The sequence below is a fragment of the Mesorhizobium sp. CA12 genome (assembly GCF_020165255.1).
In the GTDB taxonomy this organism is placed as follows: domain Bacteria; phylum Pseudomonadota; class Alphaproteobacteria; order Rhizobiales; family Rhizobiaceae; genus Mesorhizobium.
Genome location: NZ_JAIUHT010000011.1, coordinates 167085 through 210185, shown reverse-complemented (window position 1 = coordinate 210185; position 43101 = coordinate 167085). Strand labels below are relative to the sequence as shown.

Below are 43101 nucleotides of genomic sequence, written 5' to 3'. Positions count from 1 at the left end.
ACGGAGAGGGGAGCGCCCTACGAAGGCCCCCTCTCCGTCCGCTTCGCGGACACCTCTCCCCCGCTTTGCGGGGGCGAGGAACCCAAGTCTTCAATCCGGCCCAAATCCCGGGCTGGTCGGGCTGCCGTCGTCAAGCTTCGACAGCCATTCCACCAGCGTCGGCCTATATCGTGTCAAGCCCTTATAGGTGGCGAGCTCTTCCGGCAGGTCGCGGATGACGCGGTGCAGGCGGCGCGCCCATTTCGGCTGCGTGACCAGCTCGTCCATCTTGATCAGATAGCAACGGATCGGGAAGACGATGGCGTTTGAACGCGGCAGCCGCCAGAAGCTTTGCAGCTCGACGCGCAAATGCACCTTCTGCCCGACATTTTCGGGCGTGACCGTGGCGCGGTCCGGACCCCATTTGTGATAGTTCTCGGGGCTGGTGTCGAGGCGCGGATTGATTGTCATCGTCCAGTTGAGGCGCCTGGCCGGCTTGCCCTGCTGGATGTTGGTCAGGAATTTCAGCGCGCGGGTGAAAATGCCCTTCTCATGCGCCAGCGGCACCGGCGCATGCCATTCGAAGAAATTCATGCCGATGTCGAAGTCGAGCGACCAGTCGGCCTGAGTGGTGACCATACCGGCATCCATCCACAAATTGCCGTCGCGCTGGTCGAGAATGCAGAAATCGCCCTGGCTCTGGCGGGTGATGTATTCCATCGGCCCGTAGGGCAGCGTCGAGGTGTCGCCGAAGGTGAAGGTGTCGTCGATGCCGAGCGGCCGGTTGATCCAGCGCCAGCGATCGCCGTTTCGCTCCAGTGTGAAGTGCTCGGGATAACCGAGCGCCTGCTGCTCCATCAGAAGCTCGAGTAGGTCCCAGCCGGCAAGCGTCATATGCGGCAGCGACTGGCAGCGCAGTGGATCCTCGGCCAGCACCAGCGCGCGGTCCTGCATCTCGGCGACATAGTGCTCGTCGACGTCGATCAGGTTCTCGAGCACGCTGCCCTTCGGGCCGACCACATGCGGCTCGATGTTGACCGCGTACATGTAGGAGTCTTCGTTGAATGGGAAGGGAAAGCGCCGGATATGCTCCGGGCTGTTCCTGAACGTGTAGTCGTCCCGGAACGTTTCCTTGCGAAAGGTGATGCCCATTGACGCCTCCTATCTTTCCAGGACCAGCGACTTGCCCTCGAAGCGCGAGACGCAAGGCATGATCTTGCAGCCGGAACGGTGGTCTTCCTCGCTCAGCCAGTGATCATTGTGGATGAACTTGCCGTCGAAGGAGATCACATTGGTCTCGCACTGGCCGCAAACGCCGCCGCGGCAGAGATAAGGCGGGTCGACGCCGGCGGCTTCGATCGCCTCGAGCAGGCTCTGCTGCTCGCCGACGCGGATCGTCTTGCCGCTGACGGCCAAGGTCACGTCGAACGGCGCGCCGGGCTGGGGTGCCGCGAAATGCTCGAAATGCACGGTCTCCGGCGGCCATCCGAGGCTAGCCGCGCGGTCACGCACCCAGTTGATCATGCCGGCCGGGCCGCAGACATAGAGATGCGTGCCGAGCGGCTGCGAGGACAAGAGCCGGTCGAGGTCGATGCGCTCCTCGCGGTCGTCGTGGTAGAGCCTGACCCGGTTGCCATAGCGCTGCTGCAGGACATCGGCATAGGTGCCGAGCGAGGCGGTGCGGCAGGTGTAATGCAATTCGAAATTGCCGCCGGCGCCTGCCAGCTGCGACGTCTGCGCCATGAAAGGCGTGATGCCGATGCCGCCGGCCAGCATCAGGTGCTTCTTCGCCCGGAGATCCAGCGAGAACAGATTGACCGGATAGCTGATCACCATCTCCAGCCCGGGCTTGACCTGCCGGTGCATGAACAGCGAGCCGCCGCGGCCGGCATCGTCTCGGCGCACCGAGATCGTGTATTCGCGCGTGTCGAGCGGCGAGCCCATCAGCGAATAGGGATTGAGCCTGGTGCGGTCGCCGTCGCGCATCTCGACCACGACATGGGCGCCGCCGGAAAAGGTCGGCAGCAGCTCGCCGTCGCGACGGCGGAAATGGAAGCGGGTCACGAGATCGTTGACGGGAACGACGTCGCTGACAACGACGTCGAGCTTGGTGGTGCCGGTGCTCATGGGAAGGCCTCCTCGATCGGAGGAATCTCGGAGCGATCCTCGGCATTGATGCACACGCCCTGGAAGGCCGCGAGGCGCCGCGAATAGTGATCGCGCACCAGAAGCAGCAGGCCGCAATGCGAGCAGGTAGCCGGCTGCGTCGTTACATTCTCGGTGATGCCCTTGCAGTGCACGCATTGCATGCGCCGCGCCAGCGAGCCGCGATGCTCGGTCGCAATGGAGGTATGGTCGATGCCGGCTTCGAGCGCTACTTGCATTGCCTGGCCGATCAGGCCTTCGGTGCCGGCAAGATAAAGGCGCAGGCCCATATGGGCGTTGGTCAGCGTCTGCTTCAGCCGCGGCAACAGGCTGGCGAAAGACGGCGCGATGTGAAGTTGCATCGGCTTCAGCGCTTCGAGGGCGGCGATGTGCTTCCCCTCGGGCCCCGGAATGAAGACGATCTCGGCGCCGTCGAAGAAGCCAGGCGGCGCCTTGCCGGTCATGTCCGTTATCGCGAGCGCGCCTTCCGCATCGGCGATGAACAGATGATGCTTGCCTGGTTGCGGCGACAGCGTTCCGTAAATGGGCCGGCTGATGATCGTCTTGACTGCCATTCTTTCCTTCGTGCCCCGAAAGCCCTCCCGCTGATGATGCCTCAACCTTTTGCCGTGCGCTTGGTCTTTTTGGGATCGTCGAACGGCAAGGGCTGCGCCGTTGCTTTGATCGAGCCGCTCCTGTTGCGAATCTCGAGCCTGGTGTCCTTGACGGCGCAGTCGACGTCGAGGCGAGCGATGCCCATCGATTTCTCGACCAGCGGCGAATACATGGCGCAGGTCACCACGCCGACTTGTCTGCCGTCGCGATAGACGGGCGCGCCCTCATCCGCCGGTTCCTTGCCGTCGAGCAGCACGCCGTAGATCTTGAAGCGCTCCTTGCCCTTCAGCCGATAATGCTCCTCGGCGCCGCGGAAGCCGGTCTTGCCGGGGCTGACGGTGAAGTCGAGGCCGAGCTCCCACAGCGTGTCGCCGGGGCCTTCGTTCTCGAACGGATACTTTTGGGAATTGTCGTAAGGGTAGAAGAGCAGATAGCTCTCGACGCGCAGCATGTCGAGCGTGGTGAAGCGGCAGGGAATGATCCCGGCGCTCTTGCCCTCCTCGAGGATCCTGTCCCAGATCGTGCCGGCATCCTGGCCGCGACAGAAGATCTCGTAGCCGCGCTCGCCGGTGTAGCCGGTGCGCGAGATCATCACCGGAAAGCCGAAGAGCTGCGTCTGCATATGATGAAAATAGTTGAGGTCGCGGATGCCCGGCACATGCTTGGCCAGATAGTCAACCGCGGTCGGGCCTTGCAGCGAAAGGTCGTGCAGATTGTCATCGAAGCGCAGCGAGACATCGCGGCCCATCGCCGCCCGCTGCAGCTCCTCATGGCCGGTGCCGGAGCCGTGCACGACCATCCACGAGTTCGGGCTGATGCGGTAGAGGATGCAATCGTCGGTGAATTTGCCGGCCTCGTTCAGCATGCAGGCATAGGCCGACTTGCCGGGATAGATCTTTTCGACGTCGCGCGTCGTGGCGAGGTCGATGAGATGCGAGGCATGCGGCCCGGTGATGTGGACCTTCTTCAGGCCGGAGACGTCCATCAGCCCGGCCTTGGTGCGGATCGCGATATATTCCTCGTCGGCATCCTTGTCGTAGGTCCAGGCGGTGCCCATGCCGCTCCAGTCCTCGAGTTTCGAGCCGAGCGCGCGATGGCGATCCGCCAAGGTCGAGAATCTCCAGGATGCCGTCATCCGATCGTCCTCCGTGCGATTTAAGTCGTTGCTGTTCCCTGCTCCTGCTTGGTGGCGGAGCTTGGCCGAATATTGACCGCAAACGGCGAAGCCCTGCAATCCCCTTGAAGCAAATAATTTCATTGTCAGGCAAATTTCTTGCCCGATGACAAACGGTTTACGATGCGTAAATCCGGCTTGACAATTCCGGGAATCGAGCGGAATTTATGAAAAAAATTTCACTCTGTTGAAAGAGTGGACGCCCGGTCGGTTGTGTGGCCGGACGTCGCCAGAAGGGGAAAACCGATGTCCGACATGCAGCAGCGCATCGAAGCGCTGTACCGTTCCGACGTGCGTGGGTCCGTGCTCCTGATCGTATGCCTGTGGGCAACGATCCTCTTCGTCCTCCTGATGACGTGGCCATACATTCCGCATAGAGGCATCAAGCTCGTGGTGGCGGTTGCAGCCGCCGCGGTGCTGATCTTCAACACCGCCGCGATCCTCGCCATGCTCAACCACTACAAGGAAGACAAGGACTTCATCTACGGGCTCGACATCAAGAACGCCGACGCCGCCCGCAACCGCCAATCGTGAAGGGAGAAACCATGGCTCGCTACACCCCGCCGGAGCAGAGCAAGGCCGGACAGATCCTCGACATCGCGGTCGTGGTGGTCGCAATCTTTGTGGCGCTCTGGCTGCCGCTGAAACTCGGGTTTGCCGGGGCGGCGAAGTCGATCGACCCGCTTGACGCCAAGACCTGGGACGCGCTCGGCCAGAATGCGACCATGGCGTCGATCTGGGAGAAGCTCGGCTACACGCCGGAGACGGCGCACGACATCATCCAGAACCGCTTCCATTACATCATCGACTGGCCGACGCTGATCATCATGGCGATCGTGCTGATCGCCTATTTCGTCTTCCTGTTCCGCGCCTCCGATAAGGAATATCGCGAGGTCATCAACGAGAAGTTCGACGACAAATAGAGTTCGACGACAAATAGACTTCGACGACAAAGAGACTTTCGACGACAAAGAGACCGGGGAAGACATCATGTGGATGGGACTGTCTTACGTTTGCTGGGGCATCTCGGTCGTGCTTGCGGCGTGGATGCTCTACGACTGGTTCAAGGTCGATACGACCTATTCCGAGGAGACTTTGACGTCTTCCCGTGAAGGCGAGCTTGAAGCCGTTTCCGAAAAACACCGGATCTGAGTGGGGACTGACATGACGGCTGCGGTTGAAACGGCACAAACGACGACAATCCACGGCGACAGGGTCTCGCTGCTTCGGGTGCTCGGCCCGGCGCATGTGTGGGCGCTCGGCGTCGGCATCGTGCTGGTCGGCGAGTTCACCGGCTGGAATTTCTCCGCCGACAAGGGCGGCGCGCTCGCCGCGCTGATTGTCTGCTGGGTCGTCGGACTGCTCTACACCTCGGTCGCCATGATCGATTCGGAGGTGACGTCCACCGTCGCCGCCGCCGGCGGCCAGTATGCTCAGGCCAAGCATATCGTCGGGCCGCTGATGGCCTTCAACGTCGCACTGTTCCTGGTGTTCGCCTACACCATGCTGGAAGTGTCGGACGCGATCCTGCTCGGCGACACGATCGTCGCCAAGGCCGGCGTCGAGGGGCTGACGCACAACTCCTTCATCGCCGCCACCATCGTCGTGCTCGCCTGGCTCAACTATCGCGGCGTGCTGATGACACTCAACGTCAACTTCGTCATCACCGCGATCGCCTATGTCTCGATCGTCATCCTGTTCTTCTCCGTCAGCCCGTGGACGCAAGGCGCGGTGCTGAAGCTCAACGAGCTGGTCACCCCCGCCAATGCGCTGCCCTATGGCTGGATCGGCGTCATCGCCGCCTTCCAGTTCGGCATCTGGTATTATCTCGGCATCGAGGGCACGACCCAGGCCGCCGAGGAAGTGCGCTCGCCGGCGCGCTCGCTGCCTTACGGCACCATGGCCGGCATGATCACGCTTTTGATCGCCGCGGCGATGACCTGGTATGTCTGCGCCTCGCTGATGCCCTGGGAATATCTCGGCATCACCTATTATCCGCTATGGGACGCCGGCAAGCTGACCGGCAGCCCGCTGCTGGAAAACCTGCTCTTCATCGCGACGCTGCTGGCCGCGCTCGCTTCGGCCAATGGCTGCATCAACGACGCGGCGCGCGCCTGGTTCTCGCTCGGCCGCGACCGCTATCTGCCGAGCTGGTTCTCGGCGGTGCATCCGAAGTATCGCACGCCCTATCGCTCGATCCTGTTCCTGCTGCCGATCGCGCTGGCCTTCGCCTTCATCGCCGATCTCAACCAGGCGATCACCTTCTCGATCCTGTCGGGCGTGTTGCAATACACCTTCATGAGCATCAACATCATGAAGTTCCGCAAGAAGTGGCCGCTGGGTTCGATCCGCCGCGGCTACACGCACCCCTTCCACCCGCTGCCGGCGATCGTGCTCTTCTGCCTGTGCATGGTGACTTTCTTCGCCATCTTCCTCGGCTTCGGCTCGCAGCTGATCGCGATGACCGTCTTCTATTTCCTGATCTCGCTGTGGTTCCACTTCTACCGCTACAAGTTCGTGCGGCGCGGCGACCAGTTCTCCATGCCGTGGCCGAAGCCGCAGGGTTATTGAGTGGAGTAAGGGCCCGCCGTTCGATGGCGGGCCGTGGCGTATCGAAATGTCCGAGCTGACGTCAGTATTGCTTACCGGGGCGATCGCACTGGGCGTCGCCGCTCATATTGTCTGGCTGGCGCGCGCCAGCCGCAACAGGGCGAAGGCGGCCTTTGCCGCCGATATGGCGAGCATCCGCAGCGTCGTTGCGGATGCCGCCGACATTTCCGACGGCACGGTCGGCGTCCTCACCTGGGCCGGTTCCTGGAACGGTCAGCGCGTCCAGGTGCGGACCATCGTCGACACGCTGGCGACGCGAAAGCTGCCGACGCGCTGGCTCAGCGTTTCGATCACCGAGCCGGTCGCGGTGCCGGGCACGTTCGACATGATGATGCGGCCGAATTCGGCGACGACATTCTCCAATTTCGACCATCTGCCGCACACGCTGCCGAAGGTGCTCGGCCTTCCCGCCGACGCGGTGCTCAGGACGGACCGCAGAGGCGTCGCCTTCCCGCAGGATCTGATCGCCGCGCATACAGACATCTTTGCCGAAAGCCGCGCCAAGGAATTGCTGATAACGCCGAAGGGCGTGCGCATCGTCTGGCTGCTGGCCGAGGCCGAGCGCGCTCGCTACGGTGTGTTCCGGCAGGCGGCGTTCGGCGATGCCGGGATCGATCCGGCCTTGATCGAACGGCTGCTCGAGGCAGCCTCGACGCTTCGCCAAGCCATCAACCGGCGCGAAAGGCGGGCCGCATGAGCGACGAAGCCGCCACCCCTGCTCCCGCGAATCCCTATCTCGTGCTCGGCGCCGCGATCGTCTTGCCGGCAAGCGGCCATGTCATGCTCGGCGTGCCGGCGCGCGGGCTGCAATTCCTGTTCTTCATGGTGATCCTTGGCTGGATAACCACCAAGCTGGCGCCGGTCGACGCCGGCTTCATCGGCCGCCATGCCGGGGGTTTCCTGATCTATGCCCTCTCGATCCTCGACGCCTATAGGATCGCGCGCATCCGCCATGCGATCTGGGTTCACAAGGCGCGTCCGGGCGGCGATAGTGCCGAGGGCAATGCGCCGTCTAATATGTAATCACAGGAAAATTTTTTTCATACCAATTGAATTCGGCTTACTCATTGGGTACATCATCTGAGAGCCAAAAAACGTTGGAGGCTGGCATGTGCGGAATCGTCGGACTTTTCTTGAAGGACAAGGCGCTGGAGCCGAAGCTCGGCGCCATGCTGTCGGAGATGCTGGTGTCGCTCAGCGACCGCGGCCCGGACAGTGCCGGCATCGCCATCTATGGCGCAGCCACCGGCAATGAAGCCAAGATCACCGTGCAGTCGCCGAAGCCCGATCGCGATTTCCGCGGCCTCGACGCCGAGCTCGCCAAGGCGATCAGCGCGCCGGTCAGCGTCGCGGTCAAGTCCACGCATGCGGTGATCCGGACCACGCCGGACAAGGTCGACGCCGCGCGGGAGGCGCTGCAGACGCTCCGACCCGACATCCGCATCATGGGCGCCGGCGAGGCGGTGGAGATCTACAAGGAAGTCGGCCTGCCCGAAGCCGTCGTCGACCGCTTCGGCGTGCGCGCGATGACCGGCACGCATGGCATCGGCCACACCCGCATGGCGACGGAATCGGCGGTGACGACGATGGGCGCGCATCCTTTCTCGACCGGCGCCGACCAGTGCCTGGTGCACAACGGCTCGCTCTCCAATCACAACAATGTACGCCGCGAGCTGATCCGCGACGGCATGACCTTCGAGACCGAGAACGACACTGAGGTGGCGGCTGCCTATCTCTCCAACCGGATGGCGCATGGCAAGAATCTCGGTGAGGCGCTGGAAGGCACGCTCTCCGACCTCGACGGCTTCTTCACCTTCGTCGTCGGCACCAAGAACGGCTTCGGTGTGGTGCGCGATCCGATCGCCTGCAAGCCGGCCGTGATGGCCGAGACCGACCAGTATGTCGCCTTCGGCTCCGAATATCGCGCGCTGACCAAGCTGCCCGGCATCGACAGTGCGCGGGTCTGGGAGCCCGAGCCCGCAACCGTTTATTTCTGGGAGCATTGAGCTGATGCCGGCAACCCCAATGTCGAAAGCCGAGCGCGAGCCAGGCCATGCCCACAGTCAGGCATCACGCGTCTTTGACCTGTCCGTGCATTCGCTGCGCGAGTTGAACCAGGCGCTGCACCAGCTCACGGCCGGCTCGAACGAGACCGCCTGGGAAGTGCTCAACCCCAAGGGCAGCCATTCGGTGGCGGTCGGCGTCGATCAGCCCGTCAGCATCGATGTGCGCGGCAGCGTCGGCTATTACTGCGCCGGCATGAATGACGGCGCAGCGATCACCGTGCACGGCTCGGCCGGCCCCGGCGTCGGCGAGAACATGATGTCGGGCTCGATCGTCATCAAGGGCGACGCCAGCCAGTATGCCGGCGCCACCGGCCGCGGCGGCTTGCTGGTCATCGAGGGCAATGCCTCGTCGCGCTGCGGCATTTCGATGAAAGGCATCGACATCGTCGTGCACGGCAATATCGGCCACATGTCGGCCTTCATGGCGCAGTCCGGCAACCTCGTGGTGCTGGGCGACGCCGGCGACGCGCTGGGCGATTCCATCTACGAGGCGCGGCTCTTCGTGCGCGGCAAGGTGGAGAGCCTCGGCGCCGACTGCATCGCCAAGGAGATGCGGCCCGAGCATATCGAATTGCTGCAGGCCCTGCTCGACAAGGCCGGCGTGACCGGCGTCAAGGCCTCGGAGTTCAAGCGCTACGGCTCGGCCCGCAAACTCTACAATTTCAACATCGATAACGCCGACGCGTATTGAGGCAAGATGACCTACCGCAACCCGCCGACGACGCCGCGCAAATCCGCGACCTTCGACGATTACACGCTTTCCGAAATCCGCCGCGCGGCCGCGACCGGCATCTATGACATCCGCGGCGCCGGCGCCAAGCGCAAGCTGCCGCATTTCGACGACCTGCTTTTCCTTGGCGCCTCGATCTCGCGCTATCCGCTCGAAGGTTATCGCGAGCGCTGCGACACCTCGGTGGTGCTCGGCTCGCGCCACGCCAGGAAGCCGATCGAGCTGAAGATCCCAATCACCATCGCCGGCATGAGTTTTGGATCGCTCTCCGGCCCGGCCAAGGAGGCACTTGGACGCGGCGCCACGCTTTCCGGGACCTCGACCACCACCGGTGACGGCGGCATGACCGAGGAAGAGCGCGGGCATTCTAAGACGCTGGTCTATCAGTACCTGCCCTCGCGCTACGGCATGAATCCGCGCGACCTGCGCCGCGCCGACGCCATCGAAGTGGTCGTCGGCCAGGGCGCCAAGCCGGGCGGCGGCGGCATGCTGCTCGGACAGAAGATCTCCGACCGCGTCGCCGAGATGCGCACGCTGCCCAAGGGCATCGACCAGCGCTCAGCTTCGCGCCATCCCGACTGGACCGGACCGGACGATCTCGAGATCAAGATCCTCGAGCTGCGCGAGATCACCGACTGGGAAAAGCCGATCTACGTCAAGGTCGGCGGGGCACGGCCCTATTACGACACCGCGCTCGCGGTGAAGGCCGGCGCCGATGTCGTGGTGGTCGACGGCATGCAGGGCGGCACCGCTGCCACCCAGGAAGTGTTCATCGAGAATGTCGGCCAGCCGACGCTTGCCTGCATCAGGCCGGCGGTGCAGGCGCTGCAGGACCTCGGCATGCACCGCAAGGTGCAGCTCATCGTTTCCGGCGGCATCCGCAACGGCGCCGATGTCGCCAAGGCGCTGGCGCTCGGCGTCGACGCGGTGTCGATCGGCACGGCAGCACTTGTCGCGCTCGGCGATAACGATCCACGCTGGGAGGCGGACTACAACGCGCTCGGCACCACGGCCGGCGCCTATGACGACTGGCACGAAGGCCGCGACCCGGCCGGTATCACCACCCAGGACCCCGAATTGATGAAGCGGGTCGACCCGATCGCGGCCGGACGGCGCCTAGCGAACTACCTCAAGGTGATGACGCTGGAAGCCCAGACCATCGCACGCGCCTGCGGCAAGAACAGCCTGCACAATCTCGAGCCCGAGGATCTCGTCGCGCTCTCGATCGAAGCCGCCGCCATGGCCGGCGTGCCTTTGGCCGGCACCAACTGGATACCCGGCAAGAACGGCTTCTAGAACAAACTTCCAGAGACACGTAAGCGAGGAACTACATAATGGGGAACGATCTCGCCGCATTCGCCAAGGAGAACGGCGTCAAATATTTCATGATCTCCTACACCGACCTGTTCAGCGGGCAGCGCGCCAAGCTGGTGCCGGCGCAGGCGATCGCCGACATGCAGAAGGACGGTGCAGGATTTGCCGGCTTCGCCACATGGCTCGACCTGACGCCGGCGCATCCCGACATGCTGGCCGTGCCGGACCCCGATTCGGTCATCCAATTGCCGTGGAAGAAGGACGTCGCCTGGGTAGCCGCCAACTGCATCATGGACGACAAGGAGGTGAACCAGGCGCCGCGCAACACGCTGAAGCGGCTGATCGACGAAGCCGCCCGCGACGGCATGCATGTCAAGACCGGCGTCGAGGCCGAGTTCTTCCTGATCTCGCCCGATGGCAAGGCGATCTCCGACGAGTACGATACAGCCTCGAAACCCTGCTACGACCAGCAGGCTGTGATGCGGCGCTACGACGTCATCGCCGAGATCTGCGATCATATGCTGGCGTTGGGCTGGGGCCCGTACCAGAACGACCATGAGGACGCCAACGGCCAGTTCGAGATGAACTGGACCTTCGATCACGCGCTGGCGACCGCCGACAAGCACTCCTTCTTCAAGTTCATGGTCAAGTCGATCGCCGAAAAGCATGGCCTGCGCGCTACATTCATGCCCAAGCCCTTCCAGGGCCTGACCGGCAATGGCTGCCATGCGCACATCTCGGTGTGGGACGAGACCGGCAAGACCAATGTCTTTGCCGACAATTCGCAAGAGCTCGGCCTGTCCGCCAAGGGCAGGAACTTCCTCGGCGGCATCATGAAGCATGCCTCCGCGCTTGCCGCGATCACCAACCCGACGGTGAATTCCTACAAGCGCATCAACGCGCCGCGTACCATTTCGGGCGCGACCTGGGCGCCGAACACGGTGACCTGGACCGGCAACAACCGCACCCACATGGTGCGCGTGCCCGGGCCCGGCCGCTTCGAATTGCGCCTGCCGGACGGTGCCGCCAACCCGTATTTGCTGCAGGCCGTCATCATCGCCGCCGGCCTCGACGGTATCCGCTCGAAGGCCGACCCCGGCAAGCGCTACGACATCGACATGTACCAGCTCGGCCACACGGTGACGGATGCGCCGAAACTGCCGCTCAACCTGCTCGACGCGCTGCGCGAGTTCGATAGGGACAAATCGCTCAAGGCGGCGCTGGGTGAGGAATTCTCGTCGGCATATCTAAAGCTGAAGCAGCAGGAATGGAATTCCTATGCTTCCCACTTCACGCAGTGGGAGCGCGACCACACGCTGGATATCTGACCGTCCTGTAGTGGAGCATGATGTCGTCCGAAAATCGCTTCACACTTTTCGGCATCATGCTCTAGCGGTGCGAGCGACCTCGGAATGAACTGATGAAATATTCGATCTTCTCGCTCGCCCGCGCCGCCCTTTCCGGCCACAAGAACTGGCAGCCGACCTGGCGCGACGCTGCGCCCAAGGACCGCTATGACGTGATCATCATCGGCGGCGGCGGCCACGGGCTCGCCACCGCCTGGTTTCTCGCCAGCGAGTTCGGTATCCGCAATGTCGCGGTGCTGGAAAAGGGGTGGATCGGCTCCGGCAATGCCGGCCGCAACACCACCATCATCCGCTCCAATTACGGCCTTCCCGGCAACACCGGCTTCTACGAATTGTCGATGAAGCTGTGGGAGCGGATGGAGCAGGACCTCAACTATAACGCGATGGTCAGCCAGCGCGGCGTGCTCAACCTCTATCACTCCGACGCGCAGCGCGATGCTTTCGCCCGGCGCGGCAACACCATGCGCATCAACGGCATCGATGCGGAACTGCTCGACCAGGCGGCGCTGCGCAAAATGCTGCCGTTCCTGAATTTCGACAATGCGCGTTTCCCCGTGCAAGGCGGACTGCTGCAGCGGCGCGGCGGCACGGCGCGGCATGACGCCGTGGTGTGGGGCTACGCGCATGCGGCGAGCGAACTCGGCGTCGACATCATCCAGAATTGCGAGGTTACCGGCTTCACGCGCGACGCCAACGGCAAGGTGACCGGCGTCGAGACATCGCGCGGCAAGATCGGCGCCGGCAAGGTCGGCATGGCAGTGGCCGGCTCCTCGTCACGGGTCGCGGCTATGGCAGGTCTTCGCCTGCCGATCGAAAGCCATGTGCTGCAGGCCTTCGTCTCCGAAGCGATCAAGCCGCTCATTCCCGGCGTCATGACCTTCGGCGCCGGGCACTTCTATGTCAGCCAGTCGGACAAGGGTGGGCTGGTCTTCGGCGGCGACATCGACGGCTACAATTCCTATGCCCAGCGCGGCAATCTGCCGGTCGTGGAGGATGTCTGCGAGGGCGGTATGGCGCTGATCCCGATGATCGGCCGTGTGCGGCTTTTGCGCCAGTGGGGTGGCATCATGGACATGTCGATGGACGGCTCGCCGATCATCGACAAGAGCCCGGTCGACGGCCTCTACATCAATGCCGGCTGGTGCTATGGCGGCTTCAAGGCGACGCCCGGCTCCGGTTTCGTCTTCGCCCATCTCATCGCCCGCGATCAATCGCACAAGGAAGCCGCGCTTTTCCGCCTCGACCGTTTCCAGCGCGGCGCCATGATCGACGAGAAGGGCCAGGGCGCCCAACCGAACCTGCATTAGGGATAGAGCATGATGTTATCCAAAAACCGCTTCACACTTTTTGGCATCATGCATTGAAGACCCAGCCATGCGCATAGTCTGTCCCTTCTGCGGCGAACGCGAACTCGGCGAGTTCACCTATCTCGGCGACGCCAAGCCACAACGGCCGGCGGCCGATGCCGGCGAGGACGCGGTCTACGATTACGTCTATCTGCGCGACAACATTGCCGGCCCGATGAGCGAGCACTGGTACCATGGCGGCGGCTGCCGGACCTGGCTGAAGGTCACCCGCAACACGCTGACGCATGAGATTTCAGCCGTCGAGCCGGCGGCGGGCGCAGGCGCCGCCAAGGTTGGTGTGTGATGCGCGGCGATCAGGCAAACCGGCTGAACAATGGCGGTCTCATCGACCGCTCGACCGCGCTCAACTTCCGCTTCGACGGCAAGACGCTCTTCGGCTTCAAGGGCGACACGCTGGCTTCCGCGCTGGTTGCCAACGGCGTCAAGCTCGTCGGCCGCTCGTTCAAATATCACCGCCCGCGCGGAATTCTCGCCGCCGGGTCGGAAGAGCCGAACGCGCTGGTAGAGCTGCGCAGCGGCGCAAGGCGTGAGGCAAACACCAAGGCGACAACCGTCGAGCTCTATGAAGGGCTCGAAGCCGCCAGCCAGAACCGCTGGCCGTCGCTCCATTTCGACGTGATGTCGGTCAACCAGCTGTTCGCGCCGATCTTCGTCGCCGGCTTCTACTACAAGACCTTCATGTGGCCGGCGAAGTTCTGGGAAGCGATCTACGAGCCGGCAATTCGGCGCGCCGCGGGCCTTGGCCGCGCGGCCCAGGTTTCCGATCCCGACCACTATGACAAGGCCTGGGCACATTGCGATGTGGTGATCGCGGGTTCCGGCCCGGCAGGCCTGGCGGCGGCCCTTGCCGCCGCGCGCTGCGGCGCGCGCGTCATCCTGTGCGAAGAGGATTTCGTCCTCGGCGGGCGCCTGCTCGCCGATGGCGGCATGATCGACGGATTGCCGGCCGCCGAATGGGTCGCGCGCGCGGTTGCCGAACTGACGGCAATGCCGGATGTGCGCATCATGACGCGCACGACTTTGTTCGGTGTCTATGACGGCGGCACCTATGGCGCGATCGAGCGTGTCAACGACCACCTGCCGGTGCCCCCGGAGCATCAGGTGCGCCAGCGGCTGTGGCGGATCGTGGCCAAGCGCTGCGTCGTCGCCGCCGGCGCCATCGAGCGTCCGATCGTCTTTGCCGGCAACGACACGCCGGGCGTGATGATGGCGTCGGCCATGCGCAGCTACATCAACCGCTACGCGGCGACGCCGGCGAGGCGCATCGCGCTCTTCACCAACAATGAGGATGGCTGGCGTACGGCCGAAACGGCGATCGCGGCCGGACTGCAGGTGGCCGCCGTGATCGATGCGCGGCCGGACATTTCGCCGGCCCACCGCTCATTGGCCAACAAAGACGGCTTTCCGGTGCTGCACGGCGCTGTCGCCGGCATCGACGGCGGCAAGGACGGCGTGCGCAAGATTTCCGTCTCGCTGACCGGTGGCGCGCGCGCCGAGGTCGAGGCAGACGGGCTTGCCGTCTCGGGCGGCTGGAACCCGGCGGTCGGCCTCACCTCCTACCACCGCGGCAGGCCGAAATGGCGCGACGACATTGCCGCCTTCGTGCCGGATGGCGCGCCGCCCGGCATGCTGGCAGCGGGCGCGGCCAACGGCACGTTCGGACTTGGCGCCTGCCTGCGCGAGGGGTTCGAAGCCGGCGCTGCCGCCGCACGCGACGCCGGCCGCAGCGGCAATATCGGATCGATGCCGGTCGCCGACGACGAGGCGTTTTCGATCACACCGCTCTGGCATGTCGCCGGCAAGGGCAAGGCCTTTGTCGACCAGCAGCACGACGTCACCGCTTCCGATGTCGAGCTGGCGCAGCGCGAGGGTTTTCAATCGGTCGAGCATCTGAAGCGCTACACGACGCTCGGCATGGCGACCGACCAGGGCAAGACCTCGAATGTCGCCGGCCTTGCCATCATGGCGGCGGTCAGCGGCAAGTCGATCCCGGAGACGGGCACGACGATCTACCGGCCGCCTTACGTGCCGGTCGCCATCGGCGCCTTCGCCGGCCATCACCGCGACGAGAATTTCCATGCGACGCGGCTGACGCCCTCGCATCACTGGGCGGCCGAACAGGGCGCGGTCTTTGTCGACACCGGCCTATGGAAGCGCGCGCAGTGGTATCCGCGCGCCGGCGAGAAGGACTGGCTGGAATCGGTCACGCGCGAGGTCAAGGCGGTGCGCAGCGGCGTCGGCTTCTGCGATGTCTCGACGCTCGGCAAGATCGACGTGCACGGCCCCGACGCGGGCGCCTTCCTCGACCGCGTCTACATCAACGCCTTCTCCAGCCTCGCCGTCGGCAAGGCGCGCTACGGGCTGATGCTGCGCGAGGACGGCATCGTCTATGACGACGGCACGACCTCGCGGCTGGCCGAGGATCATTACTTCCTCACCACCACGACGGCCAAGGCCGGGCTGGTGATGCAGCACCTGGAATTCTGCCGCCAGGTGCTGTTCCCCGAGCTCGACGTGCAGCTGACCTCGGTCTCCGACCAGTGGGCGCAGTTCTCGATCGCCGGACCGAAGACCCGCGATCTGCTGAAAGAGATCGTCGATCCGGCCGAGGACCTGTCGAATGAAGGTTTCCCGTTCATGGGCGCGCGCGAGGTCAAGCTGCGCGGCGGCCTGAAGGCAAGGCTGTTCCGCATCTCCTTCTCCGGCGAGATGGCGTTCGAGATTTCGGTGCCGGCGCGCTACGGCGAGGCGATGGCGCGCAATCTGATGATTGCGGGAAAACCGTTCGGCGTGACGCCTTACGGCACCGAGGCGCTCGGCGTGATGCGCATCGAAAAGGGTCATGTCGCCGGGCCGGAGCTCAACGGCACCACCACGGCGGGCGATCTCGGCCTCGGCAAGATGATGTCGACCAAGAAGGATTTCATCGGCCGCGTCATGGCCGGCCGCGAGGCGCTCACCGCGCCGAACCGGCAGGTGGTCGTCGGCATCAAGCCGACCGACAAGGCGCGCCGCCTGCGCTCCGGCGCTCACATCATTCCAAAGGGCGAGACCCCCGGCCCCGACAACGACCAGGGCTATGTCACCTCGGTCTGTTTCTCGCCGGTGCTCGACCAGTGGATCGGTCTCGGCCTCGTCGAGCGCGGCCGCGAGCGCATCGGCGAGATCGTGCGCGCGCATGATCCGCTGCGCGGCGAGGACTACGATGTCGAGCTCTGCAATTCCGTCTTCTACGATCCCGATGGAGGACGCCAGCGTGGCTGATTTTTCCTGGGACATGCGCAGCCCGCTCGACCGCGCGCTGGTCGCCGGCGCTTACGGCGCGCACGGTGACGCCGGCGTGGCGCTGACCGAGATCCGCGATTTCAACCTCGTCCAGGTGATGGCGCGACGCGGCAAGGCCACAGAGATGGCGAAGGCCGCAAAGGCGCGCTTCGGTGTCGCCTCGCCGGAGACGCCCAAGGCGGTGGATACGGCGGACGCGGCGCTGATCTGGTCGGGACCTGATCAATTCCTGGTGCTGTCCAACGGCGGCAAGCATACGATCGAAGCGCTTGCCCCGGTCTTCGTGGGTTCGGCCTCGCTTTCCGACCAATCGCATGCGCGGGTGCTGATCAGCATATCCGGAGAGAAGGCGCGCACGATGCTCGCCAAGCTGTCGTCGATCGACCTCCACCCTGATGTGTTTGCTGTGGGTGTCGCGGCGGCCACGTCGATGGATCACACCAGCATCACGCTCTGGCGCGACAAGGATCGGGCAAATGGACAGGCGGTGTTCAACCTGCTGGTGTTCGCGACTTTCGCCGAGAGCCTATGGCATACGATTCTGGACTCGGCCGCGGAGTATGGCGTGACGATTACCCATTCCGAGGAGTTGGCGTAGCCGTGCGCAGACTCCCCCTTCTCCCCTTGTGGGAGAAGGTGGATCGGCGCGCAAGCGCCGAGACGGATGAGGGGTGCTCCAGCGGAGTGAGACGCTGATTTTCCCTGGAGCACCCCTCATCCGGCCGCTGCGCGGCCACCTTCTTCCACAAGGGGAGAAGGGAAGTCCCGCCTTGCCAAACGCATTCCCCCTGCTATTCTCTCAGCGAAAATAATTTTACACACAGGCAAACTTGTTTCTCGCTCGGAGGAGGGTTTGAGATGAGCCAATCGCCCTACCCTGCCGTCCTGTCCGGACCGCCGCGTCCGAGCCTGATCCTGCGCCCCGGCGAGATCAGCCTGCCGCCAGGCGTGGAACGCTACACCGTGCAGGGCAATGGCGCGGTGCTGATCGACGTCGAGGCGGGCGACAGCGTCAGCGTGAGCAATGTCGAAGGCGGCCAGCCCTGCGAGCTGCTGGCCTGGGACAAATCAGGCGCGACGGATCCCGGCATTTTCGGCGAGCGGTCGAACAGCAATGCCGCCGGCATCAAGGCGCTGCTTGCTGAGGGCGACGACAGCCTCTCGGCGCTGCGTCTCAGCCTTGAGCGCCGCAGCGTGCAACTCGACCAGCCGAAGGCCGTGCACGTTTTCGGCGGCGCCACGCCGGCCGGCACCGAGCAGAGCTTTGCCATCCAGCGCGACGGCGCGCTGCTGATCGCGGCGCCAGGCGGGCCGATGCTGGTCGACGGCCACAACACCGCGACGCCGCTGACCGTTCTGGTGCGCCGCGCCACGATCCGGCTGAAGACGAGGTCGCAGCTTGCCGATCCGCTTGCCGATCCGGTGCTTGATCTTCGGGTGAAGTCGGCGACCGCCGAGGCCTATTTCGTCAAGGCCGGCGATTATCTGCAGATCATCGATGTCGATGGCCGGCAATGCACCGACTTCCAGTGTTTTTCCGCGCGCAAGCTGGACAAGGGGCGCGACCTGCCGCTCGACGTGACGACGACCCGCACGCTGATGGGTTCGGCCTATCCGATGCCCGGCTTGCATTCGAAATACTACGACCAGGACATGGAGCCGCTGGTCGAGGTGGTGCAGGACACTTGCGGCCGCCACGACGCCTTCGCACTCGCCTGCGCCGCCAAATATTACGACGACATCGGCTATCCCGGACACACCAACTGCTCGGAGAATTTCAACAAGGCGCTGTCGGACAAGGGCGTGACGCCCCGCGCCGGCTGGATGGCGATCAATTTCTTCTTCAACACGGCGATCGACGCGCATGGCGTGATGGTGTCGGACGAGCCGTGGTCGCGACCTGGCGACTATGTGCTCTTGCGCGCCCTGACCGACATCGTCTGCGTCTCCTCGGCCTGCCCGGACGACACCACGCCCGCCAATGGCTGGGACCTCACCGACATCCATGTGCGCGCCTATTCAGGCCAGCACAAATTCTCGCGAGCGATCGCCAGACGCATGAAGCCCGACTCGGAACCGAAAATGACCCGCGAGACAGCCTTTCATTCGAGCTTTGCCAAGCACACGCGCGACTTCGTCGAATATCGCGGCTATTGGCTCGCCAATTCCTTCGCCAAGGAAGGCCCCATCGCCGAATACTGGGCCTGCCGGCAGGCCGCCGTGATCATGGACCTATCGCCGCTGCGCAAGTTCGAGGTCACCGGTCCGGATGCCGAAGCGCTGCTGCAATACACGCTGACCCGCGACGTCAAGAAGCTCGGCGTCGGCCAGGTCGTCTATACCGCGATGTGCTACGAGCATGGCGGCATGATCGACGACGGGACGTTGCTCAGGCTCGGCAAGGATAATTTTCGCTGGGTCGGCGGCGACGATCTTTCCGGCGAATGGTTGCGCGAGATGGCGAAAAAACTCGGCCTCAACGTGCTGGTGCGCTCCTCCACCGACCAGATGCACAACATCGCCGTGCAGGGGCCGAAGAGCCGCGACATATTGAAGGAAGTGGTCTGGACCTCGCCCGTGCAGCCCTCGATCGGCGAGCTCGAATGGTTCCGCTTCGCCGTCGCGCGCATCGGCGGAGGCAATGGCGTGCCCGTCGTCATCTCGCGCACCGGCTACACCGGCGAGCTCGGCTACGAGATCTGGTGCCATCCGCGCGACGCCGAAAAAGTGTTCGACGCCGTCTGGGAGGCCGGCCAGCCGCACGGCCTGAAGCCGATGGGCCTGCAGGCGCTCGATATGGTGCGCATCGAGGCGGGACTGATCTTCGCCGGTTACGAATTCTCCGACCAGACCGATCCGTTCGAGGCCGGCATTGGCTTCACCGTGCCACTCAAGACCAAGGCCGACGACTTCATCGGCCGCGAGGCGCTGATCCGGCGCAAGGAGCATCCGCAGCACAAGCTCGTCGGTCTCGACATCGATGCCAATGTCGCCGTCGGCCACGGCGACTGCGTCCATGTCGGCCGTGCCCAGATCGGCGTCGTCACCTCCGGCATGCGCTCGCCGGTGCTCGGCAAGACCATCGCGCTGGCACGGCTCGACGTCACTCACGCCGAGATCGGCACGGAGGTCGAGATCGGCAAGCTCGACGGCCACGCCAAGCGGCTGCCGGCGCGTGTCGTGGGCTTCGCCCATTACGATCCGCAGAAGACCAAGCCGCGTTCCTGATAGCGGCAACCCTTGCCTTCTTCCGTTGTGGGAGTAGGTGGCCGAGCGAAGTTCGGTCGGATGAGGGGTATTCCAGAAGACGCCAGCCGCGCACTTCGCTGGAACACCCCTCATCCGTCTCGGCGCTACGCGCCGATCCACCTTCTTCCACAAAGGAGAGAAGGAAAGAGCATGTTTCGCAAGCGCGATGTGCATGACATCCACAAAACGCTTGACGCGAAAGCGCGTCGGATCAATCTTCACTCTTAAGAAAAAAATACGACTGAGTGGAAACACGACAGACCGACGCCGATTTGCCGGGGAGCAAGCTTCGCAAGAGCCGAAGCATCGCTGGCGGGGAACAACAAAAAGGGGAAGACACAAGATATGAGCACGATAAGCACGGCCCTCGAGCAGCCTGTCGAAAGCAAGCTGCTCAGGCATATCGACTGGCGTGGCGCCTTCTGGGTGGCAAGCGGCGTTCCAGCGCTGGTCCTGTTCTCGATCGGCGGCATTGCCGGCACGACCGGAACACTGGCCTTCCTGATCTGGACGGTGTCCATGATCATGGGTTTCCTGCAATCCTTCACCTATGCCGAGATCGCCGGCCTGTTCCCGAATAAATCCGGCGGTGCCTCGATCTACGGCGCCACGGCATGGCTGCGCTATTCCAAGTTCATCGCGCCGCTATCGGTGTGGTGCAACTGGTTCGCCTGGTCGCCGGTGCTGTCGCTCGGCTGCTCGATCGCCGCCGCCTACATCCTCAACGCGCTGGCGCCGATCCCGGCCTTCACCGAGACATCGCCGGAAGTCGTCGCCTACATCGCTGCGCATGCCGGAACGGCGCCCGCCGACGCCATCGCCGCGGTGGCGGCTGCCGCCACGCCCGCGATCCGCACCTGGTCGCTGTTCAGCCATACGCTGGGTCCAGTGTCCTTCACCTTCAACGCCACCTTCTTCATCGGCGCGGTGCTGATGCTGATCATCTTCGCGATCCAGCATCGCGGCATCCTCGGCACGGCCAATGTGCAGAAATATATCGGCCTGCTGGTCATCGTCCCGATGCTGATCGTCGGCGTCGTGCCGATCTTCACCGGCCAGATCGACTGGGCGAACTTCTCGCCGCTGGTGCCGTTGGCGGCCGCCTACGCGCCCGATCCGGGTTCGTGGAACATCGCCGGCTGGACGCTGGTGCTGGGCGGCATGTTCATCGCGGCATGGTCGACCTACGGCTTCGAGACGGCCGTCTGCTACACGTCGGAGTTCAAGAACCCCGGCACTGACACGTTCAAGGCGATCTTCTATTCCGGCCTGCTCTGCATGCTGCTGTTCATCCTGGTGCCCTTCACCTTCCAGGGCGTGCTCGGCCTGAACGGCATGCTGGCGACGCCGATCGTCGACGGCTCGGGCGTCGCCGACGCGCTGGCCGGCATGGTCGGCGGCGGCAAGATCATCCACAGCCTGCTGGTCATGCTGATGATCCTGGCCCTGGTGCTCTGCATCATGACGGCGATGGCCGGCTCCTCGCGCACGCTCTACCAGGGTTCGGTCGACGGCTGGCTGCCGCGCTATCTCAGCCACGTTAATGAGCATGGCGCGCCGACGCGGGCGATGTGGACCGACCTCTGCTTCAACCTGATCGTGCTGGCCATCGCCTCGGCCGACGCGACGAGCTTCTTCTTCATCCTCGCCGTGTCGAATTGCGGCTACATCATCTTCAACTTCCTCAACCTCAATGCCGGCTGGATCCATCGCATCGACAACGGCCACATCAACCGCCCCTGGAAGGCGCCGACCTGGCTGCTCGGCATCGGCGCGATCTTCGCCTATGTGAACGCCATCTTCATGGGCGCCGGCGCCAAGGTGTGGAACCCGATGGCGCTGTGGGCCGGCCTGATCACCGCTGCCTTGATCATCCCGGTGTTCTGCTTCCGCCACTACGTCCAGGACAAGGGCAAGTTCCCCGAACACATGCTGGCAGACCTCGGCATGGCGGGGGCCGACCTCTCGGTCAAGAAGGCGGGCATGCTGCCTTACCTGACGCTGATTGCCGGCGTGGTGGTGATGCTGATCGCCAACTGGGTGTTCGTCATCTGACGCGGCAGCCTTGAATACAGACGGGCGCGCCTCGGCGCGCCCGTTCTTTTTTGCGATCGCCCGTCCCGGCATCAGCCGGCCTTTCGGACCGCCTCGCTTACAAAGAGCCGATTTTCTGGACGCTTCAGGCCGAGATTCTCGCGCAGCGTCGAACCTTTATGGCGTTGCTGAGAAAGAATTCTGTTTTGCGGAAGCCTTGCCGCAGCGCATTTTTCCGCCCCGCGGACCTTGACGCGGATCATCCGCCACCGGCTTTCGCCGATGGCGGATGATCCAAGGTTGCCACCTTTTATTCCGCAGCCAAGGCCAGCTGCGGTCTTTCGATGCCTTCGACGTTCTCCGGCTCGGGCACCTGCTCGTCGGTCTTGGCCTTCTTCGGCGCGCGGCCGAAGAACAGGGCGTAGCCGGCCGGCAGCACCAGGATGGTGAGCACGGTGGCGACGAGGATGCCGCCCATCATGGCGTAGGCCAGCGGCCCCCAGAAAACGCCGCGCGAGATCGGGATCAGCGCCAGGACCGCGGTCAGCGCCGTCAGCATGATCGGCCGGAAGCGGCGCACGGCTGCACCCACGATCGCTTCCGATCGCTCCATGCCGGCGGCGATATCCTGGTCTATCTGATCGACCAGGATGATCGAGTTGCGCATGATGATGCCGAGCAGCGCGATGACGCCGAGGATGGCGACGAAGCCGAACGGCGCGCCGCTGATCAGCAGCGCCGCTGCGGCGCCGATGATGCCGAGCGGTCCGGTGGCCAGCACCAGCATCGACTTGCCGAAATGCTGCAGCTGGACCATCAGCAGCACGACGATGACGGCGAGCATGATCGGCGCCTTGGCGGCGATCGAGGCCTGGCTTTCGGCCGAGTCCTCGGCGCCGCCCTGGATCTCGACGTTGTAGCCGGGTGCAAGACTGGCGCGCAGGTCCTTCATGTCGTTGTACATCTTGGTGACGACGTCGTTGGACTGCACGCCGTCCGGCAGCGTGGCGCGCACGCTGATCGTCGGCAGGCGGTCGCGCCGCCATTCGACGCCCTGCTCCATCACCGGCACGACCTTGGCCACTTGCGAGAGCGGCACCGATCCGCCGAAGTCGGTGGGGATATAGACCGAGTCGACCGAAGAGAGCAGGTGACGGGTCGCCTCCGGCTCGCGGGCGACGATCGAGACCGTCTCCTCGCCGTCGCGGAAGTCGTCTAGCGGCGCGCCGGACATGGTGGCCTGCAGCATCTGACGGATGCGCTGCGAGGTGACCCCGAGGGCTCGGGCACGATCCTGGTCGATCACCAGCTTCATCGCCGGCACCGGTTCCAGCCAGTCGTCGTGGATGGCGCCGAGCAGCGGATTGGCCTGGAACCTCGCCTTCACCTCGTCGGCGATGCGGCGCACCTCCTTGCGGTCCGGGCCCATGACACGCATCTGCACCGGCCAGCCGGTCGGCGGACCGAGGAAGAGGCGGTCGACCTTGCCGCGGATCGAGGGGAAGTCCTGCGCCAGGATCTTGCGCATCTTGACGATCAGCCGCTCGCGCGCCGGCTCGTCCTTGGCCATGACCAGCAGCTGGGCGAAGTTCGGGTTACGGAGCTGCTGGTCGAGCGGCAGGAAGAAGCGTGGTGCGCCTTCGCCGATATAGGTGGCGATGAAGCGCTTGTCCGGATCGTCCGCCATCTTGCCTTCAAACGACTTGGCCTGGTTTTCGACATCCTTGATCGAGGTGCCTTCCGGCAGCCACAGGTCGACCAGGATTTCCGGGCGCGAGGATTGCGGAAAGAAGTTCTGCGGGATGAACTGGAAGGCCCACAGGCTGGTGGCAAAAGTAACCAGCGTCATCACCAAAACGATGATGCGGTGGCGCACGGCCCAGGTGACCGTTGCGCGCAGCCGGCGATAGAAGCCGGTATCGAAGACATCGTGATGAGTGCCCGCATGCTTGCGCTGCTTGAGGATCATGTAGCCCAGCCACGGCGTGAAATAGACCGCGACGAACCACGACACGACCAGCGCGATGCCGACGACATAGAACAGCGTGCGCACATATTCGCCGGCGGTGGAGGCGGCGAAGCCGACCGGGATGAAGCCGGCCGTGGTGATCAGCGTGCCGGTCAGCATCGGGAAAGCGGTCGAGGTGTAGGCGAAGCTCGCCGCCTCGATCTTGACCAGCCCCTCCTCCAGCTTTCGCTCCATCATCTCGACGACGATCATGGCGTCGTCGACCAAAAGGCCGAGCGCAATGATGAGCGCGCCGAGCGAGATGCGCTGCAGGTCGATGCCGATCTCGTACATGATGGCGAAGGTGGCGGCCAAGACGAGCGGGATGGCGATGGCGATCACCAGGCCCGAGCGCCAACCGATCGACAGCAGCGAGACTGCAAGGACGATCAGCAGCGCCTCGCCGAGCGCCTCCATGAACTCGCTCACCGCGTCCTTGACGACCTGGGGCTGGTCGGAGATCTGATCGACCGACACGCCATAGGGCAGCCCTGCCTCGAAGCGCTGATAGGTCGCCTCGACATCCTTGCCGACATCCCTGACGTTAAAACCCTTGGCCATGACGACGCCGAGCTGGACGCTCTGATGGCCGTTGAAGAGGTATTTGTTGTCGTAAGGATCCTGGAGGCCGGAAGAGACCGTGGCGATGTCGCCGAGGCGCGTCACCTGGTTGCCCGAACGCAGCCTGAGCTCGCGGATATCCGCGGCCTTGGTGACATCGCCCTCGACCGAGATGCGCACCGAGCGCAGGCCGGTGTCGACCGAGCCCGCCGGATCGACGGCGTTCTGCCCTTTCACGGCGTTTTGCAGGTCAAGGATGGTCAGGCCGCGCTCGGCCAACGCCTTGGACGAGACATCGATATAGATCTTCTCAGGCTGGTCGCCGATGATGACGGCCTTCTCGACGCCCGGCGTCGTCAACAGCATGTCGCGCGCCTGGATGGCGAACTTCTTCAGCTCCGGATAGGTGAAGCCGTCGCCGCTGATCGAATGCAGCGTGATGAAGGTGTCGCCGAACTCGTCGTTGAAATAGGGGCCTAGCAGGCCCTGGGGCAATTCATTGGAGATGTCGCCGACCTTCTTGCGCACCTGGTAGAAGGCGTCCTTCACTTCCTCGGTGTTGGTGTCGCCCTTGACCTGCAAGGTGATGATGGCGCTGCCGGCGCGGGTGTAGGAACGGACGAAATCGAGATGCGGCGTTTCCTGCAGCTTGCGCTCGATCTTGTTGACGACCTGATCCTCCATGTCCTGGATCGAGGCGCCGGGCCAGACCGCCTGCACCACCATGACGCGGAAGGTGAAGTCGGGGTCTTCCTTCTGGCCCATGCGCATCAGGCCGAGCGCGCCGGCAAGGATGATCAGCCCGAACAGGAAGCGCGCGATGCTCGGATGTCCGATCGCCCAACGCGAAAGATTGAAGGGCCGCTTTTCAGTGCTGCTGTCGCTGGTGGTCATGGCACACGTCCAGTCCAATTGATCGGCAAGGCACGCTCGCTCGGCATGCCGCTTCCAGTTCGGTGGGCTTCCGGGCGGCGAGACCCCTCAAGCGGAGAGAGCTCGCAAATCGCGCTCGACGCGGCACTGCTGCGGGGGAGCCAACATGCCGGCATCTCACGATCGGGGCGTTCGCCGCCCGGAACCCATGCTTTCCCCGGCCCGCGGCGCAAGCAGCGAGAGCGGGAAAGGCGTTCGTTACGCCTGACTTCAGGTTTTAGTTCGATGCATGTCGTTGTCCCAAAACCGCTTCGCACTTTTGGGCGACAAGCATCAGTGCAGGCTGCTGGTGGTCGCGACGTCGTCCTCCGCCGAGGCGGATTGCTGGGCGTCGCTTGCAAACTTGACCTTCAGATTCTCGGTCATGAACTGTGTGCCGGCCGCCACCACGACGTCGCCCTGTTTGAGGCCGTCCGCCACGGCGACACCGTCGGCAGTGAAGTTGGCGACCTTGATCGGGCGCAGATGGACTGTTTCGGAGGCGCGGTCGACCGTCCAGACGATCTGCTTGCCATCCTTCTCGGTCATCGCGGTCAACGGGATCGACACGAGCTGCGCCTTGCTGCCGACGGTTGCCTCGACATTGGCCGTCATGCCGAGCAGCACGCGCGGATCGTTGGGCAGCGACACCCGGACAGCGAAGGTACGCGACTGCGGATCGGCGCTGCCGGCGACCTCGCGGACCCTGCCGTCAAGCGTCAGCCCTTCGTCCGACCAGAAGCTCGCCTTGACTTCCTTGCCGGGCTTGAACCCTGCAATATCCATCTCCGGCACCGCGATCGAAACTTCCTTCTCGCCGTCCACCGCGACCGTCATGACCGGCGTGCCGGCGCCGACCACCTGGCCGACATCGGCGGAGATGGCGGTGACGATGCCGGCCTGGCTGGCCTTGAGATCGGTGTAATGGACCTGGTTCTGCGCCTGGGCCAGCGTCGAGCGGGCGGCATCGCGCGTCGCCACGGCCTGGTCGTAGGCCAGCCGCGCCTGATCGAGCTGCGACTTCGGCGCGAAGTTCTTGGCATAGAGCTGCTCGGCGCGCTTCCTGGCGAGATCGACTGTTTCGACCTGGCGTTCGGCGGCGTCCAGGCTGGCCTGCGCGCTCTTCACCGACAGCTCGTAGTCGGACGGGTCGACGCGGGCGAGCACGTCGCCTTCATTCACATGCTGGCCGATATCGACCAGACGCTCGGTGACCTTGCCGGCGATGCGGAAGCCGAGGTTCATCTCGATGCGGGCGCGCACCGAACCGGAATAGTCGAGCTGGCGAGTGGTCCGCGCCTCGCCGATCTCGACCACCTTGACCGGCCGGACGACTTCCTGAACGACCTCGGCCTTTTCCTGGCTGCAGCCGCCGAGGGCAAGCGCGGCGACGACGACGCCGATGGCGGGAAGGCCGGCGGCCGGCAGCCTGCGGAGGATGGAACTGGGCAAAGACACTTTAGCACTCCCGAACTGGAGATGATCTGCCGACCGCACGCGGCGGACGGCTTCTATTTCAAGGCTCTGATGGCGTAGTCGATAAGTTCGTCGGGCATTGCCCGGTTGGTCTTGGCAAGGCACTGCGCCACCATCTGCGGGTGGCACAGAATGACGGTGGCGGCGCCGAAGCAGCGCGCGGCGGTTTCAGGATCCTGCTGCCTGAACTCGCCTGCCTCGATGCCCTCGCGGATCACCTCGGCGAACAGGTCGTGGATACTGTTGACATGCTTGTCGATGACGGACCAGTCGCGCTCCAGCGCGACGATAACCATCTCATGCACCTTCTGCTCGTCGAGCATGGTCTCGAGCGTCATCTTGTACTGGGCATGAATATAGCGGCTCAGTCGCTCCTCGGCGCTGATCGGGAGATGCATGATCTCATAGGCCATGTTGTAGCTGGCGCCGAGCATGCGGCCGCAGACGGCCTGGTGGATTTCGACCTTGGAGGCAAAGAAGCGGTAGATGTTGGCGGGCGACATGCCGAGCTCGCGAGCGATGTCGGCAACATTGGTCTTACCGTAGCCATAGTGGCGGAACAGGCGCTCGGCGCAGTCGAGAATGCGGGTCACATTCTCCTGTCTGGCGGGATCTGCCACGATGTTGGCGGCTTCGGACATAGCGCTTTCGTTTTGATGAGTGACGAATTTCAATTTTCATCAGTCGTAAAACGAAAGCGGCGAGGAGTCAACGCGAAATCGACGTACGCGTATAATTTGGTGACAGATGGTGACAGGAGGGAGGTCGGTGGCTGGCGACTCCGACAATTTTCGCCGGCACCTGTGAGGTCGTCATCCTAGGGTGGAGCAGTCGCGAAGCGACGTCGCGGAAACCCTAGGATCCATTCCGTGACCATGCGGCCGTGCTCCAACGGGTCGAGAATAGCCGTCAGCGATTGTTGGGCGGATATCAGCGTAACTTCTTGATCCGGCTTCGTTCTTCGACTGATGTCACGGAATGGATCCTCGGGTCTGCGCGCGTCGCTACGCTCCTTGCTTCGCCCGTGGATGACGACCGCGCAGGGGCCAAATGCTAGTTGCCAACGCTGGGGGCTGCGCTCACACCCCCTTCGCCATTTCCCGTAGCCGGAACTTCTGGATCTTCCCCGTCGAGGTCTTCGGGATTTCGGCAAACACCACCGCCTTCGGCACCTTGAAACGGGCCAGCAACCCGCGACAGTGTTCGATGATCTCGGCCTCGGTCGCGCTCTTGCCGGGCTTCAGCTCGACATAGGCGACCGGCACCTCGCCCCATTTGTCGTCCGCGCGGGCAACCACACCGCACGAGGCAACCGACGGATGCCTGTAGAGAGCGTCCTCGACCTCGATGGACGAAATGTTCTCGCCGCCCGAGATGATGATGTCCTTCGAGCGATCCTTGAGCTGGATGTAACCGTCGGGATGCATGACGCCGAGATCGCCGGAATGGAACCAGCCGCCGGCGAACGCTTCGTCGGTGGCCTTGCGGTTCTTCAGATAGCCCTTCATGACGATGTTGCCGCGGAACATGACCTCGCCGATGGTCTCGCCGTCGGGCGGCGTCTCCATCATCGTCCCGGGATCCATCACCGCAAGACCTTCGAGCGCTGCATAGCGCACGCCCTGGCGTGCCTTCTTCTGCGTCCTCGGTCCCTTCTCCAGCGCGTCCCACTCATAGTGCCACTCGTTGACGACGGCCGGGCCGTAGGTTTCGGTCAGGCCGTAGAGATGGGTGACGGCAAAGCCGGCATCGGCCATGCCGGACAGCACGGCCTCCGGCGGGGGCGCTGCGGCGGTGTTGAAGGTGACGGTCTGCGCGAACTGCCGCTTGTCCTCATCCTTCGCGTTGATCAGCACCGACATCACGATCGGCGCGCCGCACAGATGGGTGACGCCGTGGTCGGCGATGGCGTCGTATATCGGCTTTGCCCGCACCCAGCGCAGGCAGACATGGGTGGCGGCCTGCACGGCCAAAGTCCAGGGGAAGCACCAGCCGTTGCAATGGAACATCGGCAGCGTCCAGAGATAAACCGCGTGCTTGGCCATGCCGGCATGGATGGTGTTGGTGTAGGCCATCAGCGCCGCGCCGCGATGGTGATAGACGACGCCCTTCGGATTGCCCGTGGTGCCGGAGGTGTAGTTGAGCGAGATGGCGTCCCACTCGTCATCGGGCATCGACCAGACAAAGGTCTCGTCGCCGGCCGCGACGAACTCCTCGTAATCAGCTGAGCCGATCCGTTCGCCCTTCGGATAGGGTGCGTCGGCGGCATAGTCCCGATCGTCATAGTCGATGACCAATGGCTTCACCTTGGCCAAGGCCAGCGCGTCCTTGACGACGCCCGAGAACTCGCGGTCGACGATCAGCACCTTGCTGTCGGCATGGTCGAGCTGGAACGCGATGACGGCGGCGTCGAGGCGGGTGTTCAGCGAATGCAGCACCGCCTTCACCATCGGCACGCCGAAATGGGCTTCCAGCATCGGCGGCGTGTTGGACAACATCACCGTCACCGTATCGCCCTTGCCGACGCCGTGCTTCGCGAGCGCCGAGGCAAGCTTCAGCGACCGGCGCCAGAAATCGCGATAGGTGATGCGCTGGTTGCCATGAATGATGGCGATGTGGTCGGGATAGGTCTTGGCCGCGCGCTCAAGATAGGTGAGCGGCGTCAGCGGCTGGTGGTTGGCAGCGTTCCTGTCGAGATCCTGTTCGTAAGGATTGGCCATCCCGTTCTCCCCGATGTTCTTTTCGAGCTTTCTAACCTTAGGCCCGCCGTCACGCTATCCCCCTTCCGCGGCTGAAAATGCTATGCTGCGCCGGCTTCGTGGAATGGCGATCCGGATTGGGCCGCACCGCGAGACGATCGCAGCTCGCGCAGGCAAATTTGACTTTTGTCGAGAGCCGTGACTAATGTCAGCCGAGGAGGCGGCATGGCGATCAGACCGGCAGAACAGCTCATCCACAAGGCCGCCTGGCTTTACTATGCGCATGGCCTGCGTCAGGACGAAGTGGCGAGCCAGCTCAACATTTCTCGCGCCTCGGTCGCCATGTATCTGCGCAAGGCGCGCGAGACCGGCATCGTCAACATCTCGACCTCGACCCAGCTCTTCACCGACGACGTCATGGCGCGGCGGCTGGAAGATGCGTTCGATCTCGACGCGGTCTGGATCGCGCCGGAAAATGCCTACCTCGCCGATCCCTCGACCGATATCGCCGTGCTGGCGGCGAGCGTCTTTCTCGAGCTGGTGAAGAAAGGCGACCGCATCGGCGTCGCCTGGGGCCGCACCGTCTATACCATCGCCGACATCATGTCCTATGCCGACCTGCAGGACGTCACCGTGGTGCAGCTCTGCGGCAATCTCGGCGCGCCCTATTCCTACCGGCCCGACCAGTGCACGATGGAGATCGCGCGACGGCTGAATGCCAAGGGCCTCAACTTCTACGCCCCGCTGGTGCTGTCGACGGAAGGCCTGGCGCAAGGTTTGCGTGCCGAGCCGGTGATCCGCGACCAGTTGGCCGGCATCGCCGATTGCGATCTGGCGCTCTATTCCGTCGGCGCGGTTGACGCCGACAGCCATCTGGTGAAATGCGGCGCGCTGTCGGCGGCCGAGATGGAAACGTTGCGGCGCCAGGGTGCGGCCGGCGTCATCGCCGGACAGATCATCGACGCCATGGGCGAAGTGCTCGACTGCAGCTACAATAGGCGCGTCATCTCCGCCGAGCTCGCCTCGCTGCGCGCCATCGAGAAGCGGCTGATGGTGGTGCAGGAAGACACCAAGTTCGAGCCGTTGCTTGCGGCCATCGCCGGCGGGCTGTGCACGCATCTGGTGGTCGGCGCGCATATGGCCGAGCGCCTGCTTCAGCACGCCGGCGCGGCAACGAAAAAGGCCTCGTAGAAAACCACCCTCGCCGCTTCTGTCATCACGACGTCGCGGCCTTCTGTTCATGAGCAAGAAAAGACGGAATCGGACGGATCGACATGCAGAACCTTTGGAATGACGCCGACGCGGAAAAGATGGTTGCCGACTATGCCAGGAAGGGCGTCGGCCGCGACCTTGCGCTGCGCGTCTACACGACCCGACTGCTCGGCGGCGAGCCGCGCCTGGTGCTGCATGGCGGCGGCAACACCTCCTGCAAGACCAAAGCCACCGATCTCGTCGGCGACGAATGGGACGTGCTCTGCGTCAAGGGCAGCGGCTGGGACATGGCGGTCATCGAGCCGCAAGGCCTGCCGGCGGTGAAGATGGGCGCGCTGCTCAAGGCGCGCTCTTTGGACAAGCTCTCCGACGAGGACATGGTGGCGCTGCAGCGCTCCAACCTCATCGATCCGTCCTCGCCCAACCCGTCGGTCGAAACGCTGCTTCATGCCTTCCTGCCGCACAAGTTCGTCGACCACACGCATTCGACAGCGATCCTTGCGATCGTAGACCAGGAAGACAGCAAGGCATTGGTGAAAAAGGTGTTCGGCGACAAGATGGGTTACGTGCCCTACATCAAGCCGGGCTTCGACCTCGCCAAGGCTGCGGCGGAAATCTTCGGCGCCGATCCCAGCGTCGAAGGCCTTATTCTCGACAAGCACGGCATCTTCACCTTCGGCGACGACGCCAGGCAGGCCTATGGCCGCATGATCCACTATGTGACTGTGGCCGAGGATTATGTGGCCAAGAACGGCAAGCCGCAGACGGCCAAGGCAGCATTGCCGGCAAAGCTCGCCAAGCCCAGCGACATCGCGCCGACGCTGCGCGGCGCCGTTGCCGTGGCGCGCGGCGAAGGCCGCTTCGACCGCATGATCAGCGACTTCCGCACCTCGGACGCGATCGTCGACTTCATCAATTCCGCCAAGATCGCCGAGCTGGCCGGGCGCGGGGTATCGACCCCGGACCTGTCGATCCGCATCAAGACCGGACCGATGGCGGTACCGGCGCCCGACGCCGACAAGCTCGGCGACTACAAGGCCGCCGTCCGCAGCCATGTCGATGCCTTCGTCAAGGACTACACCGCCTATTTCGAGACCAATGACGCGCTGGACGATGTCAAGCGCACCATGCTCGACCCGATGCCGCGCCTGACTCTGGTGCCGGGCCTCGGCATGTTCGGCCATGGCCGCACGCTGAAGGAAGCCAAGATCGCGTCGGATGTCGGCGAGATGTGGATCGAGGCGGTGCGCGGCGCGGAAGCGATCGGCAATTTCCATCCACTCTCCAAGGCCGACCTCTTTCCGCTCGAATACTGGTCTCTCGAGCAGGCCAAGCTCGCTTCGAACAAGCCGAAACCGCTGAGCGGCCAGGTGGTGCTGATCACCGGCGGCGCCGGCGCCATCGGCGCCGCGACGGCAAAACTGTTCGCAGCCAATGGCGCGCATGCCGTGATCGTCGATCTCGACCCAGCCAAGGCAGCGGAAGCAGCGAAGGCGGCCGGCAACAACTCGATCGGCGTCGGCGCCGACATCACCAAGCCGGCCGAGATGCGCGCCGCTTTCGACAAGGCGGTCGCCATCTATGGTGGCGTCGACATCCTGGTCTCGAATGCGGGTGCAGCCTGGGAAGGCCGCATCGGCGAATTGGACGACGCGACGCTGCGCAAAAGCTTCGAGCTCAATTTCTTCGCCCACCAGTCGGCGGCGCAGAATGCAGTGCGCATCATGCTGGAACAGGGTACGGGCGGCGTGCTTTTGTTCAACACCTCCAAGCAGGCGATCAATCCCGGCCCGAAATTCGGCGCCTACGGCATCCCGAAAGCCGCGACATTGTTCCTGTCGCGGCAGTATGCGCTTGACTACGGCGCCTATGGCATCCGCTCCAACGCGGTCAACGCCGACCGCATCCGTTCGGGTCTCTTGACCGACGCGATGATCGCCAGCCGTTCCGGCGCGCGCGGCGTGTCCGAAAAAGAATACATGTCCGGCAATCTGCTGGGACAGGAAGTGACGGCCGACGACGTGGCGCAGGCCTTCCTGCACCAGGCGCTGGCCGAGCGCACCACGGCGGATGTGACGACGGTGGACGGCGGCAACATCGCGGCGGCACTGCGCTGAACATGTGGGCATGCATTGGAGCGTTCTTCGTTTCGTGAAAACGAAGAACGCTCCATCGTCCCTGTTTTGACGCCGTTCCGAACTGAAGGCCTTCCGCGCTTCTGCTGAAGAACTGCTCGAACCCGTCAAAATCCACACCAACCCTTCGCGTATTGCTCAACCAGTTTAAGGGGTGCCTCGTGTTTCGCATGCGGCTCCAACCTTGATCATTGGCGGAGCTCCAGATGGCGGCGAAAAGACTTCGTATTGGCGTGCTCTTCGGCGGGCGCTCCGCCGAGCATGAGGTATCGCTGCTTTCGGCAACCAACGTCATGGCTGCTTTGGAGCCGGCGAAATACGACGCCGTGCCGATCTTCGTCACCCGCGAAGGGCAATGGCTGCTGAGCCGCTTCGAGGACGGCGCGCTGGCGGCGCCGTCGGCCGGCACGCAGCTCTGCCTGGTGCCGGGCGGCCATGGACGGATGCTGGCGATCCCCGCCAGCGGCGTGCCTCACGAACTGCCCGCCATCGATATCCTGTTTCCGGTCCTGCACGGCCTGCATGGCGAGGACGGCGCGGTGCAGGGCGTGGCCGAGGTGGCACGCGTGCCGCTCGCCGGCTGCGGCATCCTCGGCTCCGCCACGGCGCTCGACAAGGACATCGCCAAGCGGCTGCTGAAGGCGGCCGGACTGCCTGTGGCGCGCTCGGTGACGATCAATGAAGGTGCCGCGCCTCCGCTCGCCGAACTGGAAGACCAGCTCGGCCTGCCGCTGTTCATCAAGCCGGCGCGGCAGGGCTCGTCGGTCGGCGTCGCGAAGGTCAATGCCAGCCAGGAATTCGACCACGCGCTGGCGGAAGCATTCCAACATGACCGCAAGCTGCTGGCGGAGGAATTCGTCCGTGGCCGAGAGATCGAATACAGCGTGCTGGAGAGCCCCGCGGGCGAACTCTTCGTCTCACGGCCGGGCGAGATCGTGCCTGCGGAGAGCCACGGTTTCTACAACTACAACGCCAAATATATCGACGAGAACGGCGCGGCACTGATCGTGCCAGCCGAGCTGCCGCAGAAGGTCGAGGATGCCATGCGCGATGCGGCTGCAAGGGCGTTCAGGGCGCTCGGCTGCGACGGCATGGCCCGCGTCGACTTCTTCTTGATGCCGGACATGAACTTCCTGATCAACGAGCTCAACACCATTCCCGGCTTCACCAACATCAGCATGTACGCCAAGGCCATGGCGGCGAGCGGCGTCAGCTATCCGGAGGTCATCGACCGTCTGGTGGCGCATGGGCTGGCGCGCGCCGGCCGGTGAAAAAGACCTAAGAATACGAAATCCCGGCAGCGGCCAGTTGGCCATGTCGCCACATCACTCCGGCAGGCCGGCCATGCGGAAGCCGTCGACGAAATGCTCGAGCATCGCGTCGTCGCGAAAGGGCTCCGTCTCGACCCAGCGCCGCGTGGAGAAATGCGGATTGCCGACGAGGAACAGCGCGACCTCGGTGCGCGCCTCGTCGAGACGGCCGAGCTGCGCCAGGCTTGCCGCCAGAAAGCGGCGCGAACTCGTGCGGTAAGTCTCGTCGCGACGCAGCGTCTCGACGGCGGCCTCATAGTCACGGGCCGCATACTGTGCCTGGCCGAGCGTCAGATAGTACCAGCTCGGCGGAAAGGGGTTGAGCCGGAAGGCCTTGCGGATGTGCTCCAGGCCCTCGCTTATCCGCCCGCCCAGCACGTCGATATCGGACAATGTCGCCCAGATATCCGCCTCGTTCGGGTCGAGCTCGATCGCCTTGGCGAATTCCGCCTCGGACCGTTCGAAATCGCGTTCATAGGCAAGAAGGTTCGCCAGAACCCAGCGGCAACCGGCATCGTTGGGATCGATCGCCACAGCCTTGCGCGCCAGTTCCAGGGCCGTGCTGCGGGCGGGCTCGAACGGCTCGCCCCAATGCACCCAGCCCATCCAATGGTTCATGGCGAGCCAGCGATAGGCCTCGGCATAGTCCGGGTCGAGCGAGACCGCGCGCGTCAGCATCAGATGCGCTTCGCGCGCCATTTGCGGCGACTCGTCGAACAGTTTTCGCGCCCGCACGACGAGATCATAGGCTTCGAGGCTCTTCGGCCGGTTGCGCTCCGGCAATGCGCGCAGCCGCCCGAGCAGCGCCTCGACGATTTTGGCCGTCGCTTCGTCCTGAACGGCGAAAATGTCCTCAAGGCTGCGATCGAAACGCTCCGCCCAGAGATGCTCGCCGCTCAGCGCATCGATCAACTGGGCATTGATGCGCACCCGCCCCGCGGCGCGCCTGGCGCTGCCTTCCAGCAGGTATCGTACGCCGAGCTGCGCGGCGATGGCGCGCACATCCATGGCCTTGCCCTTATAGGCAAAGACCGAGTTGCGCGCGATGACGAAGAGGCCCGGGATTCGGGAGAGATCGGTGATCAGGTCTTCGGTCAGGCCGTCGGCGAAAGAGTCCTGCTCGGGATCGCTGCTCAGATTGACGAAGGGCAGCACGGCAATCGACGGCTTGTCGGGCAGCGGCAAGGGTTTGCGTGGGGCATCGGGCCGTTCGACGGTGCCGGTGAAGCGGTAGCCGACGCGCGGCACCGTGGCGATCCATTCACCGCCACCGGTCGCCGGACCAAGCAGCTTCCTGAGCTGCGCGATCTGGACGGTGAGATTGCCTTCCTCGACGGCGGTGCCCGGCCAGGCCGCATCCATCAGCTCGGCCTTGGCCAGGATCTCGCCCGGACGCGCGACGAGCGCCTCCAGCAGCTTCAGCCCGCGATGGCCGGCTGCGACGGGAACATCGCCCCGGAGCAGCGTTCCCGCGCCCGGATCAAGCACGAACGGTCCGAAAGCGAAGCGCGATCCCTGCATGCGGCGATCTATAGAGCAATTCCAGGAAAATTGTGAAGCGGTTAAGTTCGGCGACTTCGCCGTAACCATCCGTCCGGAATTGCGTAAAAACAAAGGGATAGAGCGGTTCGCCGTTTTCGTGAAACGGTGAACCGCTCTAGCCGATTTGGAAGTTTTGAGAACTATTTGGGACGGCTTAATTACGCCGCCGGCCGCCTGCGGCACAGTGCAATCTCAATCAGGTCGAGGGTGTTCAAAACCCCTTATTGGATGGAGGTTGCCATGAACGATAGCTTCACGCCCTCTACGTGTCTGGCGGCGGCACCGGCAATGCACTCAAGGCGCGGGCGCTTCAGCCTGGCGGCCTTGCGCAGCCTTATCGCCGAGCGGCGCAAGCAGGCCTATTTCCGCTTCGAGCTCAAGCGCATGGCGACGGACAATCCGCATCTGATTGACGACATCGGGCTGACGAGAAAAGAGGTCGAGGCGGAGATCGCCAAGCTGCCCTTCTGGCAGCGATAGACCGCCTTGGGCCGGCTGAAGGGCAGAGAGCGGCCCGTTGGACCGCTCTCTTCATTTGCGACCGTCCGAACCTTACTTAGCGTTCGGGTTCGGCATCCAGGCCGGCATCGCGACATCGGCATGGGCGAACTGCGGCAGCTTGGCCGACAGATCTTCCATGTTCTTGATGTCCTTGTCGATCAGCTCCTTCTGGGTGATCAGCGTCGGCGGCACGATGACGTTGTGGCCGGGATCTTCGCCTGCGAGCAGCTGCGCCAGCGCGCGCACCGAGACCTGGCCGACGACGGCCGGGTTGGTGGCGGCGGTTGCTGCCCAGGCGCTGTCCGGCTCGCGCATGGCGGCGATGTCCGAGGTCGAGATGTCGGCCGAATAGATCTTGATCTTCTTGTTCAGCCCGGCCTCGTCGACGGCGATCTTCACACCCTTGGCGAACTCGTCATAGGGGGCGAACATCACGTTGATGTCGGGATGCGCCTGCAGCACCGAGCGCGCCTGGTTGGCGACGGAGTTGGCGATCGGGTTGTCGAGCGTGCCGAACATGGCGACCTCGTTGATGCCCGAGTACTTCTTCTTCACGTCGACCCAGGTCTCGTTGCGGCGGTCGAGCGGAGCGATGCCGGCGACATAGACATAGCCGGCCTTCCAGCTCTCGCCATTGTCCTTGACCGCCTGCTCGAGCGCGAGCTTCGCCAGGTCGCGGTCGGACTGCTCGACCTGCGGGATCTTCGGGTTCTCGACATTGACGTCGAAGGCGACGACCTTGATGCCGGCGTCGACGGCGCGCTGGGCGGCGTCCTTCATCGATTCCGTCAGACCGTGCTGGATGATGATGCCCTGCACGCCGAGCGCGATCGCCTGGTCGACCATGTCGGCCTGGAGTGCTGCGTCCTGGCGGCTGTCCAGCACGCGCAGGTCGACGCCGAGCGCCTTGGCTTGCGCCTCGACGCCGGAGAGATAGGCCTGGAAGAAGTCGCCGGTCGACAGATAGCGCACCAGCGCGATCTTGACGCCCGGCTTGTCGAACGGCGCCGGACGGTCCGCGGCAAGCGCCGTCCCCTGCATCAGCAGCGCCGCGCCGGCGAGGCCGAGTGCCGCCTTCCCCAAAAGTCTTCTTGTGATGCTCACTTCGTTTTCCTCCATTTGTTATGCCCCGGTCGAAACTATCTCTTGCCCCTGCCGGAAAGGGCGAAGGTGAAGACAAGGGCGACGACAAGCACCGCGCCCTTGACGAAATCCTGCGTGTAGTAAGGCGCGTTCATCATCGTCAGGCCTTGCAGCAGGACGCCGACGAACACCGCGCCGACGGCGGTGCCGAAGGCGTTTGGCTTGGCGGCGCCAAGCACCGCGTAGCCGATGAGCGCCGCCGCGACTGCGTCGAGCAAGAGATTATTACCCGAGGCGATGTCGCCGCGTCCAAGCCGGGCGGCGAGCAAAATCCCGCCGATCGAGGCAAAAACTCCCGAAATCACATAAGCCCAGATCTTGTATGCCTTGACAGGCGCGCCGGCGAGCTCGGCCGCCCTCTCATTGCTGCCGACGGCATACATCATGCGGCCGAAGCGCGTGTATTCGAGGAAGAACCAGATCAGCGCCGCGAGCACGACGAGCACGACGACCGAGACCGGGATCAGGTTCGGGATGAAGAAGTCGATGCGGTGGCGGCCGAGCGCCAGGAAGGCTTCCGAGAACTTACCGTTGGCGACCGAGCCGTCGGGCATGGTCATGCCGGTGGCGATCGAGCGGCCTTCCGTCGGAATGCGCTGCAGGCCGAGCAGCAGGAACATCATGCCGAGCGTGGCCAGAAGATCGGGCACGCGCATATAGACGATCAGCCAGCCATTGATCAGGCCGACGATGACGCCGATGACCAGGCAGGCGATGACGGCGACGATCGCGTTCTGCTCCAGCACGACCATGGCGTAGGAGGCCGCCATCATGGCGCTGGTGGCGACCGAGCCGATCGACAGATCGAAGCCGCCGACGACGAGCGTCGCGGTGACGCCGAGCGCCAGCACGCCGGTGATGGCCACCGACTGGAAGATGAACACAGCGCTTTGCGGCGAAGCGAAGCCATCGGCGGCGACCGCGAAATAGGCGATCAGCCCGACCAGCAGGACGATGAAGCCGTAGCGGATGGCGTAATCGCGCAATGTCATCGAACGCTCCCGCGCCGTTGCCTTGCCCGCCAAACTGGAACTCATGCCTGCACTCCGAGTCTCGTCATCCTGCGATCTCACGCCGCGCTGTGAAGCGGTCCGCCGGCCACTTCCGCCAGCAGCCGGTCGAGATCGATGTCATCGTTGCGGTGCTCGCCGACGATCGTGTGTTCCGACATCACCAGGATGCGGTCGGCGGTCTCCAGCGCCTCGTCGAGCTCGGTAACGAAGATCAGCGTCGCGCGGCCGTCGGCGCTTGCCCTCAGCTTGGCGGCGATGTCGCGACGCGCCGAAATGTCGACACCCTGGAAAGGCTCGTCGAGGATGAACAGGCGCGAGGCCTGCGACATCCAGCGCGCCACCATCACCTTCTGCTGGTTGCCGCCGGAGAGCGCCGACAGCTCGTCCCTCTCCGAGCGGCAGACGATACCCAGCTCGTCGATCTGGCGGCGGGCGGCGATGCGCTCGGCGCGCTTCTTCATGACGCCGAAGCCCGACATGCGTTTGAGGAACGGCAGGCTGATGTTGCGTTCGATGTTGAAGCCGCCGACGATGCCGCTCGCGGCGCGGTCCTTGGCGACCAGGAAGACGCCGGCGGCGATTGCCTCGCGCGCCGAGCCCGGCGCGTAGGGTTTGCCGTCCATGTGCATGGTGCCGGCGAGCGGCCGGCGCACGCCGAACAGCGTTTCCGCCAAAGCCGTCTTGCCGACGCCGACTAGGCCGGTGATCGCCACCACCTCGCCGGCGCCGAGCGTCATCGAGATCGGTCTCGATCCTTGCGCGAGCCGCAACCCTTCGGCGGAGAACACGGCTCGGGCCGAGCTTCTGGCAACTACCCTGTCGAGATGGATCTTGCGGCCGAGCATGGCGTTGACCGCGCCCTCATAGTCGAGCGGCTTGTTGTCGAAAACGCCGGAGACGACGCCGTCGCGCATCGACACGATGCGGTCGGCGAGCCGCCTGATGTCGGACATGCGATGCGAGATATAAAGGATGGCGACGCCCTGCCCGCGCAGCCGGTCAATGAGCGAAAACAACCGATCGGCCTCGGCGCTCGATAGCGAAGAGGTCGGCTCGTCGAGGATCAGGACCTTAGGCCGATGCGCCATGGCGCGGGCGATGGCCACCATCTGCCGATCCGCCAACGACAAGTCGCTGACGCGCGCCTTGAGGTCGATGGCAAGTCCCATGCGGTCGGCGACGGCTCTCGCCTCGGCGCGGACATTGGCAGGCTTGAAAAGCAACGACGCGCCTTTGCCGCTTAGCCGGTCGAGCGTCAGATTGGTGGCGACGTCGAGGTCGGCGACGACGCCGTCATTGATGTTCTGGTGCACGGTGACGACACCGGCGCGGATGGCTTCGGCGGGTGTCTGCGGGTCGAAGGCCTTGCCGGCAAGCCGCATCGAGCCTGCGCCGTGTTCGTAGACGCCGCTGACGATCTTGACCAGGGTGGATTTGCCGGCGCCGTTGGCGCCCATGAGCACGGTCACCTCGCCCGCAAAGAGGTCGAGCGAGATGCCACCAAGCACCTCGTTCTGGCCGAAGGATTTCCTCAGGCCCTCCACATGGAACACGGCATCTGCGCCCATCCATTCCTCCCGGATCGTGACGCTATGGGCTCATTCGGCAATTGTCAACACGATTGACATTTGCCAGAGCGCTTCCTAGCTTGGCCCCGCCGCTGTGGCTCCGCTATCGTCGGAAACCACGCGCAGGAGGGAGAGCATGACCGGGAAGTTCGAAGCATTGTCGGTGGAAACGCTGCCGAAGCGCCTTGGCGAGACCGCGGCGCTGACCGCGCGCATCGGCAAGGACACCAGCCGCTGGAAGGTACAGGAGGTCGGCGACGGCAATCTCAACCTCGTCTTCATCGTCGAAGGCGACAAGGGTGCCGCGGTGGTCAAGCAGGCGCTGCCCTATGTGCGGCTGGTCGGCGACAGCTGGCCGCTGCCCTTAAAACGCTCCTTCTTCGAATATCATGCACTGACCAGGCAGGAGCGCCGTGCGCCGGGCTCGGTACCGGCGATCTACCATTTCGACGAGACCCAGGCGCTGATCGTGATGGAGTATCTGGCGCCGCCGCACATCATCCTCAGGCGGGCGCTGATCGACGGCCGCGAGCTGCCGAACATCGCACGCGACATCGGCCTGTTCATGGCGCGCACGCTGTTCCGCGGCTCCGACCTGTCGATGGCAGCCAAGGAGCGCAAGGCCGATCTTGCGCTGTTCGCCGACAATGTCGAGCTGTGCGACATCACCGAGAACCTGGTGTTCTCCGACCCCTATTTCGACGCCAAGATGAACCGGCATACCTCGCCGCAGCTCGACGGCCTGGTCGCCGAGCTGCGCGCCGACCGCGACCTCAAGGTCGAGGCGCAGCGGCTGAAGCATCTGTTCGCCGCCAATGCCGAGACGCTGCTGCATGGCGACCTGCATTCCGGCTCGATCATGGTGACCGACAGCGAGACCCGGATGATCGATCCGGAATTCGCCTTCTACGGCCCGATCGCCTTCGATGTCGGCATGCTGCTTGCCAATTTCTGGATGGCCTTCTTCTCGCAGCGCGGCCACGAGGAGAAAGGTAGCCGCGACTCCATGCGCGCCTATCTGCTCGGCGTCACCGCCGAGACCTGGGCGACCTTCCGCGCCGAGTTCTCGCATCTGTGGCGGACCGAGCGCAGCGGCATGCTCTACCAGAGGAGCCTGTTCGAGGATCAGGGCGATCTGCTCGGCGCCGAGCAGGCGCTCGACCACGTGCTGCATTCGATCTGGACCGACCTGCTGGGCTTTGCCGGCATCGAGGTGCACCGGCGCATCCTGGGTCTCGCCCACAATGCCGATTTCGAGACCATTGCCGATCAAGACCTGCGCGCCAGATGTGAAGCCAAGGCTTTGCGCTTCGGCCGCCATATCGCCGTCAACCGGCGCCAGATCCACAGCATCGACGAGGTCAACAAGCTGGCCGCGCTGATCGAACAGGAGAAGAGCCTTTGAACGTCGGCAAACGCCACTATCGCACCATCTGGCTCAGCGACGACAAGCGCTCGGTCGAGATCATCGACCAGCGCTGGCTGCCGCATGAATTCCGCATCGAGAAGATCGGAAGCGTCACCGGCATCGCCACCGCGATCCGCGACATGTGGGTGCGCGGCGCGCCGCTGATCGGCGTCACCGCGGCCTATGGCGTCGCCATCCAGATGATGGACGACCCGTCGGACGAAGCGCTCGACGCGGTGTGGGAGACGCTGCACAGGACACGGCCGACGGCCATCAATCTGCGCTGGGCGTTGGACGAGATGCGCCGGCACCTCAAGCCGTTCGCGCCTGCAGAGCGTGCCGAAGCGGCCTACAGGCGGGCCACGGAGATCGCCGATGAGGATGTCAGGCTGAACCGCGCCATCGGCGAAAACGGGGTTGCGATAATCAGGCAGATCGCGGCGAAGAAGAAGCCGGGCGAGCGCGTCAACATCCTCACCCATTGCAATGCCGGCTGGCTGGCGACGGTCGATTACGGCACCGCCACCGCGCCGATCTACCTGGCGACCGAGGCCGGCATTCCGGTGCATGTCTATGTCGACGAGACGAGGCCGCGCAACCAGGGCGCCCAGCTCACCGCCTGGGAAATGGCGGGACACGGCGTACCGCACACGCTGATCGTCGACAATGCGGGAGGCCACCTGATGCAGCGCGGCGACATCGACATGGTGATCGTCGGCACCGACCGCACCACGGCCGATGGCGACGTCTGCAACAAGATCGGCACCTATCTCAAGGCACTCGCGGCCTCCGACAACGACGTGCCCTTCTATGTCGCGCTCCCCTCGCCCACCATCGACTGGACCGTGGCCGACGGGCTGAAGGAAATCCCGATCGAGGAGCGCTCCGGCGACGAGGTTTCGCTGGTGTGGGGCAAGACGGCCGACGGAAAGGTCGCGCAGGTGCGCGTCTCGCCGGATGCGACGCCAGCGGCGAACCCAGCCTTCGACGTGACGCCGGCGCGGCTGGTGACAGGGCTGATCACCGAGCGCGGCGTGGCCAAGGCCTCGCGCGAGGGGCTGAAAGCGATGTTCCCGGAGCGTGGGTGACTAGCTGATCTCCCCAGCACGTCGTCATTCTCGGGCTTGACCCGAGAATCCATGCCGTGACCTCCGTCATCGAGCGCAACGGTGCAGAATTCTGTAACCGTGGCAATGCCTTAGCGCCACGGCATGGATCCTAGGGTCTGTGCGCGTCGCTTCGCTCCTTACTCCGCCTTAGGATGACGACCGCGATGTCATCGCCAGTTGACACTATTGCCCTGCTCTCTCATAAAACCTGCGTTAATGTTCTCAGGGCGGGGTGAAAGTCCCCACCGGCGGTAAGGGCGATTTCGATCGCTCAAGCCCGCGAGCGCCTTCCGCGTAAACGGAAGGGTCAGCAGATCCGGTGTGATTCCGGAGCCGACGGTTAAAGTCCGGATGGAAGAGAACGCACGCAGAAGACGGTCCGCTGGCGCGGGCCGCGTTTTTGCGTCGTGCGTCCTGATTCTGGTTCGAAACGGAAGGAAGGACCCATGAATCAGCATTTCCTCAAAGACCATACTGTCCGTCATGTCGCCGTCATCCGGGCGCGCTGGCATGCCGATATCGTCGACCAATGCGTGACGGCCTTCGAGACGGAGCTTGCCGCCCTCGGC

General features: G+C 64.1%; 36 protein-coding genes and 1 riboswitch (1 of these 37 cut by a window edge). Of the genes, 23 read left to right on the top strand and 13 right to left on the bottom strand.

The window, feature by feature from the left end:
• Positions 1-90: 90 nt before the first annotated feature.
• From LB520_RS19610 to LB520_RS19595, 4 genes are read right to left on the bottom strand one after another with little or no spacing between them, the layout of a single operon-like run.
• Positions 91-1131: a heme-dependent oxidative N-demethylase family protein gene (locus LB520_RS19610; RefSeq protein ID WP_140747989.1), complete on the bottom strand. Its 1041-nt coding sequence runs from the start codon at positions 1129-1131 to the stop codon at positions 91-93.
• Between the two features lie 9 nt (positions 1132-1140).
• Positions 1141-2106, bottom strand: a complete 966-nt coding sequence (locus LB520_RS19605) for a PDR/VanB family oxidoreductase (RefSeq protein ID WP_224638551.1) — start codon at positions 2104-2106, stop codon at positions 1141-1143.
• Positions 2103-2699: a dimethylamine monooxygenase subunit DmmA family protein gene (locus LB520_RS19600; protein WP_140844223.1), complete on the bottom strand. Its 597-nt coding sequence runs from the start codon at positions 2697-2699 to the stop codon at positions 2103-2105. The genes LB520_RS19605 and LB520_RS19600 overlap by 4 nt, the downstream gene beginning before the upstream one ends.
• Before the next feature lie 41 nt (positions 2700-2740).
• Entirely contained in the window at positions 2741-3874 is a 1134-nt protein-coding gene (locus LB520_RS19595; protein ID WP_224638550.1) for an aminomethyltransferase family protein, read from the bottom strand.
• A 285-nt stretch (positions 3875-4159) separates the two neighbouring features.
• Here LB520_RS19595 and LB520_RS19590 point away from each other — a divergent pair, with 285 nt between their 5' ends.
• The 16 genes from LB520_RS19590 (at position 4160) to LB520_RS19515 (ending at position 21956) form a co-directional block, all read left to right on the top strand.
• Complete coding sequence (locus LB520_RS19590; protein WP_224638549.1) at positions 4160-4447, top strand: hypothetical protein; 288 nt, start codon at positions 4160-4162, stop codon at positions 4445-4447.
• A gap of 11 nt (positions 4448-4458) precedes the next feature.
• Entirely contained in the window at positions 4459-4836 is a 378-nt protein-coding gene (locus LB520_RS19585; RefSeq protein WP_095768769.1) for a hypothetical protein, read from the top strand.
• 67 nt (positions 4837-4903) lie between these two features.
• Positions 4904-5065 carry a hypothetical protein gene (locus LB520_RS19580; protein WP_095768770.1) on the top strand — a complete coding sequence of 54 codons (162 nt, stop codon included), beginning with the start codon at positions 4904-4906 and terminating at the stop codon, positions 5063-5065.
• A gap of 12 nt (positions 5066-5077) precedes the next feature.
• The gene (locus LB520_RS19575) at positions 5078-6484 is read left to right on the top strand and encodes an APC family permease (RefSeq protein WP_224638548.1); all 1407 of its coding nucleotides are present in this window, start codon (positions 5078-5080) and stop codon (positions 6482-6484) included.
• A 46-nt stretch (positions 6485-6530) separates the two neighbouring features.
• Entirely contained in the window at positions 6531-7220 is a 690-nt protein-coding gene (locus LB520_RS19570) for a hypothetical protein (protein WP_224638547.1), read from the top strand.
• Complete coding sequence (locus LB520_RS19565) at positions 7217-7546, top strand: hypothetical protein (RefSeq protein ID WP_224638546.1); 330 nt, start codon at positions 7217-7219, stop codon at positions 7544-7546. The genes LB520_RS19570 and LB520_RS19565 overlap by 4 nt, the downstream gene beginning before the upstream one ends.
• A gap of 86 nt (positions 7547-7632) precedes the next feature.
• Positions 7633-8529 carry a class II glutamine amidotransferase gene (locus LB520_RS19560; protein ID WP_224638545.1) on the top strand — a complete coding sequence of 299 codons (897 nt, stop codon included), beginning with the start codon at positions 7633-7635 and terminating at the stop codon, positions 8527-8529.
• Between the two features lie 19 nt (positions 8530-8548).
• Positions 8549-9280, top strand: a complete 732-nt coding sequence (locus LB520_RS19555) for a GXGXG domain-containing protein (protein ID WP_224638556.1) — start codon at positions 8549-8551, stop codon at positions 9278-9280.
• A gap of 6 nt (positions 9281-9286) precedes the next feature.
• Entirely contained in the window at positions 9287-10615 is a 1329-nt protein-coding gene (locus tag LB520_RS19550) for an FMN-binding glutamate synthase family protein (protein ID WP_140844228.1), read from the top strand.
• A 38-nt stretch (positions 10616-10653) separates the two neighbouring features.
• Positions 10654-11961 carry a type III glutamate--ammonia ligase gene (glnT, locus tag LB520_RS19545; protein ID WP_224638544.1) on the top strand — a complete coding sequence of 436 codons (1308 nt, stop codon included), beginning with the start codon at positions 10654-10656 and terminating at the stop codon, positions 11959-11961.
• A 92-nt stretch (positions 11962-12053) separates the two neighbouring features.
• Positions 12054-13307: a sarcosine oxidase subunit beta family protein gene (locus tag LB520_RS19540; RefSeq protein ID WP_095768777.1), complete on the top strand. Its 1254-nt coding sequence runs from the start codon at positions 12054-12056 to the stop codon at positions 13305-13307.
• A gap of 67 nt (positions 13308-13374) precedes the next feature.
• Positions 13375-13650, top strand: coding sequence for a sarcosine oxidase subunit delta (locus LB520_RS19535; RefSeq protein WP_224526640.1), 276 nt, complete (start codon positions 13375-13377; stop codon positions 13648-13650).
• Positions 13650-16631, top strand: coding sequence for a sarcosine oxidase subunit alpha (locus LB520_RS19530; protein WP_224638543.1), 2982 nt, complete (start codon positions 13650-13652; stop codon positions 16629-16631). The genes LB520_RS19535 and LB520_RS19530 overlap by 1 nt, the downstream gene beginning before the upstream one ends.
• Positions 16624-17250, top strand: a complete 627-nt coding sequence (locus tag LB520_RS19525; RefSeq protein WP_224638542.1) for a sarcosine oxidase subunit gamma — start codon at positions 16624-16626, stop codon at positions 17248-17250. The genes LB520_RS19530 and LB520_RS19525 overlap by 8 nt, the downstream gene beginning before the upstream one ends.
• Before the next feature lie 260 nt (positions 17251-17510).
• Complete coding sequence (locus tag LB520_RS19520; RefSeq protein WP_224638541.1) at positions 17511-19880, top strand: DUF1989 domain-containing protein; 2370 nt, start codon at positions 17511-17513, stop codon at positions 19878-19880.
• Between the two features lie 366 nt (positions 19881-20246).
• Positions 20247-21956 (top strand): APC family permease, encoded by a 1710-nt coding sequence (locus LB520_RS19515; RefSeq protein ID WP_140844239.1) that lies wholly within the window; start codon positions 20247-20249, stop codon positions 21954-21956.
• A 71-nt stretch (positions 21957-22027) separates the two neighbouring features.
• Here LB520_RS19515 and LB520_RS19510 read toward each other — a convergent pair whose 3' ends face one another.
• The 5 genes from LB520_RS19510 to LB520_RS19490 all read right to left on the bottom strand — a co-directional run bounded on the left by LB520_RS19510 (position 22028) and on the right by LB520_RS19490 (position 29612).
• The gene (locus LB520_RS19510) at positions 22028-22198 is read right to left on the bottom strand and encodes a hypothetical protein (RefSeq protein ID WP_224638540.1); all 171 of its coding nucleotides are present in this window, start codon (positions 22196-22198) and stop codon (positions 22028-22030) included.
• Between the two features lie 47 nt (positions 22199-22245).
• Entirely contained in the window at positions 22246-25398 is a 3153-nt protein-coding gene (locus LB520_RS19505) for an efflux RND transporter permease subunit (protein ID WP_224638539.1), read from the bottom strand.
• 312 nt (positions 25399-25710) lie between these two features.
• The gene (locus LB520_RS19500) at positions 25711-26844 is read right to left on the bottom strand and encodes an efflux RND transporter periplasmic adaptor subunit (protein WP_411969908.1); all 1134 of its coding nucleotides are present in this window, start codon (positions 26842-26844) and stop codon (positions 25711-25713) included.
• Positions 26845-26927: 83 nt separating this feature from the next.
• On the bottom strand, positions 26928-27533 hold the full coding sequence (locus LB520_RS19495; protein ID WP_140543365.1) for a TetR family transcriptional regulator: 606 nt from the start codon (positions 27531-27533) through the stop codon (positions 26928-26930).
• Between the two features lie 438 nt (positions 27534-27971).
• On the bottom strand, positions 27972-29612 hold the full coding sequence (locus LB520_RS19490; protein ID WP_224638537.1) for an acyl-CoA synthetase: 1641 nt from the start codon (positions 29610-29612) through the stop codon (positions 27972-27974).
• 204 nt (positions 29613-29816) lie between these two features.
• Between LB520_RS19490 and LB520_RS19485 the strand changes: the two genes are divergently transcribed.
• The 3 genes from LB520_RS19485 to LB520_RS19475 all read left to right on the top strand — a co-directional run bounded on the left by LB520_RS19485 (position 29817) and on the right by LB520_RS19475 (position 34209).
• Entirely contained in the window at positions 29817-30782 is a 966-nt protein-coding gene (locus tag LB520_RS19485) for a sugar-binding transcriptional regulator (protein ID WP_224601179.1), read from the top strand.
• Between the two features lie 83 nt (positions 30783-30865).
• Positions 30866-32920 carry a bifunctional aldolase/short-chain dehydrogenase gene (locus LB520_RS19480; protein ID WP_224638536.1) on the top strand — a complete coding sequence of 685 codons (2055 nt, stop codon included), beginning with the start codon at positions 30866-30868 and terminating at the stop codon, positions 32918-32920.
• A gap of 224 nt (positions 32921-33144) precedes the next feature.
• A complete protein-coding gene (locus LB520_RS19475; RefSeq protein WP_224638535.1) occupies positions 33145-34209 on the top strand; it encodes a D-alanine--D-alanine ligase family protein in 1065 nt (354 codons plus the stop codon).
• Between the two features lie 54 nt (positions 34210-34263).
• Here LB520_RS19475 and LB520_RS19470 read toward each other — a convergent pair whose 3' ends face one another.
• Entirely contained in the window at positions 34264-35769 is a 1506-nt protein-coding gene (locus tag LB520_RS19470) for a winged helix-turn-helix domain-containing tetratricopeptide repeat protein (RefSeq protein WP_224638534.1), read from the bottom strand.
• Positions 35770-36030: 261 nt separating this feature from the next.
• Here LB520_RS19470 and LB520_RS19465 point away from each other — a divergent pair, with 261 nt between their 5' ends.
• Positions 36031-36270 carry a DUF1127 domain-containing protein gene (locus LB520_RS19465; protein ID WP_411908991.1) on the top strand — a complete coding sequence of 80 codons (240 nt, stop codon included), beginning with the start codon at positions 36031-36033 and terminating at the stop codon, positions 36268-36270.
• Positions 36271-36342: 72 nt separating this feature from the next.
• Here the strand turns inward: LB520_RS19465 and LB520_RS19460 are convergent, their stop codons facing one another.
• From LB520_RS19460 to LB520_RS19450, 3 genes are all read right to left on the bottom strand, one after another.
• A complete protein-coding gene (locus LB520_RS19460; protein WP_095768891.1) occupies positions 36343-37395 on the bottom strand; it encodes a substrate-binding domain-containing protein in 1053 nt (350 codons plus the stop codon).
• 35 nt (positions 37396-37430) lie between these two features.
• Positions 37431-38426 (bottom strand): ABC transporter permease, encoded by a 996-nt coding sequence (locus tag LB520_RS19455; protein WP_224517907.1) that lies wholly within the window; start codon positions 38424-38426, stop codon positions 37431-37433.
• 77 nt (positions 38427-38503) lie between these two features.
• Positions 38504-40015: a sugar ABC transporter ATP-binding protein gene (locus tag LB520_RS19450; RefSeq protein WP_224638533.1), complete on the bottom strand. Its 1512-nt coding sequence runs from the start codon at positions 40013-40015 to the stop codon at positions 38504-38506.
• Positions 40016-40151: 136 nt separating this feature from the next.
• On the opposite strand from LB520_RS19450, the gene mtnK reads away from it, so the two are divergent.
• From mtnK to LB520_RS19435, 3 genes are all read left to right on the top strand, one after another.
• A complete protein-coding gene (mtnK, locus tag LB520_RS19445; RefSeq protein ID WP_224638532.1) occupies positions 40152-41420 on the top strand; it encodes an S-methyl-5-thioribose kinase in 1269 nt (422 codons plus the stop codon).
• On the top strand, positions 41417-42511 hold the full coding sequence (mtnA, locus tag LB520_RS19440) for an S-methyl-5-thioribose-1-phosphate isomerase (protein ID WP_224638531.1): 1095 nt from the start codon (positions 41417-41419) through the stop codon (positions 42509-42511). The genes mtnK and mtnA overlap by 4 nt, the downstream gene beginning before the upstream one ends.
• A 235-nt stretch (positions 42512-42746) precedes the next feature.
• A riboswitch (FMN riboswitch) is annotated at positions 42747-42899 on the top strand.
• Positions 42900-42978: 79 nt separating this feature from the next.
• On the top strand, positions 42979-43101 hold the 5' portion of the coding sequence (locus LB520_RS19435) for a 6,7-dimethyl-8-ribityllumazine synthase (RefSeq protein ID WP_224638530.1). 345 nt of this gene lie beyond the right edge of the window; only the first 123 of its 468 coding nucleotides appear in the window; its start codon is at positions 42979-42981; its stop codon lies off the right edge, out of view.

Coding starts and splice junctions, on each gene's coding strand:
- LB520_RS19610 (WP_140747989.1), bottom strand. CDS start 1,131: ATGGGCATCACCTTTCGCAAGGAAACGTTCCGGGACGACTACACGTTC.
- LB520_RS19605 (WP_224638551.1), bottom strand. CDS start 2,106: ATGAGCACCGGCACCACCAAGCTCGACGTCGTTGTCAGCGACGTCGTT.
- LB520_RS19600 (WP_140844223.1), bottom strand. CDS start 2,699: ATGGCAGTCAAGACGATCATCAGCCGGCCCATTTACGGAACGCTGTCG.
- LB520_RS19595 (WP_224638550.1), bottom strand. CDS start 3,874: ATGACGGCATCCTGGAGATTCTCGACCTTGGCGGATCGCCATCGCGCG.
- LB520_RS19590 (WP_224638549.1), top strand. CDS start 4,160: ATGTCCGACATGCAGCAGCGCATCGAAGCGCTGTACCGTTCCGACGTG.
- LB520_RS19585 (WP_095768769.1), top strand. CDS start 4,459: ATGGCTCGCTACACCCCGCCGGAGCAGAGCAAGGCCGGACAGATCCTC.
- LB520_RS19580 (WP_095768770.1), top strand. CDS start 4,904: ATGTGGATGGGACTGTCTTACGTTTGCTGGGGCATCTCGGTCGTGCTT.
- LB520_RS19575 (WP_224638548.1), top strand. CDS start 5,078: ATGACGGCTGCGGTTGAAACGGCACAAACGACGACAATCCACGGCGAC.
- LB520_RS19570 (WP_224638547.1), top strand. CDS start 6,531: ATGTCCGAGCTGACGTCAGTATTGCTTACCGGGGCGATCGCACTGGGC.
- LB520_RS19565 (WP_224638546.1), top strand. CDS start 7,217: ATGAGCGACGAAGCCGCCACCCCTGCTCCCGCGAATCCCTATCTCGTG.
- LB520_RS19560 (WP_224638545.1), top strand. CDS start 7,633: ATGTGCGGAATCGTCGGACTTTTCTTGAAGGACAAGGCGCTGGAGCCG.
- LB520_RS19555 (WP_224638556.1), top strand. CDS start 8,549: ATGTCGAAAGCCGAGCGCGAGCCAGGCCATGCCCACAGTCAGGCATCA.
- LB520_RS19550 (WP_140844228.1), top strand. CDS start 9,287: ATGACCTACCGCAACCCGCCGACGACGCCGCGCAAATCCGCGACCTTC.
- glnT (WP_224638544.1), top strand. CDS start 10,654: ATGGGGAACGATCTCGCCGCATTCGCCAAGGAGAACGGCGTCAAATAT.
- LB520_RS19540 (WP_095768777.1), top strand. CDS start 12,054: ATGAAATATTCGATCTTCTCGCTCGCCCGCGCCGCCCTTTCCGGCCAC.
- LB520_RS19535 (WP_224526640.1), top strand. CDS start 13,375: ATGCGCATAGTCTGTCCCTTCTGCGGCGAACGCGAACTCGGCGAGTTC.
- LB520_RS19530 (WP_224638543.1), top strand. CDS start 13,650: ATGCGCGGCGATCAGGCAAACCGGCTGAACAATGGCGGTCTCATCGAC.
- LB520_RS19520 (WP_224638541.1), top strand. CDS start 17,511: ATGAGCCAATCGCCCTACCCTGCCGTCCTGTCCGGACCGCCGCGTCCG.
- LB520_RS19515 (WP_140844239.1), top strand. CDS start 20,247: ATGAGCACGATAAGCACGGCCCTCGAGCAGCCTGTCGAAAGCAAGCTG.
- LB520_RS19510 (WP_224638540.1), bottom strand. CDS start 22,198: ATGATCCGCGTCAAGGTCCGCGGGGCGGAAAAATGCGCTGCGGCAAGG.
- LB520_RS19505 (WP_224638539.1), bottom strand. CDS start 25,398: ATGACCACCAGCGACAGCAGCACTGAAAAGCGGCCCTTCAATCTTTCG.
- LB520_RS19495 (WP_140543365.1), bottom strand. CDS start 27,533: ATGTCCGAAGCCGCCAACATCGTGGCAGATCCCGCCAGACAGGAGAAT.
- LB520_RS19490 (WP_224638537.1), bottom strand. CDS start 29,612: ATGGCCAATCCTTACGAACAGGATCTCGACAGGAACGCTGCCAACCAC.
- LB520_RS19485 (WP_224601179.1), top strand. CDS start 29,817: ATGGCGATCAGACCGGCAGAACAGCTCATCCACAAGGCCGCCTGGCTT.
- LB520_RS19480 (WP_224638536.1), top strand. CDS start 30,866: ATGCAGAACCTTTGGAATGACGCCGACGCGGAAAAGATGGTTGCCGAC.
- LB520_RS19475 (WP_224638535.1), top strand. CDS start 33,145: ATGGCGGCGAAAAGACTTCGTATTGGCGTGCTCTTCGGCGGGCGCTCC.
- LB520_RS19470 (WP_224638534.1), bottom strand. CDS start 35,769: ATGCAGGGATCGCGCTTCGCTTTCGGACCGTTCGTGCTTGATCCGGGC.
- LB520_RS19465 (WP_411908991.1), top strand. CDS start 36,031: ATGAACGATAGCTTCACGCCCTCTACGTGTCTGGCGGCGGCACCGGCA.
- LB520_RS19455 (WP_224517907.1), bottom strand. CDS start 38,426: ATGACATTGCGCGATTACGCCATCCGCTACGGCTTCATCGTCCTGCTG.
- LB520_RS19450 (WP_224638533.1), bottom strand. CDS start 40,015: ATGGGCGCAGATGCCGTGTTCCATGTGGAGGGCCTGAGGAAATCCTTC.
- mtnK (WP_224638532.1), top strand. CDS start 40,152: ATGACCGGGAAGTTCGAAGCATTGTCGGTGGAAACGCTGCCGAAGCGC.